This window comes from Rossellomorea sp. SC111 (assembly GCF_024733565.1).
In the GTDB taxonomy this organism is placed as follows: domain Bacteria; phylum Bacillota; class Bacilli; order Bacillales; family Bacillaceae_B; genus Rossellomorea.
Genome location: NZ_JANIOC010000002.1, coordinates 293665 through 351335 on the forward strand (window position 1 = coordinate 293665; position 57671 = coordinate 351335).

Annotated in this window: 62 protein-coding genes and 1 riboswitch (1 of these 63 running past the window's edge); of the genes, 13 read left to right on the plus strand and 49 right to left on the minus strand. The window is 40.6% G+C overall.

The window, feature by feature from the left end:
* Together NQ095_RS03640 and NQ095_RS03645 are read right to left on the minus strand one after the other, a co-directional pair.
* Positions 1 to 188, minus strand: the 5' portion of a protein-coding gene (locus NQ095_RS03640; protein WP_258262129.1) for an NUDIX hydrolase. The gene continues 322 nt to the left of window position 1, outside the view; only the first 188 of its 510 coding nucleotides appear in the window; it begins with the start codon at positions 186 to 188; the stop codon falls past the left edge of the window.
* Between the two features lie 267 nt (positions 189 to 455).
* Positions 456 to 1535: a citrate synthase/methylcitrate synthase gene (locus NQ095_RS03645; RefSeq protein WP_258262130.1), complete on the minus strand. Its 1080-nt coding sequence runs from the start codon at positions 1533 to 1535 to the stop codon at positions 456 to 458.
* Between the two features lie 115 nt (positions 1536 to 1650).
* Between NQ095_RS03645 and NQ095_RS03650 the strand changes: the two genes are divergently transcribed.
* Entirely contained in the window at positions 1651 to 2529 is an 879-nt protein-coding gene (locus tag NQ095_RS03650) for a LysR family transcriptional regulator (RefSeq protein WP_258262131.1), read from the plus strand.
* Positions 2530 to 3075: 546 nt separating this feature from the next.
* Here NQ095_RS03650 and NQ095_RS03655 read toward each other — a convergent pair.
* Positions 3076 to 3780, minus strand: a complete 705-nt coding sequence (locus NQ095_RS03655) for a class I SAM-dependent methyltransferase (RefSeq protein WP_258262132.1) — start codon at positions 3778 to 3780, stop codon at positions 3076 to 3078.
* Positions 3781 to 4088: 308 nt separating this feature from the next.
* Positions 4089 to 4613: a GNAT family N-acetyltransferase gene (locus NQ095_RS03660; protein ID WP_258262133.1), complete on the minus strand. Its 525-nt coding sequence runs from the start codon at positions 4611 to 4613 to the stop codon at positions 4089 to 4091.
* A 204-nt stretch (positions 4614 to 4817) separates the two neighbouring features.
* Between NQ095_RS03660 and NQ095_RS03665 the strand changes: the two genes are divergently transcribed.
* Positions 4818 to 5384, plus strand: a complete 567-nt coding sequence (locus tag NQ095_RS03665; RefSeq protein WP_258262134.1) for an MEDS domain-containing protein — start codon at positions 4818 to 4820, stop codon at positions 5382 to 5384.
* Positions 5385 to 5620: 236 nt separating this feature from the next.
* Complete coding sequence (locus NQ095_RS03670) at positions 5621 to 6055, plus strand: hypothetical protein (RefSeq protein WP_258262135.1); 435 nt, start codon at positions 5621 to 5623, stop codon at positions 6053 to 6055.
* A 108-nt stretch (positions 6056 to 6163) separates the two neighbouring features.
* Here NQ095_RS03670 and NQ095_RS03675 read toward each other — a convergent pair whose 3' ends face one another.
* The 5 genes from NQ095_RS03675 to NQ095_RS03695 all read right to left on the minus strand — a co-directional run bounded on the left by NQ095_RS03675 (position 6164) and on the right by NQ095_RS03695 (position 10665).
* Positions 6164 to 6538: a nucleotide excision repair endonuclease gene (locus NQ095_RS03675; protein ID WP_258262136.1), complete on the minus strand. Its 375-nt coding sequence runs from the start codon at positions 6536 to 6538 to the stop codon at positions 6164 to 6166.
* A gap of 106 nt (positions 6539 to 6644) precedes the next feature.
* Positions 6645 to 6956 carry an iron-sulfur cluster biosynthesis family protein gene (locus NQ095_RS03680; protein WP_258262137.1) on the minus strand — a complete coding sequence of 104 codons (312 nt, stop codon included), beginning with the start codon at positions 6954 to 6956 and terminating at the stop codon, positions 6645 to 6647.
* 12 nt (positions 6957 to 6968) lie between these two features.
* The gene (locus tag NQ095_RS03685) at positions 6969 to 7856 is read right to left on the minus strand and encodes a YegS/Rv2252/BmrU family lipid kinase (protein ID WP_258262138.1); all 888 of its coding nucleotides are present in this window, start codon (positions 7854 to 7856) and stop codon (positions 6969 to 6971) included.
* A gap of 129 nt (positions 7857 to 7985) precedes the next feature.
* Positions 7986 to 10142 carry a YhgE/Pip domain-containing protein gene (locus tag NQ095_RS03690; protein ID WP_258262139.1) on the minus strand — a complete coding sequence of 719 codons (2157 nt, stop codon included), beginning with the start codon at positions 10140 to 10142 and terminating at the stop codon, positions 7986 to 7988.
* Positions 10143 to 10308: 166 nt separating this feature from the next.
* The gene (locus tag NQ095_RS03695) at positions 10309 to 10665 is read right to left on the minus strand and encodes a MerR family transcriptional regulator (RefSeq protein ID WP_258262140.1); all 357 of its coding nucleotides are present in this window, start codon (positions 10663 to 10665) and stop codon (positions 10309 to 10311) included.
* A gap of 91 nt (positions 10666 to 10756) precedes the next feature.
* Here NQ095_RS03695 and NQ095_RS03700 point away from each other — a divergent pair, with 91 nt between their 5' ends.
* Both NQ095_RS03700 and NQ095_RS03705 read left to right on the plus strand, forming a co-directional pair.
* Positions 10757 to 11521 (plus strand): SDR family NAD(P)-dependent oxidoreductase, encoded by a 765-nt coding sequence (locus NQ095_RS03700; RefSeq protein ID WP_258262141.1) that lies wholly within the window; start codon positions 10757 to 10759, stop codon positions 11519 to 11521.
* A gap of 214 nt (positions 11522 to 11735) precedes the next feature.
* Positions 11736 to 12758, plus strand: coding sequence for an STAS domain-containing protein (locus NQ095_RS03705; RefSeq protein WP_258262142.1), 1023 nt, complete (start codon positions 11736 to 11738; stop codon positions 12756 to 12758).
* A gap of 22 nt (positions 12759 to 12780) precedes the next feature.
* Here the strand turns inward: NQ095_RS03705 and NQ095_RS03710 are convergent, their stop codons facing one another.
* The 3 genes from NQ095_RS03710 to NQ095_RS03720 all read right to left on the minus strand — a co-directional run bounded on the left by NQ095_RS03710 (position 12781) and on the right by NQ095_RS03720 (position 15840).
* Positions 12781 to 13650: a DUF4111 domain-containing protein gene (locus NQ095_RS03710; RefSeq protein ID WP_258262143.1), complete on the minus strand. Its 870-nt coding sequence runs from the start codon at positions 13648 to 13650 to the stop codon at positions 12781 to 12783.
* A 125-nt stretch (positions 13651 to 13775) separates the two neighbouring features.
* Positions 13776 to 14357, minus strand: a complete 582-nt coding sequence (locus tag NQ095_RS03715) for a CBO0543 family protein (RefSeq protein ID WP_258262144.1) — start codon at positions 14355 to 14357, stop codon at positions 13776 to 13778.
* Between the two features lie 85 nt (positions 14358 to 14442).
* The gene (locus tag NQ095_RS03720; RefSeq protein WP_258262145.1) at positions 14443 to 15840 is read right to left on the minus strand and encodes a protoporphyrinogen oxidase; all 1398 of its coding nucleotides are present in this window, start codon (positions 15838 to 15840) and stop codon (positions 14443 to 14445) included.
* A 220-nt stretch (positions 15841 to 16060) separates the two neighbouring features.
* Positions 16061 to 16168: riboswitch (SAM riboswitch) on the plus strand.
* A gap of 105 nt (positions 16169 to 16273) precedes the next feature.
* On the opposite strand from NQ095_RS03720, the gene NQ095_RS03725 reads away from it, so the two are divergent.
* A complete protein-coding gene (locus NQ095_RS03725; RefSeq protein WP_258262146.1) occupies positions 16274 to 16489 on the plus strand; it encodes a Fur-regulated basic protein FbpA in 216 nt (71 codons plus the stop codon).
* A gap of 73 nt (positions 16490 to 16562) precedes the next feature.
* Here the strand turns inward: NQ095_RS03725 and spoIIP are convergent, their stop codons facing one another.
* Both spoIIP and NQ095_RS03735 read right to left on the minus strand, forming a co-directional pair.
* Positions 16563 to 17729 carry a stage II sporulation protein P gene (gene spoIIP / locus NQ095_RS03730; protein ID WP_258262147.1) on the minus strand — a complete coding sequence of 389 codons (1167 nt, stop codon included), beginning with the start codon at positions 17727 to 17729 and terminating at the stop codon, positions 16563 to 16565.
* Positions 17730 to 17900: 171 nt separating this feature from the next.
* Complete coding sequence (locus NQ095_RS03735) at positions 17901 to 19376, minus strand: flavin monoamine oxidase family protein (RefSeq protein ID WP_258262148.1); 1476 nt, start codon at positions 19374 to 19376, stop codon at positions 17901 to 17903.
* 202 nt (positions 19377 to 19578) lie between these two features.
* On the opposite strand from NQ095_RS03735, the gene NQ095_RS03740 reads away from it, so the two are divergent.
* Positions 19579 to 19815 carry a hypothetical protein gene (locus NQ095_RS03740; RefSeq protein ID WP_258262149.1) on the plus strand — a complete coding sequence of 79 codons (237 nt, stop codon included), beginning with the start codon at positions 19579 to 19581 and terminating at the stop codon, positions 19813 to 19815.
* Positions 19816 to 19909: 94 nt separating this feature from the next.
* Positions 19910 to 20674, plus strand: coding sequence for an AAA family ATPase (locus NQ095_RS03745; RefSeq protein WP_258262150.1), 765 nt, complete (start codon positions 19910 to 19912; stop codon positions 20672 to 20674).
* A 58-nt stretch (positions 20675 to 20732) separates the two neighbouring features.
* On the opposite strand, the gene NQ095_RS03750 is transcribed toward NQ095_RS03745, so the two are convergent.
* Together NQ095_RS03750 and NQ095_RS03755 are read right to left on the minus strand one after the other, a co-directional pair.
* Complete coding sequence (locus NQ095_RS03750) at positions 20733 to 21047, minus strand: DUF3892 domain-containing protein (RefSeq protein ID WP_258262151.1); 315 nt, start codon at positions 21045 to 21047, stop codon at positions 20733 to 20735.
* Positions 21048 to 21193: 146 nt separating this feature from the next.
* Positions 21194 to 22603 (minus strand): N-acetylmuramoyl-L-alanine amidase, encoded by a 1410-nt coding sequence (locus NQ095_RS03755; RefSeq protein ID WP_258262152.1) that lies wholly within the window; start codon positions 22601 to 22603, stop codon positions 21194 to 21196.
* A 641-nt stretch (positions 22604 to 23244) separates the two neighbouring features.
* On the opposite strand from NQ095_RS03755, the gene NQ095_RS03760 reads away from it, so the two are divergent.
* A complete protein-coding gene (locus NQ095_RS03760; protein WP_258262153.1) occupies positions 23245 to 23871 on the plus strand; it encodes a glycosyltransferase in 627 nt (208 codons plus the stop codon).
* A 54-nt stretch (positions 23872 to 23925) separates the two neighbouring features.
* Here the strand turns inward: NQ095_RS03760 and NQ095_RS03765 are convergent, their stop codons facing one another.
* From NQ095_RS03765 to NQ095_RS03775, 3 genes are all read right to left on the minus strand, one after another.
* Complete coding sequence (locus NQ095_RS03765) at positions 23926 to 24498, minus strand: sugar O-acetyltransferase (RefSeq protein ID WP_258262154.1); 573 nt, start codon at positions 24496 to 24498, stop codon at positions 23926 to 23928.
* A gap of 222 nt (positions 24499 to 24720) precedes the next feature.
* Positions 24721 to 26013 carry a M20 family metallo-hydrolase gene (locus tag NQ095_RS03770; RefSeq protein ID WP_375162801.1) on the minus strand — a complete coding sequence of 431 codons (1293 nt, stop codon included), beginning with the start codon at positions 26011 to 26013 and terminating at the stop codon, positions 24721 to 24723.
* Positions 26014 to 26247: 234 nt separating this feature from the next.
* Positions 26248 to 27117 carry a sulfite exporter TauE/SafE family protein gene (locus NQ095_RS03775; protein ID WP_258262156.1) on the minus strand — a complete coding sequence of 290 codons (870 nt, stop codon included), beginning with the start codon at positions 27115 to 27117 and terminating at the stop codon, positions 26248 to 26250.
* A 79-nt stretch (positions 27118 to 27196) separates the two neighbouring features.
* Here NQ095_RS03775 and NQ095_RS03780 point away from each other — a divergent pair, with 79 nt between their 5' ends.
* On the plus strand, positions 27197 to 28033 hold the full coding sequence (locus NQ095_RS03780; RefSeq protein ID WP_258262157.1) for a LysR family transcriptional regulator: 837 nt from the start codon (positions 27197 to 27199) through the stop codon (positions 28031 to 28033).
* A 54-nt stretch (positions 28034 to 28087) separates the two neighbouring features.
* Here the strand turns inward: NQ095_RS03780 and NQ095_RS03785 are convergent, their stop codons facing one another.
* The 13 genes from NQ095_RS03785 to NQ095_RS03845 all read right to left on the minus strand — a co-directional run bounded on the left by NQ095_RS03785 (position 28088) and on the right by NQ095_RS03845 (position 39211).
* Complete coding sequence (locus NQ095_RS03785; RefSeq protein ID WP_258262158.1) at positions 28088 to 29311, minus strand: dicarboxylate/amino acid:cation symporter; 1224 nt, start codon at positions 29309 to 29311, stop codon at positions 28088 to 28090.
* A 135-nt stretch (positions 29312 to 29446) separates the two neighbouring features.
* Entirely contained in the window at positions 29447 to 30379 is a 933-nt protein-coding gene (locus tag NQ095_RS03790; protein ID WP_258262159.1) for an NAD(P)H-binding protein, read from the minus strand.
* A gap of 51 nt (positions 30380 to 30430) precedes the next feature.
* On the minus strand, positions 30431 to 31000 hold the full coding sequence (locus NQ095_RS03795; RefSeq protein WP_258262160.1) for a TetR/AcrR family transcriptional regulator: 570 nt from the start codon (positions 30998 to 31000) through the stop codon (positions 30431 to 30433).
* Between the two features lie 130 nt (positions 31001 to 31130).
* Complete coding sequence (gene abc-f / locus NQ095_RS03800) at positions 31131 to 32816, minus strand: ribosomal protection-like ABC-F family protein (protein ID WP_258262161.1); 1686 nt, start codon at positions 32814 to 32816, stop codon at positions 31131 to 31133.
* A 469-nt stretch (positions 32817 to 33285) separates the two neighbouring features.
* Positions 33286 to 34065 carry an SDR family oxidoreductase gene (locus NQ095_RS03805; RefSeq protein ID WP_258262162.1) on the minus strand — a complete coding sequence of 260 codons (780 nt, stop codon included), beginning with the start codon at positions 34063 to 34065 and terminating at the stop codon, positions 33286 to 33288.
* Between the two features lie 50 nt (positions 34066 to 34115).
* The gene (locus NQ095_RS03810; RefSeq protein ID WP_258262163.1) at positions 34116 to 34496 is read right to left on the minus strand and encodes a VOC family protein; all 381 of its coding nucleotides are present in this window, start codon (positions 34494 to 34496) and stop codon (positions 34116 to 34118) included.
* A 234-nt stretch (positions 34497 to 34730) separates the two neighbouring features.
* Positions 34731 to 34913, minus strand: a complete 183-nt coding sequence (locus NQ095_RS03815; protein WP_258262164.1) for a hypothetical protein — start codon at positions 34911 to 34913, stop codon at positions 34731 to 34733.
* A gap of 160 nt (positions 34914 to 35073) precedes the next feature.
* A complete protein-coding gene (locus NQ095_RS03820; protein ID WP_258262165.1) occupies positions 35074 to 35493 on the minus strand; it encodes a GNAT family N-acetyltransferase in 420 nt (139 codons plus the stop codon).
* A gap of 164 nt (positions 35494 to 35657) precedes the next feature.
* Entirely contained in the window at positions 35658 to 36587 is a 930-nt protein-coding gene (locus NQ095_RS03825) for a sigma-70 family RNA polymerase sigma factor (RefSeq protein ID WP_258262166.1), read from the minus strand.
* Between the two features lie 180 nt (positions 36588 to 36767).
* On the minus strand, positions 36768 to 37001 hold the full coding sequence (locus NQ095_RS03830) for a hypothetical protein (protein ID WP_258262167.1): 234 nt from the start codon (positions 36999 to 37001) through the stop codon (positions 36768 to 36770).
* Between the two features lie 20 nt (positions 37002 to 37021).
* Positions 37022 to 37222: a hypothetical protein gene (locus NQ095_RS03835; RefSeq protein ID WP_258262168.1), complete on the minus strand. Its 201-nt coding sequence runs from the start codon at positions 37220 to 37222 to the stop codon at positions 37022 to 37024.
* A gap of 89 nt (positions 37223 to 37311) precedes the next feature.
* A complete protein-coding gene (locus NQ095_RS03840) occupies positions 37312 to 38469 on the minus strand; it encodes an ABC transporter permease (protein WP_258262169.1) in 1158 nt (385 codons plus the stop codon).
* A complete protein-coding gene (locus tag NQ095_RS03845; RefSeq protein WP_258262170.1) occupies positions 38459 to 39211 on the minus strand; it encodes an ABC transporter ATP-binding protein in 753 nt (250 codons plus the stop codon). The genes NQ095_RS03840 and NQ095_RS03845 overlap by 11 nt, the downstream gene beginning before the upstream one ends.
* 165 nt (positions 39212 to 39376) lie before the next feature.
* Between NQ095_RS03845 and NQ095_RS03850 the strand changes: the two genes are divergently transcribed.
* Complete coding sequence (locus NQ095_RS03850; protein WP_258262171.1) at positions 39377 to 40075, plus strand: LytR/AlgR family response regulator transcription factor; 699 nt, start codon at positions 39377 to 39379, stop codon at positions 40073 to 40075.
* Between the two features lie 24 nt (positions 40076 to 40099).
* Positions 40100 to 41068, plus strand: a complete 969-nt coding sequence (locus tag NQ095_RS03855; RefSeq protein WP_258262215.1) for a sensor histidine kinase — start codon at positions 40100 to 40102, stop codon at positions 41066 to 41068.
* Between the two features lie 467 nt (positions 41069 to 41535).
* Here the strand turns inward: NQ095_RS03855 and NQ095_RS03860 are convergent, their stop codons facing one another.
* The 15 genes from NQ095_RS03860 to NQ095_RS03930 all read right to left on the minus strand — a co-directional run bounded on the left by NQ095_RS03860 (position 41536) and on the right by NQ095_RS03930 (position 54608).
* Positions 41536 to 42552, minus strand: coding sequence for a serine hydrolase domain-containing protein (locus NQ095_RS03860; RefSeq protein WP_258262172.1), 1017 nt, complete (start codon positions 42550 to 42552; stop codon positions 41536 to 41538).
* Complete coding sequence (locus NQ095_RS03865) at positions 42527 to 43138, minus strand: GNAT family N-acetyltransferase (protein WP_258262173.1); 612 nt, start codon at positions 43136 to 43138, stop codon at positions 42527 to 42529. The genes NQ095_RS03860 and NQ095_RS03865 overlap by 26 nt, the downstream gene beginning before the upstream one ends.
* Positions 43139 to 43204: 66 nt before the next feature.
* Entirely contained in the window at positions 43205 to 43726 is a 522-nt protein-coding gene (locus NQ095_RS03870) for a DinB family protein (protein WP_258262174.1), read from the minus strand.
* A 28-nt stretch (positions 43727 to 43754) separates the two neighbouring features.
* Entirely contained in the window at positions 43755 to 44879 is a 1125-nt protein-coding gene (locus NQ095_RS03875; RefSeq protein ID WP_258262175.1) for a metallophosphoesterase, read from the minus strand.
* A 36-nt stretch (positions 44880 to 44915) separates the two neighbouring features.
* Positions 44916 to 45320 (minus strand): nucleoside 2-deoxyribosyltransferase, encoded by a 405-nt coding sequence (locus NQ095_RS03880; RefSeq protein WP_258262176.1) that lies wholly within the window; start codon positions 45318 to 45320, stop codon positions 44916 to 44918.
* 26 nt (positions 45321 to 45346) lie between these two features.
* A complete protein-coding gene (locus NQ095_RS03885) occupies positions 45347 to 45631 on the minus strand; it encodes a ribosome small subunit-dependent GTPase A (RefSeq protein ID WP_258262177.1) in 285 nt (94 codons plus the stop codon).
* A 189-nt stretch (positions 45632 to 45820) separates the two neighbouring features.
* Complete coding sequence (locus NQ095_RS03890) at positions 45821 to 46411, minus strand: kinase (RefSeq protein WP_258262178.1); 591 nt, start codon at positions 46409 to 46411, stop codon at positions 45821 to 45823.
* Between the two features lie 141 nt (positions 46412 to 46552).
* Entirely contained in the window at positions 46553 to 48844 is a 2292-nt protein-coding gene (helD, locus tag NQ095_RS03895; RefSeq protein WP_258262179.1) for an RNA polymerase recycling motor HelD, read from the minus strand.
* Between the two features lie 255 nt (positions 48845 to 49099).
* Entirely contained in the window at positions 49100 to 49486 is a 387-nt protein-coding gene (locus tag NQ095_RS03900; protein ID WP_258262180.1) for a nuclear transport factor 2 family protein, read from the minus strand.
* A 35-nt stretch (positions 49487 to 49521) separates the two neighbouring features.
* A complete protein-coding gene (locus tag NQ095_RS03905; protein ID WP_258262181.1) occupies positions 49522 to 50229 on the minus strand; it encodes a M48 family metallopeptidase in 708 nt (235 codons plus the stop codon).
* Positions 50230 to 50232: 3 nt separating this feature from the next.
* On the minus strand, positions 50233 to 50745 hold the full coding sequence (locus NQ095_RS03910; protein WP_258262182.1) for a YehS family protein: 513 nt from the start codon (positions 50743 to 50745) through the stop codon (positions 50233 to 50235).
* A 153-nt stretch (positions 50746 to 50898) separates the two neighbouring features.
* Positions 50899 to 51516, minus strand: coding sequence for an HAD family hydrolase (locus tag NQ095_RS03915; protein ID WP_258262183.1), 618 nt, complete (start codon positions 51514 to 51516; stop codon positions 50899 to 50901).
* Between the two features lie 85 nt (positions 51517 to 51601).
* Positions 51602 to 52144, minus strand: coding sequence for a signal peptidase I (gene lepB / locus NQ095_RS03920; protein WP_375162802.1), 543 nt, complete (start codon positions 52142 to 52144; stop codon positions 51602 to 51604).
* A 167-nt stretch (positions 52145 to 52311) separates the two neighbouring features.
* Complete coding sequence (locus NQ095_RS03925) at positions 52312 to 53223, minus strand: cupin domain-containing protein (protein WP_258262184.1); 912 nt, start codon at positions 53221 to 53223, stop codon at positions 52312 to 52314.
* 80 nt (positions 53224 to 53303) lie between these two features.
* On the minus strand, positions 53304 to 54608 hold the full coding sequence (locus NQ095_RS03930) for a D-serine ammonia-lyase (RefSeq protein ID WP_258262185.1): 1305 nt from the start codon (positions 54606 to 54608) through the stop codon (positions 53304 to 53306).
* Between the two features lie 26 nt (positions 54609 to 54634).
* On the opposite strand from NQ095_RS03930, the gene NQ095_RS03935 reads away from it, so the two are divergent.
* The gene (locus NQ095_RS03935) at positions 54635 to 55501 is read left to right on the plus strand and encodes a putative hydro-lyase (protein WP_258262186.1); all 867 of its coding nucleotides are present in this window, start codon (positions 54635 to 54637) and stop codon (positions 55499 to 55501) included.
* Between the two features lie 48 nt (positions 55502 to 55549).
* Here the strand turns inward: NQ095_RS03935 and NQ095_RS03940 are convergent, their stop codons facing one another.
* Positions 55550 to 56965 carry an MDR family MFS transporter gene (locus tag NQ095_RS03940; protein WP_258262187.1) on the minus strand — a complete coding sequence of 472 codons (1416 nt, stop codon included), beginning with the start codon at positions 56963 to 56965 and terminating at the stop codon, positions 55550 to 55552.
* Between the two features lie 22 nt (positions 56966 to 56987).
* The gene (locus NQ095_RS03945) at positions 56988 to 57608 is read right to left on the minus strand and encodes a TetR/AcrR family transcriptional regulator (RefSeq protein WP_258262188.1); all 621 of its coding nucleotides are present in this window, start codon (positions 57606 to 57608) and stop codon (positions 56988 to 56990) included.
* Positions 57609 to 57671: the final 63 nt, after the last annotated feature.

Here is a 57671-nt window from a genome sequence, read left to right on the forward strand (position 1 = left end):
CTTATGAGGGCAGCAGACAGACTTTCCTCTTCTTCGACCCCGCCTCCCGGAAATTTATAATCCCCCCTCTTGGAATGCATGAGAAGGATTTTACCTTCTTGTATGATGACTGCTTTCACGGCAGTTCTATATTTCATATTGTATTCCATGATCTCACTACTCGGTTTTCCCAACACGGTTTCAAACAACGCTATCTCTCCTTTCCCTAAAATAGTATAGATTTATAGATAAACCCGCGACTTGATTTGAAAAGACAATCATTTCAATGGAGCCGAGATGTCTTATATAAGTACGTACCAATATTAGAATTCGACAAATTCACCTAATTCCCTCCAAGTGTTTGAATATTCACTACTAAAACCAAACGATTTCATTCAAAAGAAAAACGCTTAGGAACTCTAAGCGTTTACACACTTACCTGCATAAGAGGAACATGTAGGGTTTACATTTTAGGCTTACCTTTTTCCTATATATTCAGATTGCGGCCTGAATATAGTATTGTTTTCAGCCTGCTCCAATACATGTGCTGTCCAACCAACGATGCGAGCGGCTGTAAATGTCGGTGTGAATAGATCTGATGGCAGATTAATCGATTTCATGATGGCGGCAGCATAAAATTCTACATTGGTGTATAGGGACCTTCCCGGTTTCATTTCAGCTAAAAGTTCGATTGCCTTCTTCTCAACGAATAGGGCCAGATCCAAAGCCGGATCACCCCCCTTATTTTCTAACAGCTTCTTTCTTAAAGCGATGGCTCTTGGATCATGAGTCTTATAGACGCGATGACCAAACCCCATCAGCTTCTCACCTTTCAGTAATTTTTTTCTAATGACATTTTCGGCTTTTTCAGCTACACCTATTTCGTTCAATAAATCAATGACCCCGGACGGTGCCCCGCCGTGAAGTGGACCTTTCATTGTCCCGATAGCTGAAGTGATAGATGAAACGAGATCAGACTCCGTTGAAGCCGTGACCCTTGCTGAGAAGGCAGAAGCATTCATTCCGTGTTCCATGGTAAGGACCATATACGTTTCAAGTGCATCTGCCACCGCCTTAGACGGACTCTTTCCTGTAAACATGTATAGATAATTCTCTACATGGCTTAGCTCGGTATCCGGCTCAAATAGAGGTCGATTCATCACTATATTGAATCGGTAGGCTATGATGGTCGGAATGACGGCTGTCAATCGCAAAGATTGCTCAATTGTCGGCTTCCAATTGTATTCTGGTATTCCCAGAGAGGAAATAACTGTCCTTAATGCACTCATGATATCCATTTCTTCTGGTAGAGAATGAAGGATAGCCTTCATTGCAGGTGTCAGTTCTCGATAAGTGTTCAATTTCTTCTTGATTTCCATTGCATCCTCCTCTGTGGGAAGATATCCATACCACAACAAAAAAGCTGCCTCTTCAAATGACATATGATTGAGTTCCCCTATTTCGTATCCCCTATAGATGAGAATACCTTCCTTGCCATCGATGTGACTGATCGACGTTTGAGCGGCTACGATCCCTTTTAATCCTTCACTAAACATGCAAAACAACCCCTTTTCCTTTATTACAATTATTGTATAATGAATTTATAATTAAAAAAATTAAATATATTTAATTAAATTAATTACAATTTATAATAAAGAAGAGGTGGATCCAGTGGATTTAAATATCATTAAAACATTTATTATCGCAGCCGAGTTCAATCATTTCAGGAAAGCTGCCGAGCGATTATATATCTCACAGCCGACCGTAACCGTACATATTAAACAACTTGAAAAGGAACTCGGAGTCGCCCTTTTCGAGAGAGATGGGAAGAAAATCAAACTGACAGAAGCGGGGAGATCCTATTTACAAAATGCTAAGAGATTGATCGAGGTTTACGAGGAGGGAATAACCGACATTCATTCCTTTAGTCAGGGATACACGACCACACTCAAAATGGCTATTTCCCCCTTGATTGCTGATAATGTATTGCCTTTTGTTTTAAAACAATATTTGGAGAATCATCCCGAGGTGGAGATATCGGTTGAAATCATTGAATCTACGGAAATAGAAAAGGCAGTTTTAGAAGAAAGAGTGGATATCGGACTTTCCTGTCTCCCCTCTTTTAGCCATGAACTTGAACAGACTCTATTATTTACTGATAAAGTCATTTTGGTGGCTTCTCATGATGGAAGGGATTTTGAATCAGCACCGCCACTGGAAGAAGAGGAGTTACTGGCATCGAATTACTTATTGACCCACAATCATCCTTCCTATTGGGATGAACTTTGTTATACCATTAAACAATTTTATCCGAAAACAAGGATGATGAGGGTTTCGCAGACGCATATTACGAAGCGGTTCATCGCAGAAGGGCTCGGTGTATCCTATCTTCCCTCCTCGTCAGTAAGGAGAGAGCTGTTGGAAGGGAGGCTGTTGGAGGTCCATACAAGTGCTTTTCCCATGCCGGAAGCTAATACCTACGCGATAACAAAATATCAGCATAAAACACAGAAGGACTTTTTACGATTCCTTTCTCGCTTCAGAGTATAAAGAAAGATGAAGGTGGGACAAAAGTGTTTAGTTAAAAAGAAAATCCGAACGATCATTCGATATTCTTTTTTGAAAATCGAGATCGTTCGGAGTCATCATTTGGCTTTTAACGTACATATTTATGTTTTGGTTGTAATGAGTAGTGGTTGATTTCCTAGCGTAATGGTCTTATTATAACTGCTAAACCATTGCATTAGTTGCAGTGACGAATTACAGTTAATCATACAAATACTCTTTCTTACCTGATGTGAATGATCCATACTCCTCCGAGATCCGGGCTTTTATTATTCTTGCTAAAGCATGCAGTGTATATAGCAGGTTCCAGCTGTTGATTGGAGTGCAAGACGAAGACTCCTACGGGAAAAGCGGAATAGGTAAGACCCCGCAGGAGCGAAAGCTGTGAGGAGGCTAGCCGAACGCCCGAGGAAAGCGAAGTCTTGCAAGGAAATCTGGCAGCGGTGTAACAAGTGATACTAACTAATTGTTTGATTGTTCGTCTTTAGAGGAACTGGAATTAGTTATGTCCCATCCTCATCCGTTTTACATTTAATTTTTTTGAAAAAGTCCGGTCAGTAAGTCAGAGGCGCCGAATTGGTTCTCTGCATCCTTTTTATCGATCATTTTCCTGATTTCAATGGGCTTTAGTGAATGGAAAACACTCCTTAACCGTTCTTCTGTATACCCTAATCCTCCCATCAGTGATCCTTTTTTATATACTTCCCAGTCGGATATATGAGAACCTCCTAATTTTCCGCCTTTATAAAAGCACGTTATGCCAAAGTGACCTTCATGCTTTAACGCTCTTTCAATAAGATTTATGTAACTTATCCTTCTATGAGGCGCAATATGGTGAAAACATCCTGAATCGTATATGAAGTCGTACTTCCCAATGGTTAGGTCACAATCAAATATATTTTGATGCTGAAAGTTTATGGTCAGATTTCTTTCGTCTGCTCTTTCCTTTGCCCACTCGAGGGACGTTTTGGATACATCGACTGCATCAACCTCAAATCCCTTTTCTGCAAGGTAAATGGCATTCCTGCCAGGGCCGCAGCCAAGTTCAAGTACTTTGCCAGGGTTGACCGTTCCACGTTCTATATAAGAGACTAAATTTTCGTCGGGTGCATTAACAAAGATAGGTATTGATTTCTCTCGATCAGAAAAAAACTCGTCCCAAAATGGTTCTGGCTCCCGTAAGTATGAATCTAGCATCGTAAGTATATCATCGTAATTATGAATGTTCTCTTGCACATGGTTCCCTCCTTAATCAGCTGATTTCATTTTACTTTATTACAGAGAAAGAAAGGTTACCACGATTTTACAAATATATTATATAAGGGTTTGATTAGAGGTTAAAGAAGGACCAGGCATGCGATTTAACGAGCCCAGAAAACCCATTTTAATGGATTAAAATGCCTTTAAAGGGAATGTGTGTAGATCCATAAAAATTTGAGCAGGGAGAATCTGACCACACTGAAGAGTGTTGTGACTTTCAGCTAACCATATTTTCTGTTTCATTCGTTACATTTTTGTAATAAATAAGCATTCGATATGAAGTCTCAAGCCAATACTTTTTCCATACGGATATCTGACCACATTTTATCATTCCAATAAGTGAAATCAGGGATCCTGGCTATTTCCTGATAACCCATCTGCCTGTATAACTTATATGCCTGACTGTTAAACTCAAAAACACCAAGTTCTATTCTAGTTAGTCCCTGTTTTTTTATTTCCATTTCCAAATAACGAAGTGCTTTATATCCTATTCCCTTTCCCCGTGCCACTGGATCTCCAATCGTAATTCCTATCCAGGCAGTGCCCCTCACTTTTTTATATAGATGACCTGGATCGACCATGAAATTCATTTCTCCTACAAGTTTTCCCTCAAAGTAAATGAGATAAATATGATGAGAATCCATTCGCTGATTTAACTCTTCTACTGTTATATTCCACTGCTTTTGAAGGTCTTCTCTACTTTGATTCGGCCTGATGTAAGGAATTAAATCAGGATGATTATCCCATTTATTTAGAGTGTTGGCGATCTCTACATCAGGTTGGTCTAATCTAGTAAATTGAAGATTCATTTCGTATACATCCTTTCTTCGTGCTATTTATAAAATATTCCATTAAGAATAATATTTTTGAGCAAGGTAGAATGTAAATTAATTATTATTAGAATATTCAAAATATATATATAGCTTCCCATATCATTATGTTATGCTTAAATTAATCCCTTGTTAGTAGGAGAACAGCGCAAACAAAAACCACGAGACGAGAGGTGAAGATCTATGGAAGTGTTACATGATGTGAACCTTGGAGCTTTACAGAAAGGGCATGTTTTTTATCCATTCCAACAACAGGAAGCCTATATTCGTAATTTAATGTTATTTATTCAGGCTGGCTTAAAGAACAATCAGCATATATTGATCGTTGAAAGCATGAAAAATATCACCAAGGTCAAGAACAGAATGCACAGATTGTATACAGAGGAACAGCTCTCATCCATCTCTCTGGTTGATAACTTTGACTACTATTTTTTAAATGGGGATTTTAACACTCAACATATTCTCAGATCTTTTCAGAAGGATCTCTCCATCATTAAAAAGATAAATTCTTCCATAAGAACCTGGGGTCACGTTGAGTGGGTCTCAAAAGAACCAGACGCAGCTTTACTTAATGAATTTGAATCGATCGCTGATGATTATGTTCTAAAGGAAGGGATGCTTTCCGTTTGTGCATACTCAAAAAACAGTTTATCAAATGCATTAACCGAAACATTGGAAAAGGTTCACCAATTTGTGTTGACCGATGAGAATTTGCGTTTATCTATGACATATAATAGAGATTTATTTTAAAGACTCGTATTTTGACGAGTCTTTTATTGTTCCCTCGTTAAGACATGTCTTTTCAACCGAGCTAAATACCTTCCACAAATTCACTTTATTATTTTACACTTTCCTTCTCTCATTTCCAAACGTTTTTCTATCTATTACTGCCTTTATTATTTTTTCTATAAGTAGGTTCTATAGAAGTGCCGCTGCCAATAAGTATAACCATGAAGAGCATAATACTTAAGGTAGGGGGATCTCTTGTGAATGGAACCATTAATCCCATCAGGCTGAACGAAGTGATAGAGTATGAGGAACTAATTCATGAAGCATTTAACGGAACTTCCTTGAAGGCAGGTCGAATTGTACAAATAGTGTTCTGGATAAAACCGGGAAAAACATTTGTTACGTATGACATCATAAATAAAAATAACAAATACGTTAATATTGAAGATTCTCTCTCGCCCCCTTCGGTTCAAAGGCGGGAAATCAACTTTCAAACGTTATTTGAACTGAATCAACCGGTTGATATTGAGATAGCCGGAGTGAAGAGACCTTCTGTAATCGTATCGATCAACATTTATTGGAATGATGAGGGCATGGAGGTTTCTTACGGAGTGACTGATCGGACGGATACAACTTATTTTGGTGTGCGGGAAGAGTTGTTGGTTAAATGGAATCCAGCATATGCCCGATAGAATCTAAGAAGACGTTATGGGTATCTAAAGAATCTTCATACAGTCCACTTTTACAAATCAAAAAGGTACCAGGGACCTCTATCGGATCCTGGTACCTTTTTTAAATTATTACTTATAGAACACTTTGTCTACATTATATTTCGCTTGCAGTTTATTGATGATGTATGTCTCATAAATGTCACGATCCATAGCATCATCTACGATAGCTACGTCGATTCTGTAGACTTCGCCTCTGTGATTACGCAGCGGTGATACTGTATCTTCGAGATGCTTTTTGACTCTTTGGCGCAGCTTTCGGGCTTTTCCAACGAATAGGAGCTCATCATTGATATTATAAAATAAGATGATGCCCCCCTTATCTCTTGGGATTTCATGAAGATCGATAAAGCCCTGGATGCTTTTGATCTTTGGTTCTTCAGAGTCTTTTGGTTGCCTTCGTTCCGTTATGGAAATATCCGCCTGTGGGATTTGAATGTTTATCATGAATGGTCACGTCCTTTGTTTGCTCTAAGAGGTAATAGTAACACAAAAAGGTTGTAATTACTATACAACGAAGCACTTACCTTTAAAATTAAGAGCATATCTATTTTTACACATAACGCAGGCCGATCCTATTACTGAAGATTTGATTCTTATTTTTAAAAACAAAGAAATTATTTCTAAAGTCGATGGTCAGTTCATGTTCGTACGTATCTTCGAAATCGTCGTTGACGATGAAGTCGAGATTCTCCGAATGGATGATTTTCTCATGGGATTCCGCTTTTCTTCTATCTACTACTTTCATTTCATATATATTGTTGACGATATCACAGCTTCCCCTGTCAAAGGATAACTGAATGATTTTCCCCTCAGGAATTTCGTTCAATTTTTCTTTTGCTGTTTGTGTAATCTCAAATTTCAATGTAGCACCCTCCTACTTCTTATTTGGAACGAGTATGTTCAGATGCTGCTTTAAGTTTTCAATTGTGATCGGAAGCTTGTCTCCTTCATCCCCATCGACATTGGCTATCATTTCATAGGTAGATTTTGCCTGAAGTTTGGTAACTTTCATATAGTGGACGTGTTCGCTTTCAGCTAATTCACCTAACAGGATTTTCGGTAATAAAAGGAGGAACCGAGGCAAAGCCATGTCTTTGATGATGAAGACATGTAGCTGTCCATCATTCACCTTCGCTTCCGGTGCGATGGTTTCCATCCCACCAACCGAATTGGTGAGGGCTACGAGCATAAGAAGGGCTTCCCCTTCCCAATCATGTTCTGATTGGACCTTCAGCTCGAATGGCTGCTTCTCCTTCATCTTCTTCATTCCTTCTATTATATATGCAAGTGGACCAAGCATTGATTTCTGTTCGACCGGTGTGGAAAATGACGCCTCTGCCAATGCACCGACTGCTACAATATTGATGAAATAACGATCATTGATCTTTCCAACATCGGTTTTTTGTACATGGTTTTGTTTGAAGATGTCGATTGCTTCTTCAGGTTTCATTGGAATATTGAGGGCCCGTGCAAAATCGTTTACCGTTCCGAGGGGGATCAAACCAAATAATGGACGATGCTCTTGTTCAGCCATTCCGTTAATGGCTTCATTGATCGTTCCATCCCCGCCCATGGCGGCCAGGAAATCATACCTTTTCTCACAAGCTTCCTTCGCAAATTCCATTGCGTCTCCCTCTCCTTTAGTCAATCGCATATCGGTCTCGTACCCCATCTCCTTCATCGTTTCAAGTGCATGGTCACTATATTGTTTCCCCAATTCCTTACCGGAAGATGGATTGACGATTAACATGGCTTGCTTCACGCTATTTCCTCCCTTTTATGTTATGTATTTCATTAGACTTTACCCTAAATGTAAAGAGAGGAATCCTTTTCCAACGTGAAAAAGCAGGGAAACAAATTGAAAAACCTGATTTCCAAATCATCAACATGATCAATGGAACAACCCGGATTCTTTTGATTTTTTCATAAAAGCTTTTGTCCTTTTACTTAGCGGTCCTTTAAAAAATATGCCGAATAGCAAAGCAAAGAGGCCAAATAGAGTTAGAATTAACATATCTCTATACACTCTTTCCAAAACGATCCCTCCAACTGCCTCCCTCATGAGATCGATGCTATAAGAAAATGGGAGGAAGGGATGAATGGTTTGGAAAAAAGCCGGCAAAAGAGGCACTGGATAAGTCCCTCCGGCTCCTGCAATCTGCAGGACCAGAAGGACGATGGCCATCGCTTTTCCAATATTCCCAAATACTGATACCAATGTATATACTACGATCATAAAAACAATGCTGATGAGTAATCCGAAGACTATAAACCAACCAGGTTCTGCAATATGAACCCCAAGGATAAAAATGTCGCCAACTGTTACAATCATGGCTTGTATGAAACCAATACAGAGAAACGTCAGAAGTTTACCAAAGTAAATTTGCCTTTCAGTAAACTCATGAGGAGTGATTACTTCAGTTGCTAATAGTGAGATTAACAAAAGTGCACCTACCCAGATGGCTAACACAGTGTAAAACGGGGTCATGGCAGCCCCGTAATTTTGTATTGGAAATAAACTATTTTTCTCTAAGACAACCGGTTCTTCAAAAAAGCTTTTCTCTGCATTGGGATCATTCCGGAGGAGATCAATGACTTCATTAATATCGGTTTTCCCCTGGATATCCCTGATACGGTCGGCAAGCTGGCTGATTTTTTCTTTAACATACGGAAATTGCCTTGAGACATTTTGGAGTATTTCCGTTCCTTTTCCTAGGTTTTCATCTGTATTAGAGAGAATCCTATCCACTTCCGGAATGGTGCTTTGTATGTCTAGAAGGATCTTCCTTGCTTCATTCAACGTTCCCTTCGCTTTAGCTACCTCACCCAATACAGCCGGTTCAATCGTTTGTTTGTATCTTTTTATAAGTGCATGCATATCTTTATCCGTTTTGCTGGCACGATCTTTTATGCCCTTGATCAATTCGTTCACGTCTTGTTGCTTAGTAGCAAGGATATCATTTAGTTTCTGGCCTTCTTTTTGAATTGTCTGCATTTCCAACTTAACTTCCTCCAGCTGATTCAAGGCCTTTTCAATCTGTTCCTGGTTTGGATTTTCTTCATTCTTCTGTAACGATTGTAAGGAAGCTTCAACCGTGTCAATCGTTTGGATGGAAGTGGCAAGTTTATCAGCTACTCCTTTGTTAATCGTTTCTGCTCCACTAAGGTCAATAGAAGAGGTTTCAATTTGCCCCAGGAATTCGTTGACCCTGGCAGCCATTTCCTGTACTCGCTCCAAATCTTCTTGAATGGTTGGAGCCATCTCGTTTAATTCATTTTCAGCTCTTTCAAGAAAATCCGTGGTCTGATCGATCGTATCAAGTCCCTGATTCGTCACACGTTTCACATCAGGAATTTCAGCCTGTGCTCTCTGAATAATCCGCTTGGCACTTTCGGCATCCGACAAAGATTCATTCAGGACAGCACCGATTCCTGGTAACTTTCGATCTACTGTAAATACATAATCCTCAAACCTTTTTATGTCAGGAAGATCCTTTTGAATCTCAATTCCAAGCTCATTAAACAGTTCAAATATAGTCCCATTGACAGTCGATATAAAGGAACCCGTAATTTTATCGACGATTCCTCCTGCCCCGGATTCTGTAATTTTTGGGGCGATGGCATTGATCTTTTCGTTTACGTAATATTCCAAGGTTGCCTTTTCAGGTTTATCTTCTATGACAGTGGCTAACTTCCTGGAGAAGTCACTCGGAATGATGATAACCGCGAAATACTCCCCATACTCAACACGATCCATAGCTTTTTTTCTATCAACAAACTTCCAGTTCATTTCATTATTTTTCTTTAATTCTTTTACAAGATCCATGCCAATATTCAATTTTTCATCCCTGAGTTCCGCCCCATTGTCTTCATTCACGATCCCGACCGGGAGCTGATCGGTCTTGCTGTAAGGGTCCCAGGAAGCGCCGATGTTAAACCATGCATACAAAGATGGTAACAACATTAAACCACCTATCAAGAACGCAGCCACCCAGTTCCTGGATACATTTCTTATATCCCGTGTAAAAATCCTCCAGCTATTTCCCATATGAATTCCTCCCTTTGTCACGAACCTTTAATTTGGAACTTAGTATACCCAACTTTAAGTTCTTAAGTTACCAACACACACTTGAATTCAACTGGATTCATCAAAAAAGGTATCCGACAAATGAAGGCGGATACCTCTTAAATGCTTATGATACTCATGCTGATTTTTATTCTGCCAAAGACTTTTTGTACGAACCAATTTTGTCTTTCAACATTTCATTGGTTGATAGCAGGGTTTCAATCTGTTCTTGTATATTTTTTTGATGCTCTTCGAGGAGTGTCAATCTCTCTTTTGTTGTATGATTCCCTTCCATCACTAACCAGGTATAATCTTTAATGGTGGCGATAGGCATTTTTGTCTCCCTTAATTTCATAACAAATTTTAGCCATTTAAGGTGGGAATCGGTATACCTTCGAATACCTGAACTAGAACGATCTGGTGTGATGATTCCTTCTTTTTCATAATATCGAAGAGTATGGGAAGTGATTCCCAATATTTCCGATGCTTCGCTGATACTATACATGCATGATTCCTCCTATGTATAAACTCTTGACTTGGAGTCCACTCTAACCCTTAGGATAGAAGTGTACCATAAACAGACAGGAGGAAAAAATATGAATTATACAGTCATTACCGGAGCAAGCTCAGGGATCGGATATGAGGCTTCACTTGCATTTGCAGCAAGAGGGAAGAATATTATTGCTGTTGCCAGACGGGAAGATAATTTGAATGAACTGAAGAGTGAAATCGTTTCCACTTACCCAGATGTGGATGTCATTACGATGACAGTTGATTTATCTTTAAGCGAGAACGTCTATGAGTTTTATAAAAGCTTGAAACAGTATAATATTCAAACATTGATTAATAATGCCGGATTTGGAAATTTTGATTCCGTACCTGAGCAAAAACTGACTAAAATTCAAAGCATGATAAATCTTAACATCGAAGCATTGACCCTGCTATCTTCCCTATTTGTCCGGGATTATGAACACGTAGCCGGCACTCAACTGATCAATGTTTCTTCAGGGGGAGGATATACGATTGTGGCGGATGCCGTTACCTACTGCGCAACGAAGTTCTATGTGAGTGCATTCACAGAGGGACTCGCTCAAGAACTTGCTTCAAAAGGTTCCGAGATGAAAGCGAAAGTATTAGCTCCTGCTGCGACTGAAACCGAGTTTGCACAGCGATCATTTGATGTAACTGATTTCAATTATGACGGTACTGTCCCGCAATATCATACAGCAAAGGAAATGGCACAATTCATGCTGGATCTCTATGACAGTGACAAAGTGGTAGGGATTGTAGACGGAGAGACCTATGAGTTCAATTTAGTGGATCCTATTTATCCATATGCTAAACGATCATCTCAAGAATAAAGGAAACGTTTTAACAAGACTATATCCTACAGTATCACGAATGCTCATTGATTCGTGATACTATCATTTCTTACTCGTACATAACTGCCACCAATCCCCATGACTCCCCCCACTTCATATTCTGCTGGTTTACCTATTATTTGAATGGGGTAATAGAGTATTATTTGACTTTATAATATAAAGAAAATCTATTCTGTTATCGATGGGGGTTAAGATGATGGCAAAGTATGATATTGACGTGAATGGATCACTGTTTGATTGGGATTTGGATAAAGGATCTATAACATTTGAAAATGATGAGGTCGTTCTATTCTGGGTGAATACAGCTTTTAAAACGCTGATTGATTCACTCGAAGAAATCGCAGGTGAAAAAGAGGCAAGATTGGTTCTTGAAACAGCAGGCTACCGTACCGGCCTGATTGTCAGTGACTTCTACTTGAAATCCATTGGAGACCCGGAAATGATCCTCGATAAACTGCCTAATACATATGTAACCGCTGGATGGGGAATAACAAAGATTCTTTCTTATTCCATTGAAGATAAAACAGCTGTCGTCCAATTTTGTAACGGATGGGAATATAAAGTGAATGTCGCACAGGGAAAAGAAAAAGAAGGTACTTTCATGCCTGGTCATTGGGCTGGAGTACTGACTGGAATATTCGGCTCCAAAGTATGGTACCGGGTGGTTAAAAGTCAGATCAGTGGGGACGACTGCAGTGTATATGAGTTTTTCGCATCCGATATTTCTCCTTCTTTGAATGTCAATGCGTTAATGGAAGAGCAAACCTTAGCAGCGCAAGAAGAATTGGAGCGTATTACAAAGCAAAGAACAGAAGTTTTATCCGAAATCATTAGAGAAATTTCTTCTCCGATCATTCCTGTATTGGACTCGATTCTCGTGGTCCCCCTCGTTGGACGTTATAATGAAATTAGAGCTGAAGAATTGATAAATAAAACACTTCTCAATCTGCCACGCTATAAAGCTGAGTTTCTGATTATCGATTTGACCAGTCTCAGCAGGGTGGATGATTATACTTTATCTTTCATCCAGAAATTCGTAAGTGCAGCCTCCCTATTGGGTACCACTTGTTTGCTTGTAGGGATTTCTTCGGAACTAAGTATAAAAGTTACGCAAAGGGGCTATCGGATGAATCATATCCCCTGCTTTTCCATTCTGCAACAGGGAATCAACTACTCGTTGGATCAATTAGGCATGGAAATCATCAAGAAGGTGTAAAGCCGGGTAGGTATAGGCAGGATTATCTCCTGCCTATTATCTCGGTGTCTAAGGGATGAATATGACGTTCAATTTTCAATTGATTGCAAAGAGGAATCAGGTATGTCATAAACTTAATTGTAGTTTTTATCCGGATTTCATTGGAGTCAGAGTTAATCCCATTCGTTCCTGAACGGATACTCATAGCCTCCCTGATCAGACTATGCCATTCTTCAGGCAGGTGCTTCAACCCATACTCACCGGCGTGCTGCTTTGAAATAATAGACCCTTCTTTCAATGTATAGTATTGCCGAAGAACTCCAAGGACCGACCATTCTATTTCTGCATCCAACATATCGGCAGGAAAATGCTTTGCTTCATCAAAGGATTTTTCAAATGAATGTAACCTTCCAACCCAATAAGTATTCATATTTTGAAGAACATATTGCCGCAATACTTCTGTGGTAGGACCTGATATCATCAAAGCTATTTCTGGTCCCACAATTCTAATCCCCTTATGCTTCATTAAATACCACGTGATAGGGTTGAAGTTGAAATAATTTCCGTAATTCAATTCACCATTGTTAAAGTATGCGTACATTTCGTTCTCGTCTTTACAGCTTGAATCCATCTTCTCTATATCGTCTTTTACAATGTATACTCCATCCATTTCCGGTTTTTGAAACATTTGTTGAAGCGTTTTATGTATTTTATTAAGTGCACTGGAGTCTTCTTTCAATAGTCTTCGGTTTGTGACGGTAATAAAATCAATGTCGCTGGAATCATTCACGAATGCCTCCAGGGCAATAGACCCGTGGACATACAAACCTTCGAGTGTCTCCGGCAGATAATGATGGAATAGATTGATATACTCATTTAGTACTTTGTCAACTATTTCCGGTAAGTCCTTCAAGTAATCTCCCCCAATGAATAAGCATGTCTTCCAATTTCAACTTCCAATACCAATTATTCCAAATAATTGAAGAAGATTCAATAGGATTTGTGTAATTAAAATAAAACACACAGCTACCATTAGGGTCACTGTGTGTTTCGACTCTTCATTTTTTCAAAATAAACAAATAAATTCGTGATCCATTTCGCGATCACTCCTACAGCAATGTATATCACAAATAGATGGATGTAACTTGTGCCTTTGTTCATATTAAAGAGACCGGCACTCAGAAGGATGGGCTTAAGCACAAATGCAAAAACAGCGCTTACTAAAAGCAAGTACAGATAATAATTCTTCTTGTGACGATAGGTCCATTGGTATACGAACATATAGGAAACTGGAACAAGAGATACATCCAGTGAAATAGAACTTGCCAATAAAGGATAGAGTTTATATGGATAGAACCATTTCAACATATTTGCACCGATGGCATCTGCATAGGTAAAGAATACATGAACATTATATCCATAAAACCCGAATAAAAGCGCATTCTTTTTATCCAGGAAAAGGAAAAGGGATAGCAGCGGCAAAAGGAAGAATGCAGCCATTACCCAGAACTGCCAGGAGCCAAAGTCAGAAAATTGGTACCAGTAATCGATCCACGTATCTGTTTGTTCACCTTGGATTTCTTTCAACTTGGAAAGCATATTGTTTTGTGTTTCGTTCATGGGTTTCACTCCTAAGATACATATATATCTTAGTATGAGCAAGTCGAAGGTGGATTATAAACTATGTGCTTGATCTCCCATAAAATCAAGCTTTATTGATAGCATCTTTTATAATGGATTCAGCTGTTTTCCTGCCATTTTGAATACAGGCACCGATCCCTACCCCGAAGTAGGATGCTCCAGCTAATTTCACACGTGGCATCTCGGTTAAGAGTATATCGTTTAAGGCATTTACAGATTGATTGTGCCCCAGATGATAATGCGGCATCAGGTTGTCCCAATTGGTAACTTCGATTGAAACCGGATCTGCATCGATTCCGATGGTCCTTTTAATATCTTCCAGTGCCACACCCGTCAGTTCGTCCTCTTTTAAATTCTTTAACTGTTCGTAATGAGCACTCGTGCTCTTATAAAAGAGTCTTAGCAGCAGGTTGTGGTTTCGGGATGTATGCTTCCATTTCCGGCTCGTCCATGTACATGCATCGCATTTCACTTCACTGCCTTTAGAGACAATGAATCCCGTACCATCAGCAGGAAGCTCCTCATCAGGAACATTAAATCCCAAATAGATGGAGAGCAAGGAAGAGTTTCTTAGTGCATTAAAATTCTTGTTTAACTTTTCATGATTTAGAATCTGTTGAGTCACATCATGAGGCGTTGCGAATATGACATAATCCGCTTGGATGCTTTCATGTCCATTTAGTGTGAGCTCGTACTTTCCTGCATTCATATGTAGACTTTTTGTCTCTGATCCTTTTAGTACCATCGCATCCCCGCACACTTCTTCCAGACGGTCGATAATGGTGGATAAGCCATTTCTAAAGGAAATAAACTTTTTATTGGATGACCCTTTGAATTTTCCCCTGTTTGCAGATAACCCTTTGATAATACTTCCATAATCATTTTTATAATCAAGCAGATAAGGAAGAGTAGACGCCATCGTCAGTTTATACAAATCCCCTGAATATACTCCTGATAATACAGGAGCAATCTGGTTTCCAACCAATTCTTTCCCGAGAAATGCTTCCAAAAACTCGCCGATGGAACTTTCTTTCGTAAATTGAGTATTTCTTGTTTCCAGGTCGAGGAGAGCTGCTTTCTTTCCAGCTTCGGAAATAAGCGTACTTTCATTAAGGGATTCTATGCTCATCGGAATACCGAATATCGTGTCCGGGGGGATTCTATGCAGTTCCCCATTTGTGTATATGTAGGATGTACCTGTTTCGTTGTAAACGAGATCGTCTTGAAGGTTGAGTTCATCGACCAATGGAAGAACTCCTTCATTACGGGCGACAATAGAATCTGCGCCGGCTTCCATAATAAAATCGCCTTCTGTTATCGTCTTGATTTTACCACCGAGCTGTTGATCACGTTCGATCAAAACTAATTCAATTTCCAGATTATGTTCCCTGGACATTTTTTGCAGGTAATACAGGGTTGTCAAACCTGTAATTCCCCCGCCCACTACAGCTACTTTCATCATACCATCCACTCCATTAATTACGTGTATGTATACAGATTATCATGTTTTATACAGATTAGAAAAAGAAACTGTGTCTGAAATAGGAAAATAGCATGCGAAAGAGAACAGGGTGTCATTTATGGTTCCTTTGTAACCTATTTACCGCCCAGCACATAATTCATAGTTGACAACTAGGAATAGTTTGATATAACATATAATTGAATTCTGATAACCACATAGCCACTTATCCAGAGAGGTAGAGGGACTGGCCCGATGATACCTCAGCAACAGATTCTATTTTCTAGAACACTGTGCTAATTCCACAAGCGTTGAGCTTGAAAGATAAGTTGAAGTTTTTTTCACTAAAGCCTTCTTCTTATCTTACTAGGAAGTGGGCTTTTTTACTTGAAAAGTCTCTTCCTCTGTTTTTTACATTACAAGAGGAGTGATCAAAATGGGAGAAGTTTTTCAGGAAGCACCCAATAAACGAAGAAATGAGTTAATTAACAAATTGATTGTCCATAACATTTTCAAAAAAGGTGATAAACAATTATTTGAGTTAACACTGAAAGAACTGGAGAACGAATATTACTATATCCAGAAGGAATGCCACCCTCATTGTGATATCGGTTCTATTCAATGGAAAAATTGCTCGAAACTGACCAGTTAGTAGTACCGTTTAACAATTCAGGAGTGCCAAAATAAATAAATGACGCGAGCCATTGGCTCACGTCATTTATTTATTATTGTGCATTAACCTCCACAGCATCCTTTTTATAATAGGCGGCAAAAATTTCAGCAAATGCTTCGGTGGAATTATATAATTCTACTAAGTTATTTTCTACTCCACCAAATTCAAGAAGCATCGCTCGTTCTGTTAAATCCTGATTATAAACCCCGTTGCCTTCCGCTTTTGTTTTAATGAAAACTCCCCTGCTGATACCTGGATACTTTTCTTCTAATTTAGCATTTAATTCTTTTGCGATTTTCAGGTTTTTTTCAAAGTTCTTATTTTCTTTTCCTACAATGAAAAATAACCGGGCATAGTTCTTACCATTTATGGTTTTGGTTGTAATGTTTCGGGGCTGGGAATCACGGTGAACATCTATTAAATAGGTTAGATTGTCATCTTGAGCTAGCGCTTCCTGAACCAGTCCCCTGGTTAACTTATAGGATTCAAAGTAGGTCCAAGCTTTATTTTTTAAAGCTTGGTTTACATCTGTCTTATCCTGTACCGCACCGATTCCTCGTGATTCAAGTTCCTGTTTCAATTTTGATCCCACTGCAATGACATTGACCTTTTCATTGGTACTGGCAGGATCTTTCGAGTCATTGTTTTTGATCAGAGGGCTAAAGGCTTCCCAGCTGTGAGAGTGGTAAATAAAAACAGATTTTTCTTCTATTTCCTGCACACCGTCCCCTGAGTTGTTATTTGCTTGATCGACTTGGTTCTGGTCAATTTCCTGACCCTTCAGCTGGTCCTCCGTTGGCGCTGGGGACTCGTTAGGTAAATTGGTAATGTCCGTCCCTTTTCCGGCAACGGCTATATGGGTATGATAATTTTCGATTCCAGGAATTTCCCTTCCAAATAGACTCCTTGGATCAAGCAGTGATACATTCGTTACGCTTTCCAACCAATCAAAGTCAGTATTCATTGCCTCTTGATTCTCAATGCGCAAACCCGTCATTTCCTGTGACAGCAACATAAGAAATGTCTCTTTTGGTACAAGCTCTGATACCGAAGTATAGAACAGGCTGTCCACCCTCAATTTAATGGCAGTCGATGAAATCAGCCAAACCATGACATACATGAGGATGATGCCTATCAATACTACCCGGATGATAGCTTTCAAAGAAACGAATACTAGTGGGACTAAGCTATTATTATTTCGAGACTTATACGACATCATCAGTACCCCTATATAAAGTATTTAATAGTTAACTTTATGCAGGGAGGCAAAAGAGTAGAAGGTTTTTTCAGGATTCGGTCTGATTTCCTATGGGAAACAGGTAACAAATAGTATATCTTTTTCTAAAACGACCTGAACCTAAAAAAACGCATGATGAGATGCGTCTTTGGTTTATCGACCATTCACTTCATGCGCAGCCCTTATACCGGATTCAATCGCACCTTCTATCCACCCATGAAAAGAAGAGGTATGTTCTCCTGCAAAATGGATCCTTCCTTCGGGTGTCCGGATATAATCTCCGATGTCAGCTGCCTGTCCCGGTGTATATAGAGTGAAACATCCTGCCGAGAAAGGATTTTTGCTCCAATTATATACAAAATAATTCAGTAGTTCTGTATAAACACGATTTCCATAAACCCTGGATAAATCCTTCAACACTTCTGAAATAATTGCCTCCTTCGATTTACTATTCCACAAGAGAGCGTTTTGACCCCAGCTGTAGCTTGCGAGCATCACACCAGGCTTGTTACTACCAATATCATGACTGGGCATATAAGTAAATCGGGTAGGAAGATCCGAAACAATATTTCCGTATTTCATTTCTTCCCAGAATCGGCTTCTGAACTCGATACCTATTTTTACAGAAGGAATATTGGTTACTTCACGAATCGCCTGCCACTTTTTAAATGAAATAGAGTTATAAGGTACGACATCAATAAATTGAAACACGGTAAAAGGAATAGTGACAATCACGTAGTCAGCTTCATACTCCCTCCCCGTACCGTCCAATTGGTTAGCTGTTTGAACGATGACCCCCGACTTAGATTGTATGATACGAGTCACCTTTTGATTCAAAAAAATCCGGGACTGGAGGTCACCCATAAATGAATAGGGCAATCGGTCATTGCCACCTGTTATTTCATAAAACTTTGTTTCTTTTCTGAAAATCGGAAAAATAATATCCTTTAATATATCAACAAATGAAAACTCAGGAAATCCTTCGATCCCGAGGATGACATTTATTTTCCGAATGGCATTCATTGATAAGGATTTTCCAAACGGGTTGTTGGACAAAAATTGCCCTACTGAATAATTCGAGAATTGCTTAATCAATTTCAATTGTTCTTCGTGCTCACTATTATTATACAAATCCAGAAAGGGCTGGGTCGCTTCAAGAAAAAGCTCAGAAGCGGTTTTCCCCCTTTCGTTATCCGGTAGGGGATATTGAAGAATATCCGGATCAGCCTCGTACTGTTTTCTCGTCACTAAAATATTATTTACTAAAAACAGGTCTTTGGAAGTGGAATTTTGAAAAGGTTGAAATGGCAGTTTGAATTTCCTGATATACTCAAATACCAATCGATGGTTATCGGGGATCCTCATAGCACCTGCATCCAAATAATTCCCGGCAGTAAAGGGCTTCCGAACAGTATAAACACGCCCCCCGATCCTATTGTTTCCTTCAAGAATCATGACGTCGTGTCCGGCCTCTTTTAATGTTGAGGCTGCAACCAGTCCACTCATCCCAGCGCCAACGATGATGATCCTTTTGGATTTAGAAGGCTTTAATCCTTTTCGAATGATCGAAAGCATATCATCCGGATACTTCAAATCTGATGGGGCATCTCTCAGTAATCGATCATCCATTCTACACCTACCTCCCTTGCTCTTTCATCATATGAAACCATTTATGGAGGTATACATTTGTTTCCTGTGACATAATGATCAATTCAAGTCATTTTCAGAACGCATGTTTCTATTTACACTGTTCTATGTTATACTTAAGGTTCATTGGGTCTACGAGACTGTATTTAGTCAATCCCTCTAGCAGTAGAAGGGAGACATGTAAATGTCACTAGAAAATATCGTAACCATGCTCAAGACACTTAAGGAATTCAAGGAAAGTGAGATTGTTCATACGATTTCTGACCATGAGCACTCACCTGTTATGACCGTTACTTATCATCTGGACATGGAATGCTTCCGCATTACTTATGTGGATACAATGAAAGTCGAAGAATTTACTGATATCAGCCTATTGGCGAGGACTATAGAAAGTGTAGTAATGCTTGAACCTTCAAGATAACGTTTATTGTACTGCCATTACTCCGGTAATGGCAGTTTTTAGTATATATATGATAAAGAATTATGATAATCTATAGATAAAAAGGAGCGAGACCATGTCATTTGATCATCAGCCTTACATACGGGCAGTGTCGCTCAAGAGAGAAAACATCCCCTCATTTCACTCCTACCCTTTTTATATTCCAAGTATACGCTACTTAAAGGATCTTTCCCTTCATCCAAATGTCACGTTCATCATAGGAGAAAATGGGATGGGGAAATCCACATTATTAGAAGCCATTGCCATGGCCATTGGATTCAACCCTGAGGGAGGATCCCTTAATTTTTCTTTTTCTACGTATGATTCCTACTCGAATTTGGACCAGTATTTGAAGGTGGTAAGGGGGATAGATCGTCCCCAAGACGGTTTTTTCCTAAGAGCGGAAAGTTTTTATAATGTAGCGACGAATATTGAAGAAATGGATCGGGAACCTCTTTCAGGTCCTAAGGTAATCGACTCATATGGAGGGAAATCCCTACATGAGCAATCTCACGGGGAAGCATTCTTTTCGACCTTCATGAACAGATTTCAAGGGAATGGTCTTTATATCCTGGATGAGCCGGAAGCTGCGCTATCTCCATTAAGGCAATTGTCCATGCTTTCGCGCATACATGAACTGGTCAATGATCATTCTCAATTTATTATCGCTACACATTCCCCCATCTTAATGGCTTACCCTTCATCGAAACTCGTTCAGCTAACTGATAATGGTTTAAGTGAAGCAAATCTTGAGGACACGGGCCATTACCAGATTATGAAGCAATTTTTTGAAGATCGAGAACGAATGTTGCACCATTTATTTAAGGAGGAAGACGAATAGGTCCGTCCCTCAAAAAAACGAGCATAACCCACTATAGGGTATGCTCGTTTTTTTTCCTTTAAAAGGAAGGAAGTTCGCTAAGATTATTTTCTTTCAGCCCATCCGGCTCACTTCGTATGATATCCCTGCCGTAACGATGGATGACATCGACATGGGCGATTTTTCCGGCTTTTGCCTCCTGGAGAGCGGTTATATAATCCAACTCCCTGCCACTCTCGGTCTTGAATGCGATAAGGTCATCGTCACTATTTCTTCTGACAGCAACAATTTGTTCTAACCCTGTAGAAAGTTCATCAGCAATTTCGATTTTAGCCTGGACATTACCTTTCTGTTTGTATTTTTCATAAATTTGTTCAAAATTCTTATTTTCCATTGTACTCACCTCCCGAACGTATGTTTAGTATTTGTGTCTCCTTCCATCGATATGTACGGACTGACTAATGTATTTGTTGAGAAAAATGAGTGTATTTTCTTATAAAGAAAATGAAGAGTGCTGCTCATTCAGCACTCTCTTGCAGCCTACTTTAATTTATCCAGAGCATTATTCAGCAATATTTTCTGACTTTCAATTGATTTCAGGGCATTGTCAATATTTCTTTTATATATAGAAAGAATACTTTGACCATACGTAGTTCCTGGTACTGCCCACTTTCCATTCAGATCCGTCCAGTTCTCGGCAGAACCCCTGGCGACCAGTGAAAATCGCGGGTCGACAAGAGGTGTACCTGCAGGAAGTGGTTCAGTTGATGCGTACGCATAAAGGTGCTGAATGTGTGCGAGTACCCCCTGGTCAGGCGTAGCGAATGAAGCCCCATCGTTTCCAGGTCCGGTTGTACCGATTCCTGCATAGTTATTCTGCGAAGGTTTCACTTGTCCTGTGAATCTGAAAAAATTGGTTTCGTGAATGGCTTGAGCATATGCAATATCTCCACGGATACCATAAAGATTCCCGTAAAAAATGTAGAATTCACCCACCATTGGTGCGGAAGGATTCACGGTTTTGGCATACTCATTTAATTGCTGGGCTTGGATAATAGCTGATCCCTTAATGGAATACTCGATACCCGGCGGCTGTGGGGGCTGGGTAGGTTCTGGTGGAGAGGTTGGCGGAGGGTCCGTCGGTATAGGAACTGGAGCAGACCCTTCACTTAGAAGGAAGGCATCAATCCCAACACGACTTATTGCGGTTATCTGATCTTCTGCATTTTCCCTCACTGAAAAAGCTCCGGTTTGAACCCTGTAATAAGTTCTCCCTGAAACGACTACAGTATCAATGAAAGATTCAAATGATGCCGCTTTCAACTCTTTCACCCGGTCTTCAGCATTCTTCCGTTCTGTAAATGACCCTGCAATCACTTTGAAAAGTGGCAAATTGTCCGATTCTTTTGCTGGAAGTGAAAGTGCTTTTGCCACTCCTTTTGCAAGTGAAATTCCTACTGCCTGTCTAAATTTTAAATCAATCAAAAGTGCAACTTCCTTTGAATTGTCAACAAACAAAACTTCGACAAGCATCGATGGTATTTTTGTTTCACGGAGTACATGAAAGTTTGCCCTCTTCTTTCCTCTGTCTGTTACTTTGAATGGTTTAACGGCCGCTATTACTTCTTCATGTATGATTTTTTGATAAGATAAAGTCTGTGTCGGCACACTTCCATTGTATACATAACTTTCAAACCCCGTCCCTCCACCAGCATTATGATGGATGGATAAATAAAAATCCAGGTTCGAACGATTGGCAAGGTTGGATCTATCTGACAGAGATAAGGTTTGATCCCCAGTCCTCGTCATTAACACCTTCACATTGTAATTCGACACTAAATATTCCCTGACCACAAGTGCTGTTAAAAGATTGAAGGTTTCTTCATTTCCTTTATTTGTTGCACCAGGATCAGATCCTCCATGTCCTGGATCAATCATGATAGTTTTCAATTAACTTCCTCCTAAGAGCTTGACATATAGTACTATATTCACATAGGGACAAGCATGCTTGGACAATATCCAATCGCCATCTCTTTTCAATATAAAAAGAGTTCCCTGCTAAGGAGCAGGAAACACTTTTTTTATTACGACTCTATATTGTGGAGGGGACTTTCTTATAGGGTTTAGTTTTTCTTTCTCTCTATTGTATTTCGAAAAACGCGTTCTTATTCACTTTATTCATTATCATTGTATTGCTTGACAGGCGGAGTTCCATACTGTGATCGCTTCAATTTTTTCAGTATGAACTGTTGATCTTATAACCATTGTTTCTTTACCTTAATATGGGGCCTAAGAGTTACCCCAAACTGTGCAACGTACGGATTCGAGAGGGAAGGAGATCCCATTTCTAAATTGGCATGAGTTACGGATGGACTGAGAAAAAGATACTGTAGTATTTTTCTTGCCAATGCATCACCTCCATAGAACACTTTATGTCGAAAGTGTCGGGTTGGTGAGGACAAGCAACTCAATTTTTTTGAAAAATGGACAACTTTTTTCAAGTTAAGATATCTTCTAATCATAAATTAATGAATGTTTGACTTAAAGAAGCAAATGATAAAGTTAGTACAATTATGATGGGAGGAATTCAGTTGAAAAAATTTACGATTCTTTTGCTTATCGTCTTGTCTTCATTCTTTTCATTACCCGGAATGGCAGCAGCCAAGCAGGATTCTTGTTTAAGTGAAGCTGGTATAAAGGCCAGAGAAGAAATGAGGATATTATGGACCGATCATGTTTTCTACACAAGGAATTATGTCATTAGTGCAGTCGATGGGTTGGAGGATACCGATATAGTATTGGCAAGGTTGCTTCAGAATCAGAAGGATATCGGGAATGCAATCAAACCCTATTATGGGGAAAAAGCAGGGAACAAATTAGCAGATTTATTGACCGAACATATTGTACTTGCAGGAAAAATCGTAGATTCTGCGAAAGGTGGTAAATCAGCTCAAGTAGAACAACTTAATAAAGAATGGTATCAAAATGCCGACGATATTGCCCGATTATTAGCAAGCGCCAATCCCTATTGGTCTGAAAAGAAATTGAAAGATTTGCTATACATGCATCTACAGTTCGTTACCGATGAAGCAGTGGCACGCATTCATAAAGATTGGAAAGCTAATATCAAAAGCTTTGATGAAGGGAAGGCACATATTCTTCATTTGTCTGATGCCTTATCTGATGGAATCGTGAAGCAATTTCCTGAAAAATTTTAACTAAAGGGGCTGGGGTTTGGTTTCCCAGCTCCTTTTACTATTTTATTACTACCATTACCTTTTCTCTTCTAAATCAATTTCCTTGATGACGCGGGCAGGATTACCACCAATCACTACGTTGGATGGAACGTCTTTTATCACAACCGCACCAGAAGCAATGACTACATTATCCCCAATGCTCACCCCTGGGTTAATGATTGCCCCGCCGCCTATCCAGCAATTGTCCCCAATGGAAACAGGCTTTCCATATTCAGGTCCCTTGTTACGCTCGATGGGATTGACAGGGTGAGTCGCTGTGTAAATATGTACCCCGGGGGCGAGCATACAATTTTCTCCGATACTGACGTTGCATACATCCAATATCACACAGTCAAAATTAGCAAAGAAGTTGTTTCCTACGTGAATGTTATATCCATAATCGCATCTGAAGTTTGGTTCTAAATAAACCGTTTCTCCCGTTGAACCGAATAGCCGTTTTATTGTAGAAACTCTTTTTTCCCCTTCTTCCTCCGTTGTTAGATTTAACAATCGCGTTAAATAACGGGCTTTTTTTCTCTCTTCGGTTAATTGTGGATCCCATGGTTCATAAAGTTCACCATTAAGCATTTTCTGTTTTTCAGTTTTCATGTAGACCTCCATCGATAAGTAGCTTTGGTTTAATATTATCTAATATTTCTATATGGTGCAAACGATTGCACCATTTCCGGATATACTCCCATTTTGATTTTCTTGACAGGTGTGACTATACGGTAAATGAGGCTATCTCTTTACTATGTTAAGAGATAGCCTGGCCAGGTGAATGTATACCTTGGTCGTAGTAGGACAGAATTACTGCTCAAAAGTTACTCTTTAGTTTTTATCATTTGAAGAGTACCCGACTTTATCCTGAACAAGGTGATCGACCCTTTGTTCCTGACAAATTCGCAGTGCGGTGGCGTATAGAAGCTGCACACCTTTTTCGATATCATCCATCTCGGCAAACTCCAATGGATTGTGACTAATTCCTTTTTCACAGCGGATGAAGATCATTCCATAATCACTTATATAAGACATGATCAGGGCATCATGGAACGGACCACTCATCAAGGTAGGAGAATCGAATCCGAGCTTTTCGTCTTCTTCTTTCATGACTTGCTTGATCCATTCTGCACAGTACCTTGGTTCACTTCGTGTATCTTCTTTGATGTCGTATTTAAGATGATAAGCAGAAGCGGTTTCTTCTATCATTTGATAAAGTTTTTGTTCGAGTTTTGTCCTTGCTTCAAGATCAATATCACGAAGATCAATTGTAAACTCTACCTTTTCAGCAATAATGTTTCTGGAATTCGGAAACACCTGCATACTTCCTACTGTCCCCACCGTTGTATCGGTACCTTCTAATTTAACCAGTTCATCGAATTTGCGAATAATTTCCGATGCGCCGATAAGAGCATCCTGTCTCATCTTCATGGGAACGGATCCGGCATGGCCGGCAAATCCTTCGAGTGTAACCGTCAACCAAATCGGCCCTGAAATTCCTGAAACAATCCCTACCGGCTTATCTTTTCCTTCAAGCACCGGTCCTTGTTCTATATGAAGCTCAAGAAAGGCTGCGATATCACCCTTCTTATAAACAGGGCTTTGTGTCAGGTCTGTATCGACACCAAACTCCTTCAGTGCTTCCCTTCTCGTCACCCCCGACTTGTCTTTTCGCTCGAGTTCCCCTTCTTCCAGCATCCCTGCCAAAGCCCTCACACCAAAAATGCCCTTATTGAAACGGCTTCCTTCTTCATCAGAAAAACAAATCACTTCAATGGTCCGTTCAGGAATGATTCCATTATCCATCATGGTATGAACAACTTCAATTGCTCCAAGTGCCCCCACTGTCCCATCGAATCTGCCCCCGTAAGGCTGTGAATCAATGTGAGATCCAAGAATAAGGACTGGTTTGTTTTTATCCTTTCCTTCCACCCTGCCGATCAGATTGCCAAATCCATCAATCCTTGCCGTTAATCCAGCCTCTTCCATCCATCCTTTTACCTTATCCACCCCCTCTCGATCTTCTTTCGAGTGAGCCAGGCGGCAAACGCCAGTTTCCCCAATTTTTCCGATTTCAGCTAACTCTTGCAGATGAAGGCATAATCTTTTTCGATTGATAGTCAATAGAATCATCCTTTGTTAAAAAATTTTAGACTTATTACCATTGTACGGTCTATTGTCTCGCTAATCATTAGACAGATTGTCAATAAAAAATGAAACAAGATAAGAAGGATAAGGTCAATACTTACTTCAGATCTCACTTATAAAAATAGGTTCTCTACCTTAACAACTTTATCCTTCCAACTTTCAAAAATAAAAAAAAGAGAGGGGAATCCCCTCTCTCAAAAAATGGTTTCATCAATAGTTTGCTGTTCTCTTTGAGTGCTGTTGTGAATAAATCAACACTCCGAAGAATACAAGTATCGCTCCCAGTATCAAACCGAGTGAGACTGTTGCTATAGAAAGCATCTTGAATATGACACTTACTGCAACGACCATATACAGGACAGCAAGCATCCGTTTTACAATGACTCCGGAGAATCGCTTGAGCTGGACAGAACCGATTGGTGTCCCAATCAATGCACCGATGATCAACAAGATTCCATGGCGGTAGTCAAGTGACTCCCCTGTGTACATATATGAGGTGATACCTGACAAAACGATGATGGAAGCAGCAGTAATACTCGTTCCAATCGCTTTGTTCAAATCAAGTTTCAGCCACTTTGTAAGTAAGGGCGTCATGACAAATCCCCCGCTGACACCCATAAGGGATGATATCATTCCCGTGAATAGGCCTATAAAGGGAGCTGCAAAGACCCCTTTAGGCCTCGAGTCCTGTTGTCGTTTGCTTAAAAACTGGTAAGAAAACCAACTTAATATGCCAATATAGACAATTGAGATGAATGTCGATGCCCCGTTGATGGCGTCAAGCCATTTTACAAATGGCACAGTTACTACAGAGCCTACTACTCCGAACACTCCAAGGAGAACCGCTAATTTCTTAGACACATTCTTTAATCGCAGATGTGATAAAGTACCTGTCACAGTAGACCCAAGGGTAAGCATTAGGGATAAAATGATTGCCTGACTAGGCTCATATCCAAGGACTAATAAGGTAGGAGTCAGAACAATTCCGCCACCTATCCCAAAAAAACCTGAGATGACGCCAATGACTGCACCACCTATCATAAATAAAATCCATTCCATGTCGTACGTCACTTCCTTCATAAAACATTATACCTCTATATAAGTTATAATAGAAATGAATAATGATAATATAGTCGATTACGTTTATTAATGGAGGTATATGATGCAACTGGACTGGATCCGGACGTTTGTTACTCTCGCTCAACTTCAGCATTTCACCAAGACAAGTGAATACCTGAATTTATCTCAACCTACTGTCAGTGTCCACATCAAAAAGCTGGAGCAAGCCCTTGGAGTAGCACTCATCCACCGTTCCTCCACCAATCAGCACTTTGAATTGACGCCTGCAGGAGAACGGGTATTTGAGCAGGGAAAAAAGATGATGGAAATATGGAGGACAATGGAACAAGCGAATCAAAAAAAGCAGGAAATTCAATTGCGGATTGGGTCCACTCACACCGTCAGTGATGTTCTTCTTCCTGATTTTGTAAAAAAGATCAAGGTCTTATACCCTCAAATCCGTTTACAATTGATGATTCACAATCACGAGACGATAGTGGAAGCATTGAATTCAAACAATCTCGACCTTGCCCTCGTAGAAGGAACGAAAGGATTAGAACCCTTTCAACTAGAGGTGATCAGTCGGGATGAGCTCCGCTTCTTCGCAAGCAACAGGATGAACCTGCATTCTTCCCCATTCATCCTCAGGGAAAAAGGATCCGGAACGCGGGAATATGCGGATGAATTCTTAAAGTCAGAGCGAATCGTACCGGTTGAAGTCCTCGAAGCAAGCAGTCATTTCTTAATCAAACAACTCGCCGTAAGAGGACTCGGAATCGCATTTCTTTCAAGCTCCATGGCCAAAGACGAAGTGCTCCAAGGCAAACTCGTCCCCATTGAGCCCTATGTTGTCCACCGCCCCATCTATGCGGTATATCCTGAAACTGCAACTTCAGATCCTGTCATAAAGGAACTGATATCCTTGATTGAACATTGAATTAAATAGAGGGACGGACCTTGTTTTCAAGGTCCGTCCCTCTTTCATAACAAATTAGCCGCTTTTTCCTTCTGAATGATCGACGACAGCAGCACCGACGATGTCACCGGTTACGTTAGAGGCTGTCCCTCCCATTCCGATGATGGCATCGACACCTGCAATGAGGGCAACTATTTCTAGTGGTAAGCCGAACATCGTTAAGACCGCAGATAATGTGACCAATCCGGCAGCTGGAACTCCAGACGTTCCAATAGATAGTAGGGTCCCGACGAGTACGATCATTAACAGGTCTGTAACAGAAAGATGTAGATTCGTCACGTTTGCTGCGAATACAATCGATACACCCATACGTAAAGCTCCCCCGTCTGAATTGAAGATAGCCCCTAAAGGTAAGGCAAAATTTGCCGTTTTTTCAGAAATACCGGCTTTCTTGGCAGACTGAATGGCTACCGGCAAGGAGGCGATACTACTGGATGTAAAGAAAGCAGTGCTATATGCTTCTTTCGTCTGTTTGAAAAAAGGTATGACAGAATTACCCGACAGCTTCAAGAATCCAGAATATACTACAACCCAGAGAAGAAGAATCCCCAGATAAAAGACCCCTACAAACTTCAGTAGGGATTGGATCGTTTCCCACCCCTGCTGACCAAATGTAGCCGCACTGATGGCAAACACACCGATGGGAGCATAAGCCAACACCCCTCTTAAGAGGATATAAAACATTTCGTTGAAGGCAGTGAAAAATTTATCCAATAATTGACCGTATTCTTCCATCTTGCTCTCTGTAGAAAATTTCATCCACGAAATGGCTATCCCAATGATGATCGCCAGGAACATAATGGCGAGAGTATCACCACCGGCAAAAGCCTGGAACAGATTATCAGGAATGATTTGCAGTAAAACATCCCCAAACTGCGGTGTTTGCGGTTCTTCCACTTTTGTATTAGGCAGTTCTAAACTTGTACCAGGATTGAACAGGAACGCCAAGCCAAGACCGATGAATACAGCGGCTGCCGTAGTGGCTGCATAATAAAGAATCAGCTTCCACCCCATCCGACCAAGCTGAGTCATACTCATCTTATTCACTGCTTGAACCACGGTGAGAAATATCACCGGAATGGCAATCAAGCTAAGAAGGTGAATGAGCACCGTCCCAAATGGTTTTAAGATTCCGGCATCTGATTTAAAGACAAGGCCGACGATGATTCCTAATAGGAAACCGACCGACATCTTCAAAACAAAAGGCACTTTCATATATTGCTTCCATATGTACTTCATTTCATCTACGTCCTTACCTATATTTTTTTCAGATATTCATTATATCACTATTATTGGAGGAGGGACGGACCTTGTTTTCAAGGTCCGTCCCTCACAATTATAAAAAATTTATATTCAGTTAAGTAATTCATTACGCTAAGCATTCATATACGCTATCGTATCCTTTATCCCCTGCTCGAAGGGCGTTGCTTCTATTTTCCCCATGAACGCTTCCAATTTTTCACCTGATAGAAGTGTAGGTTCTGAATTAATATACTGCATCTCCAATGCTTCACGCATTCCTTTACCAGCAAAGAGGGCGAAGAGAGAAAACATCGGTTTTGAGATATAGTAAAGCCCTTTTTCTTCTCCGAGAACCCTTTTTATGAGCAGTTCAAATTCAATACCGTTCGTTGGTGTGGCACCAGGTATATTCCAATTTTGATTGTAAGCTTCATCAATGCAAGCCAAGTCTACCATTACCTTTGCTCCGTCCTTTGTATAAATGAATTCGCGAGAAATATCCTTCGGTCCGACAAATCCCGCCTTTTTCTTTTTCATAAGTTGATCAAGGGTGAAGTGAATATAAGTATTTTTGGCGTTCGGTCCATAAAAGTCGGGAAAATGGCAAACCAAAGTCCGTACAGAAGACGCCTTCAATAAGTGGTCCATATCTAAACGTAGCTTTCCTTTCTTCGTATGAGGATGCTTCTCAAAGTCCTCTCCCAGCTTTACTCCACCGCTTTTTCCGTATGCATAAATATTATCAACCACAGCGAGTTTAGCATTATTTCTTTCTGCAGCAATGATAATATTTTTCGTGATCATACTTAGCTTCCCGCTCCATTCTTCATAAGGAAGATTCATTGCATGAAAGATTATTTCACAGCCTATAGCGCATTGGATAAGGTGGTCGGGATTTTCAGCATCACCGGTCCGGATAGTTACTAGTTTCTTACTGCCAAATAATTGAATCAGTTTCTCCTTACCCCTTGCAAATGCAACTACCTCGATTCCCCTGTTGATTAATTCCTCTACGAGAGCATATCCCATTCCACCTGATGCTCCAATGACCATAACTTTATTCATTTTTCTTCCCCCTCATTAATTAACCACCGGTCAAATAATTTCAAAAAAATTTTATCCTAAGGATTTCAGGATAAAATTCACATGTGACTCTGCAAGGTTCCCTACTTCAACATATGTGTCATCACAACGGCAGTAGTGACTGACAAACCCATGTAAAGATAGAAATATAGACCATGTCTGCTGGATGCTAATTTTTTTGTTACTCAATAGGATAATGGCTTTAGCAAATTTTTCATAAGATTCGTTCGGTCCATTATTCACATAGCTCTTCACTTCATCATCAGATAATAAAAACATCATTTCATACTGACTTTTATGCGTCATACCAAATCGAATGTAAGCAAGGAGCACTGCCTTCAACCTTCCTTGATTATCCATCTTTTGATTCATTACGTCATCAAGCCATTGATCTAACAATTTGAAGTCACTTTCAATTATGGCATAGAATAATTCAGCTTTGTTTTTAAAATGATAGTAAATTGATCCATGACTATAACCCAGTTCAGATGCAACCTGCCTTATGGAAACCTGTTGATACCCTTTTTTAAGAAATAACTCCCGTGCAGCACCCATTATCATTTCTTTTGTGAGTTCATGTTCTACTGCTTTCCTTGGTGACATATTATCAAACTTCCTTTTATTGACCAGTGTTTAATTAAATAATAACGACTATCCCAGTCAATTGTCAACATTTTAATTCCAACATTTAGAAATAGGGACGGACCTTGTTTTCAAGGTCCGTCCCTCACAATTAAAAGTCTCTTTCCTCTTTACTTCGCTTTTCCATTTCTTTTTTATAATCATCATAGTTGCCACTGTAGCTTTTTAATGTATAATCCTCAACGGCGATGATTCTTTCTGCCATTCTATTGATAAAATATCGGTCGTGGGAGATGAAGAAAATGGTACCACTGAATTCGTTCAGGGATTCCTCAATCGTTTCGATCGTTTCGATATCCAGATGATTCGTCGGCTCATCCAGAATCAATAGATTGATATCCTGAAACAATAACAGAGCAAGTTTTAATCGGATTCGCTCTCCCCCTGAAAGGTGTTTTACTTTCTTGAAAACACTTCCTTTGTAAAACATAAACTTCGAAAGATATTCCCGAGCCTTACCTTCCAGTATATTGATGTTCTCCCGGAAAGCATCAAGGACGGTGACCTCTTCGTTTTTAAATGTTATGATTTGAGGTAAATAGGCGGCTTTTACATTTGCCCCAAACTGAATTACACCTTCATCCGGTTGATCTTCGCCGATAAGCATCCTTACGAAAGTGCTTTTTCCGCATCCATTTGGACCCAGCATTCCCACTCTTTCTCCATGACGGACCATGATATCAGTATTGGTAAATATCAATTCTCCCCCAAACTGTTTCGACAATCCAACTCCTTTAATAGTCTCTTTCCCCGGTCTTCCTGAAGCTTTCACGTCAAGTTGTATATTCCTTCTTTCAAAAATGGGTTTATCGATTTGCTCCATCTTGGATAACTTCTTCTGAACGCTTGCTGCCCTTTTAAAGAACTTCGTATTATCAGCTCGCATTGCCCAATCCCTCAAACTTATTACCGTATTTTCCATCCGTTTGATCTTCTTTTGCTGCTCCTTGAAATGTTCGTATTGCACTCTCATATTCTCCTCTTTTTGAAGAACAAAAGAAGAGTAATTCCCCTTATAGGTAATCGATTTCTTATCTTCAATTTCCACAATTTTTGTGACTACGTTATCTAAGAAATAGCGATCATGGGAGACAATGAGGACCATGCCTTTATAGCTCTTCAGGTAGCCTTCCAGCCATTCGATCGATGACATATCCAGGTGATTCGTCGGTTCATCCAGGAGCAGGACATTTGGCTGATGGATCAGCAGCTTCCCTAGCCCGACGGTTGTTTTTTCTCCTCCGCTTAACAAGTCAAAGTCACGGTCCAGCAAACTTTCTGTAAGCTGCAGTCCCGTACAGACCTTGCTTGTTTTCTCAACCCTCTCATAACCACCCTTTACTTCAAATAATTGAATGAGATTGCTGTATCGATTCAAAGCTCTATCAAGGTCATTCCCTTCCAACACTCTCATCTCATTTTCCAATTTACGCATTTCTAATTCGATTCGATCTACTTCTTCAAATGCTGAATTAAGGACATCCCTAGCCGTCAGCCCTTCCGGGTAGCCAGGCGATTGTTCCAAGTACGCACTTGTAGCCCCCTTTGATAGGTGAATGAGACCTTCGTCATATCCATAGCTTGAAGTCTGCGGGTACCCAGGATAATAATTCATCGGCTCAATGCCTGCAATCACCTTTAAGACTGTACTTTTCCCGCAACCGTTCTCCCCGACGATTCCCACTTTGTCTCCTTGATAGACTTCAAGAGAAACATCTTCAACGACGAGTGTCGCTTCCATATATTTTTTGATTCCATTTACTTTTAACTCCAACATATGCGTTCCTTCTTTCCTTCAAAAATGAAGTTACGCTAGTTATGGTCAGGTCAAAAAAGGATTTACTTCTATTCAATTGCAATAAAAAAGACCATAAGAAGGGAATCCTTCTTACAGTCTTGTATCATGATCAACATCTAATCCATAAAGAAGCCCCAAACGTCATACATAATGCTGACGTAGCTTGCCTCTTTGTGAAAATATAATCTGATATCAGGAAAGTAAGTTTCCTTCTAATTGCCTAATTCCATAAAGAGCATAACAAATAAGCCCATCTTCCATAGGCATTTTCAGCTCATTACAAAATCCGTATTAATTTAAAAGATAAATTAATCAGCAATTAGTTGGTTCCATAAACTTACTATCCCTCCCCGTAACATTTTCATTATTATCTCATTAATAGATAATTTTGTAAACGGAGGGACGGACCTATCTTTCTAAAAAACAGGTCCGGCCCTCACTAAATCGATTACTTTCCTAAAAAACCGCCTTCGGATTTGATCAATTGTCCTGTGATCCAGCCGGAATCTTCACTGGCTAGGAATCTGATCAGTCTTGCAGCGTCCTCTGATTCCCCGATACGGCCGCTTGGAAACATGGGGAGTAAATGATCTCTAATCTCATCAGTAATCCACCCTGAATCGGTCGGACCGGGATCGATTGAGTTTACGGTGATCCCAACAGGTGCAAGTCCGACAGATAACGGTTCCGTTATCGCGATCAACATTCCTTTTGAGGCTATGTATGCTAAATTATTTGGGTCCGGTCCTTTTGAAACCATGTTGATAATCCGACCATGATTATACCCGGGGAAAGCTCTCTCATATCGCCTTGCAAACTCCATTGTCAACAGTATGGTACCACTATTGTTCACTTGATAATGCTTATCAAGAATGCTTTTATCAAGTGTACGAAAGTTCGCCGACGCTTCGTATGTTGCGTTGTTCACTAATGTTGTGGGGGTGCCTAGAGTTTCCTGTACTTGGTCCATCAATCGTGAGGGAGCTGTTTCGTCACTCAGATCCAGCTCCATATGAGCAGCGCGCACTCCTATATGGAGCAGTTCCTTACATAGAAGATGAGGAAAGCGATGATCTGCTCCCGTTCCACTCATTTCATCAAATGAACTCAAATGAGTAAAGAAGACATCTGCCCCCGCACCTGCAAGTAATCGGCAAATGGCTGCCCCAATTCCCTTGTCCCTGCTTACTCCCGTCACAATGGCTATTTTGCCTGTCAGATTGGTCATAATGTGTTTACCTCCTATTTATAGAAGCGAGATTCCTGTTAGTTATCACCTTAAATATTTTCATAGATTTCCAATAATGCACCCTCGGGATCACGGAAATGAGCGACCTTCATCCCCCACTCCAATTTCTCCATGGGTTTTGTAATGAATTCCACTTTTTCTTTCAGTTTTTCATAAGTATCCTCGACACTCGTCACCTCAAATACTAAAGCAAAACGTTCGCCTTGTTCCATCTCTTCAACGTACCCAGAATTAAGCGCATTCGTCATCTGTTTCCTCTCAAAAATCCCTAAATGCGTTTGCCCAACTTTAAATTGCCCATACAGGGAGTTTTCATCACCCCATGATACTTCAAAGCCAAGGGTGTCTCTGTAAAAAAGAAAGCATTTTCTATAATTGTCCACCAGTATTCTGGTATGTGTTAATTTCAATTTTAAAACCTCCCTTGACGATCTATTGCTACCAATTATTTCAAATCATTTTGTTTCTGACAATCTTTTTTTATATTTTAAAAAGTGCGAGTTTTGTAATAAGTGAATAATTTGATAAAGGAATGTTTTGGAATATTAAAAAGCCCAGTAACTCTGTACTGGACTTTTTTAAATCGATTGATGAAAAGTGAAATGGATAGAATAACAGGGGTATAAATTTATAGCGTGGTCACGTCATTGCCCTGTCCCTCCCCCAGAGTCCCGTCCGCCACCCATAGTATAGTTTCGGTCTTCCCCTGGTTTCGCTCCAGGATCTATCCCCGGAGTGTGTCGGTCGTTCCCTCTTCGCTTGCGTCTGATGTCAATGGCTAACGCAAATAATATTGTTCCTGCAATTAAAACAACAAACCACAGCATTTATATCTCCCCCTTATCATCATATGTTGAAGATGGAATTCAAATGCAATCCTCTTTTCATATATGATCAGACAGTTAAATAGGTTTTACGTTCATTGCGTTCTTGAAAAAATGAAATCTGATTTAAAAAGTGTGATCGTGACGTGCCCTTAATATCATCTTAATGCTCCGTAAAGGTCTTTCTGAATCCATAAAACGGTCTGTATCCTTTTTGCTCATAATAGGTATGAGAAGACGTGTTGGTCAGCATTTCAATTCTCGTCTTTGGAAATAGCCCATGAACGTATTTCAGCATAGCATCGCCTATGCCCAACCCGCGGAAATCTTCGTTGACTAGTAGTTCACAAATAAACAATGATACAGATTGATCCGTAAGTCCTCGGATATACCCGATGACACGCCCATTAAACTCTGCTACATATGCAATGTTCGAATGGTCCCATGCATCCTTTGTACTTACCATATTTTCCACAAGATTATTCCACTTTTCTTCTCTATTTAAAGTATGTATATAGAAAAAGTCTTCCGTTTCATATGCCCTTATTTCTATGAGGTCTTCATTTTTCAATCGTATTTGCAACTTGGATCTCCTCCCTTTGTTCTAACTCTCTACCAAATCACTTCATTCCAAAGTTAAACAAAAAATAAAAGAAAGTTATGACTATACATTAACATAATTATCCATAAAACCTGATTTTTTTAAAAAAAGAAGCTCAATCATCAGATTGGCTTCCTTTACTCCTGTTAATCCCATTCCACTACAGGCTTGTCGATTTGCGGTGGAATCCCCAATTCTTCACAAGCGGCAAAAATCAATTCTTTTCTAAAGTAGTAACTAATATGATGCACAATCTTCCCATTCTCCACTTCCTGGTACTGAATATCATGGATTTCAGGTCCGTTCGTTCCCTCAGAAAGTATGATGATGACAGTTCGGCCCCATAAGCTGTATTCTTCAGCTCTCATACCAGGGAGGCCATATTTCATAGACCCGGAACGCATTTCTCTCTTGCTGTATTCCTGGAACCCGAGGGCAGCCTCATTGTGGGCTTCTTCACTGATCAATGTCAGAACGGCTTCAATATCACCCTCATTCATTGCTTTCAGATAGGCTTGGATGACCGGATGAGTTTCAGCTACCGACTCTTGAGTCCTGCTCTCCTTTAGATCGACAGATTGCAACTTCTCTTTCATTCGACGGACCGTTGCATAAACCGCTCCTGGAGTCGTCCTCACCATACCCGCCACTTCCCTGGCATCGAATCTGAACACTTCTTTTAACAAAAATACCGCCACCTGCCTGGGGTAAAAAAGATCAAATAGGATGTGTAATGCTTCCTCTGCCTCCAGACCATCTGTGAAGTCTTCAAGAGGAAGTTCATCTTCTTCAAGAAGACCGACATGTCTTTTTTCTTTACGACATTGGTCAATCCACGTGGTTGTCGCCAATCGATACAAGTAGGCTTTCGGGTTAGTCGGGTGCCATCGCTGATAATAACCTCCGAAAGCTTTTAGCATGGTATCCTGAAATAAATCCTCTCCATCCCATGGTGATCCAGTTAAGTACCGGCAATACCTCCACAAGCCTTCTTTGAATTCTTCCATCATGGAATTGAATTCAATCGCCAATTCCCTGTTTTTTTCAGTAAATGATTCTTTCATTTTTTCCTGCATGTTCATCCCCCTCTAATTTATCATTCATATGTAAAACGTTTAAACAATGCAAAATTATACGGAAACAGCAAAAAATTAGTGAAGAATCTTAATATCCTTTTATTTTACCATAATATTCAAAATGCTAGCATAATAGAAAAAGAGGACTCCCTGATTAGGAAATCCTCCTAGTAAACCCTCTCAATTCTTCCGTTCATTTCCCCTCTTGAAATTCCCTGTCACTTTTGCCATGATCAACTGAATTCCTTTTTCATCATTAGCATCGTTAATTTTTTTCAAAAATTTACCGGCTTCTCTCCCTCTTAAAATTTTCACCTGCTTTCCCTCATATTCAATAAATACAGTTTGATCTTTAAGGACACGGTAGTGAAAAGGAGAATCTTCCAGTCGGTTTCGTTTATCAATATTGTCCATCGCTTATTTTTCCCTTCTTTTTATATTTGTTCGTGTTGCTTCTTTTTAGCAGCCTGCCAAGTACGAATCATACTTGGTACACCTACCGACATACTTATCACAAAACTCCACATCACGTACATCCATTGACCAGTGTAAAGTGCTACACAGATGAAAAACATCAGTTGACCCAAGAGAGCAAACCATGAAGCGATCCATGCGAAAGTAAGATTCTCCTTCATCCCCAACCTCCTCTGATTTCCAAAAGATAATTTGATCAATATTGATTGTAAAAGCCGTATCTTTTCAGAACGCTAGTTTCCATTCCACTTTAGTTCATCACCCATTTATCCTTCAAAAATAGAACTCTGCCAATGACAAAGATGATCACCATAATCACCAGATTGCTTCCTATCGTAATCGCGATGTGCTGATAATCGACCACACCCATCAGCAATTCTTTGAATTGGCTGAATAGGTTCAATATCGGGATGGCAAAATGTTTAAAGGTAAGTTCATTTAGTCCGACATTTGTGATGAACATGCCCGGGAACGCTGCAAGCATCATGATTGGCGCACTATAGCTCCCTGCTTCTTTTACGGTTTTTCCTAAAATGCTTGTGATCATCTGGAGTGAAGCGATAAACACGGCATACACAATGGTAAGCAACAAGGAGATCCCCACTATCACATAGACATTCTCACCAAAGGATACTGCATCTTTCAGGTTTTCTGTGAATAGCGTAATCTCAATGGCAAGGACAATGAGCGTGACAAGACCTGTAATGACACCTACGGAAGCAATGGTCAACCACTTGGAAAGCATTAATGTGGATCGTTTCACAGGTGTCATGAGCAAAGCTTCCATTGTTTTCTTCTCTTTTTCACCTGCGAACAAGTCTGCAGCCGACGGTGAGGTTCCCACTCCTATGGATATGGCAAGGATTAAAGGAACAAGAAAGGATAACAGGAACATACTCCCCTCGTCATCAGACACTTCCTCCTGTGTGATGGTGAATGGCTGGATGATGGAAAGGTCCGTCCCCTCAGCTCTCAACCTTTCTGACGTAACTTCTTTTTCAAAGGCGGTGAGGGCATTTGTAGTCGCATTCATGAGGTTGCTGGAGTTCTGGCTGAAGGAATCTCCGATTAAGGTGATATCCGCTTCTTTTCCATCATTGATATTTTGAATGAAATCATCGCTGACAATCATGGCAACAAGTGCCTCTCCCTCTTCTACGGCTTTCTTGGGATTGTCTGTTTTAACTAATTCAATGGTTTCATATCCTGAGAATATTTGAGAGATTTCCTTACTGACGTTGGAGTCCACTGCAAGGGCATACGTGTCACCTTCGTCATCGGAAACCATATTCTCATAGAAAAACACAAGTCCACTCATCATAAAAATCGGAAGAAAGACGGTCAATAGAAGGGTTCTCCGGTCTCTGAAACTGTCTTTCAATTCTTTCAGGTAGATATTAAGAAGCATAGTGTTCATCCCCTCTCACCAATTTACTCATAAAGATATAATTTAGGTCCCTGCTCTTTTCAGTCTTATATAATTCTTCAATATCCCCTTGGTACACCAATTCTCCTTTATGCATCATGGCTACTTTGTCACATAGCATGGAGACTTCTTCCATGATATGACTTGAGAAGAGGATAGTCTTTCCTTCTCTCTTCAACTGATGTACAAGCTGGCGAAACACATTTGAGGAAGTGATGTCGAGACCGGTCGTCGGTTCGTCAAAGAGAATGATTTCCGGATTATGAATCAGGGTTCGTGCGATGGCGACCTTCTGACGCATCCCTTTAGAAAATCCGCCTACCCTTCGATCAAGATAATCTCTCATCCCGAACATTCTCGATAAGTCATCGATCCTCACCTTCGTTTCGTGTTTGCTTAACCCGTACAATCGAGCGAAGTATTGAAGATTTTCCCTTGCAGATAGTCGGTCATACAAACCGGTCTCCCCTCCAAATAAAACGCCGATCTTTGTTTTGATTTCATTAGGTTCCTTTAAGGTATCGTGACCGGCAACTTCTATGGAACCCTCGGTAGGTGTCAAGAGAGTTGCAATCGTCCTTAGAAGCGTCGTCTTTCCGGCACCATTTTCTCCTAACAGCCCGACCACTTCCCCTTTTTGTACCGACAGAGAGACATGTTTTAAAGCTGAGACATATTTCTTCTTATCTTTAAACTGTTTCGAAACTTCATTTACTTTGATCAATTTCCTCACCCCATCTGACAATATTGTATTTTCATCTTACAAATATTTCGAATGAGAATCTTTACTTTTGTCGCGAAAAGTCCGTTTCTTGTCGTGAAAATGCCAAATTCTTCTTTAAAGATGGTAAAATGAAGGAGAACTTCAAAAGATGCGAGGGGAATGGAAATGAAGATTGGTCTGGTAGACGATCGAATGATTGACTTAGATAAATTGAACGGCATCGTTTCCCGTGCACAGAATGTGGAGATCGTCTTTTCCACCACCTCCGCCGAGGAAGCCTATGACCAAATCAAGAAAGAAACCATTGATGTATTGATTGCCGATATTGAAATGCCCCACCTATCAGGTTATGAATTGGCAGATATTATACACTCACACGCACTGAACATATCGGTGATTTTCGTAACGGCAAATAGTGGATATGCTGTCCACGCCTTTGAACTGAACGTCCACGACTATATTATGAAGCCTTATACAAATGACCGCCTGATGAAATCAATCGATCGCCTCATGGAAAAATCGAGATCGGCTGAGTTGAAAGGACGGCTTTATTTAAAGCAAAAAAATGACATACATATTGTTCAGAAGAAAGATATCGTCTTCATTGAGAGATCTGGCAGGTCAACGACGATTTACACTAAAGAAGAGAGCATCAAGACCTACCTGACCTTGAATGAGTTGGAAGGAGAATTGCGTGAAAGGGATTTCATCCGTTCCCATCGCTCCTTTATCATCAATATACACTATGTAAAGAATTTCTCTCTCTATGCGAAGAATTCATATGTGATTACATTTGAAGGAATAGAGGCACAGGCGATGATCACAAAGGAGAAAGTAGAGTATTTGCAACAACATTATTTCTAAAAGGTGGAGCCCGTTGTGAAACAAATGAAGATCTATTGGTTAATACTATCCTTAATTGGATTTGTACATATACATGCACTAGTAACGAACCTGCCGTGGCATCTGCCCTATTATTTTATTTATCCAGCAGTCTTTTTCGTTACTTATCTGTATTATAGAAAGACGAAAATACACACTTTCAGATTTGATCAGAAATGGAGTAACCTGCTTTCCCTTGTTCAACTATTCTTGTTACTTCCATATTTGATCATTCAAACACCATGGTTATCAGCGTGCTTTTTTATTACCTTCATCGGAATCGAGTGGATCCGTTGGGAAGTCTCCACCAAGATTAAGGTGCTTCAGAAAAATTATGAGCAGCTCGAGATTGATCAGATACATTTATCGGAAACATTTAGAGTTGTACGAAGTGAACGGCATGATTTTCTCAAACATATTTCTTCGATTCACTATATGCTTGAACATCACCACCACGAAGAAGCAGCTGCCTATTTAGACGATTTGGTGGACGGATATGAAGAAACCAACCTTTCGATTAAAGGGGAACGTGGAAGTGTGGCCGGAATTCTCCACCAGATGTATAACCGAGGAAAGTCTTGCGGGGTGACGATGATCTATGATGTGGATATGCCCCTTTCAACACTGCCCCTGCCAGATAGGAAGATTGTGACTCTTCTTGGGAATCTGTTGTCCAACAGTATAGAGGCTTCCACCGAATGGCTTGAACATAACGGTAATCAAGCAACCATAAGCCTTCAGTTTTATAAACGAAGCGGCCTTTATATGCTGATTTGCAAGAACCCTTCCCTCCCGATAGCACCACAGATCCTTGATGAGCTATATCAAAGCCATGGACATACGACAAAGAAAGGCCACGAAGGTCTCGGAACAAAAATCATTCAAGAAACCGTCAAAGAATACAATGGTTTTCTGGATTTTGTTTATAAGGAAGAAGAATTCACGGTGAAAATTAAAATTCCGGCGATTCATTAGGGAGATTCAATTGAACATTAAAAATGGTTGAGAAAATTGTGTCATTTCACCCCATGAGCTTACTTTATTTCCGAATTACAACACATCCGTACGTTTTAGCAATGAAGTTCCAGGGAATATCCTTTTGTATGAATCGAGAGGAGGAACCTCAATGAGTGGAGCATCCGGAGCTGTATTGTTTATAATTATTCCTCTATTAATTATTGCGGTCATTATTGGAATAACCATTGGTTACTTTAGAAAAAAAGCGAGAAAAAATAGAAATTTCTAGGACTGGTTGTTTAATTGAAAAGAAGGCTCGGATGTTTGAGCCTTCTTTTCTGTCTCACATCGAACTAAATTTAATAGACGTATATAGGATTATGACTTCATTACCATCCCGACGCCCTTGAAAATAACCAAAATAGGTGCATGTACCATTTTCGGTTCCCCCATTTCATTTCTAACGAATCTCGCCATTTTTACGATTATTGATAATATGCTCTGTATACTTCACCTATGAGTCCCTTTAGCTGATGAACTCCTGTGTCTGTATTCGTCATGATGACCAGACCCGCTTCTTCATTAGGAAATGCAACCAACATACATTGAAAGCCAACTCCCCATCCGAGTGAGGAAACTTCTAACCCTTTCTCATGGGTATCCCGAAAAACGCCAAGACCCATCCACTCTTTTCCAAATTGAGGGACTACCAACTCTTTAGCACTATTTTTAGAGAATTGATTACTTTCTCCTTTGTATGCTTTCATCAATTCAATAACCAAAAGAGCCACATCTGTTGGGGTCGTCCATAATCCCGAAGCTGCAGGAAAGGGGTAAATTGGATATTTTTCTTTTACCAATCCACCACCCTTGGTATGACCGCATGAGAACTGATCTTTGGATGGTGGCAGCTGAAAAGTACTATTATTTAATTGTAGGGGCATAAATAAATATTCTTCCATTACTTCTTCAAATGGTTTCCCCATTACATCCTCTATCACAAGCTGGATGACGCAGAAGCCGGCGTCGGAATAGGAAAATTTGCTCCCAGGCTTATATTTCACCTCTATTGGAATATTACAATACGGCGTTTTGCCTTCTAATATTTCTATTATGGAAGGAGTTTCAAACATAGGTATGAGTTCATGAAATGAGCCTTCGGGATCCACAATCCCTGAATGGTGACTGAGTAAATGCCTCAACGTTATGAATCCGAAAGAATTCATCGGAACTTTCCAAGAAGACAGATACTCGTTAATATTCCTATCTATATCCAGAATCCCCTGTTCGGATAGAGTCATCACTAACATGGAGGTAAAATACTTACTGATTGAACATGCATGAAAGATTGATTCATGGTCCACTCGTCTATTTGTTCCTATCTCAAGGATACCAAAACAGTCGGTTTTACTTATGCAGTCTCCTTCAATTGTAGCCATGCTGACTCCGACTACTTGGTAATCTTTCAATTTTTCATCAAAGGTGATCGTTTGTGGTTTCATAGGATCCCCCACTATTTTCCCAATGAAGATTTTCCCTGAATATGATGGGAACATCTTTTACTTTCCTCTTCCATATCATGTGATCGGAATCTTCACCCCAGTAATTTTTCAACCAATAATCGGGATCTCCCAATTTTCTTGTCCATACTGTTTGAGCGGTAGCATATCCACTATCCATGCAAAACTCTGCAATCCCCCGGTTTAGAAACGTAAGGAGCATTGTGTTCAAAAGAAGCGAACCAATCCCACGTCGTTGGTAACCGGGATGGACAAAGACCGTTCCTATCTCATATACATCCATTAGAGCGCCATTGGTTGTGCGATTAATCAATTCACTGGAATGACCGTATTCGATGGTACCTACTATCGTTTGGCCATCTTTTGCTATTAAAAAATACCGTTCTGTCCCATTACTGTCATAGTCAGATTGTAAATAGGTACATTTGGTTTCTATTTCATTCTTTAGATCTTCATGAAAGGAAGAAATCCCCTCTTTGGCAAAGGTATCTTGAATGACCGTACTAAAAAATTGGATAAGTTCATTTTTATCCCTTGAGTTTGGTCTGCTAATTTCAATTCTATTCATTGTCTTACACTCCCTGAATTAGGCTATCACATCACTGAAAGACCTGACTAAATCACAACAACTTCATCAAAAATTATTCTTATCAGAGAGTATTCTTCTGATCAGCCGGATTTGTCCCCTGTGATTAATCTCATCCTCGAATACATGAAACCAGATGAAATAATGGTTGGAAGGCTGATTGTCCCATAATCTGCTTTCAAAGAGCCATTCATCATTACGTTCGGAAAACTCCTGGAATGTTTTCTTTCTGACCTCATCAAGTTTTGTCAGATAAAATTCTAAAGGATTCCCATTTATATTCTTCCGGCCATCTTCTCCAAGGCTATAGGCCGCGCCCCATTCAGTCATTTCCTGTTCGTTTGGCCTTCTCTCATCAAATAGTTCTATTTGAAACCCTTTTTCTACCGCCGCCATGTGTAGCAGTAGAGCCCCAATACTGTTAGCACCTTCACACGGTAAAAAATCCAGTTCAGAAGGGGTTAATCCTCTCACACTGTCCAATGTCGTTTTTCTGGCATAGTCCATCTGGGAGACGAGGTAACTGAATTGCGGACTATACCCTTTTTTTGTTTCTATTTTATATTCCATAGATTATCTCACCTTATAGTCATCTTTATTAAACAACGGGAATCGAACCACGTTGTTTAACTGGGAGGACGTCTTTAGGTACCCATCCCTCTTCCCCATTTTTCTTGATTAAGTCATATCCTGAGCAACTACTGTCTACAACAGATATGATATCTCCAATATCTACAGAGATCTGTGCACATGAAAGATCCGTTTTTGCCGAATAAGTTCCCTTTTCACTTTGATGGATATACTCATTTTTAACATATAATAGATCATTGGTCCCGACTTGTTTGCACAGTGTAAAGTGCTCAGATGGTTGAAGGGGCATCAATTCATAGTTTGGGTAGGAAATGGATCCCGACATGATTGGGTCTGATAAGTAGCCCTTCACCACTTCACATGTTAGGTGATGATCTGTATACGTATGGGAAAAGGTGTCCCCGTTCGTTGTTCTATGTATGATAAATGCGTTTAACTGACCTGTCGATTTAATGACATTCCCTCCATCAATGGAGATGATTTTCTTATCTTCACTTACAATCGGATTATTGGAAGGAATGTCACAGAAATAATTGACGACCGGCCAGTGCCCGACAATCACATATTTCCCTGTTCGATGTGATTTTTCCAGGAATGCAGGCATCGTGATCGCAGACATTCGATCCGTTTCTCTCCAATCCTCACAATCATCAAGACCTGCGTGAACGAAAATATAGTCGTCTGTTTCGATTGCAGTTGGCAACTCCATCAGCCATTGGATTTCATGGGAGAAATGTTGAGTGAGGATATCTTTCACCTCCTGGACCGTAGTATCTTCATTTAGTTCAAACCTTACTTCATCAAGCCACTCTTTCAATATAGAATGTTTTCTTGAACTGATGTAGTTCATCAATTTAGGATTCTCTTTAAGAAGATCTTCTACCACAGTGTCGCAATTCCCCTCCGTTACATAGACGTTCGTATTCCTCTTTGATAAATCCATGATATATCGGACAGTCCCTTTACTATTACTGCCTTTTTCACAGAGATCACCGTTAATGATTACATAATCCTCTGATCTAAGGTTCAAGTTATTTAATAGATTGGTAAATAGATTCAGTTCTCCATGAATGTCCGAGATTACTATGACTCTGCCTTGACTTGGTAAGTTCAGTCTTTTTATTTTCTTCAATGGGGACTCCTTCCTCGAGCAATGGTCACATCGCTCTTACTCATTGGGGCTGTAAATTCGACTTTCTAACACGTATTCCAATAATTCCTCTGTACTCCCCGAACACTTTTCCACCTCAGGTAAGTGGTAAAATGTAGTTGTGTTAGCGAAATCATGTACTTCTCCATTTGGAGAATACAATATGATCCGTTTACCAAGTCCCAGGGCTATTCCCAGTTCGACGTGACTCCCTTTTCCACCAGGGAGTATGATGATGACGACATTTGAATCAGTGATGGCATCTTTTTCATTCTGTCCGATATGCTGAAGGTCTTTCACTGTTGCTGGGCGTTCATTCCTGGTCCAATCATATGTTTGGATAAAGCCTTTTTGTTCTAGCCGATCACTAACATATCGAACAAGGTCCTTATTTGCAAAGCTTGAGCCAATGTAAAACTTCATCTTTAACACCCTCTTTTTATTGAAAACTATTTTCGAAACAATTTACGCTGCTTCATGTAATCAATTGCCTTCGTCTTGTTTTTTTTATTTGCCAGATAGGCAGCTTCATTCATTTCCTGAAGATAGGTCGTAAGCCTTTCTTCAGCAAGAGTACCTTCTATGATCGCTTTTTTCACGGCACAGTTCTGCTCAGTATCGTGAGTACAGTTCTTGAATTTGCAATCGCCTGCAAGGTTCAAGATGTCTTCAAACGTGTCGGGAGTATTCTTTTCGGGATTCAAGATTTCGTTCAATTTTCGGTTGGTTTTCATTAGGACTCCTTTCAGTTATCCTCTATTTTGAAATACCCACTTAATGATATAATTCCAATTATTCCAAATTATCTTATAAAATACAATCCTATTCTATCTAATATCGAGGCAAACCCTAATAAGGTTTGAAAACCTACTACTCCTACGCCGAACGAGTTTTATACAGTAAGGTTCCTTCTACTAAGAGCCTTAAGAAGTGATAACGATATCAGCCATCTCTGCAGGATGATACCGATTGATATAATAATCTTCTGCCTTCCAATATCTTTCCTTGAATTTTGTAATGTTCTTTTTCGTTTCATTAGATTCGCGGTTAAACCTGGTCTCCCTCTGGCAATCCAAATAGATAATCTTATCAAAAAAATGTTTCCATTCCTCCCGCTGAAGGAATACGCCTTCTATGACGATCAATCCTTCCTTTGGCAACGAAATGGTCCTGTTTTCATGTGTGTCCGTTGATCCGTCATAAAAAGGGAGAATGATCTGTTCCACTCCCTTCAGCTTTTGAAAAAAATGATTGGAAAGCCATTCTACATCCCACTGCAGATGAAAATATTCCTGCCATTCTTCTGAACCAGTATGATAACGACGTTCCCGTTCAACAATAAAATCATCCAGATGAAAAATTTGATATGGACGATCTTCTTTCTCTAAAGCAAAGCTTAATTGTTGAACCAAAGTAGTTTTCCCCGAACGACTTAATCCGTCTATCCCCAACACAAATCTAGGATGATCATGCTGGGCACCCATACTCTTCAACAAATCCAAATTGGAATTCATCTTATTCACTCCTCTACATCTTTGAAAGCTTCCCATCATATTTTACCATTTTTTTCATAAAAGAGGGACGGACCTCTTTTTTTAGAGCAAAATCCCTTAAAATAGGGATTCTTTCTAAAAAAAGGAGGTCCGTCCCTCATTCTATTCGATGAAGTGGGTTGGTTTGCCTATGGTGTAGAGTTGGAGTTGGTGCATGGCACGGGTGCAGGCGGTGTAGAATAGTCTTCGGAGACTTTCGTCACCGTATGTGTTGGCAGACGCGTCGTAAATGATGACGGCATCGAACTCGATTCCTTTGGCCAGGTAGGCAGGAATGACCACGACACCATGTTCATATTCGAGAGAGACGCTCTTCATGAGCTTAAGGTTCACCTCATGGTTTAATAAACTAAATACTCGTTCACTTTCTGCGGCCGTTTTGCATATGACGGCGATTGAGTGGTAGCCATGCGCCTTCCACTTCTCTATTTTTCCGGCAATTCGATCATGCAGTTCATCATGGTCTGTTACTGTCGTTATTGCTGGTCTTTCTCCGTCCCGTTCAAAGGCGGAGATATGTTCACCGCCGGGTACCAGCCTGCGTGTGAATTCTATGATTGGTTTGGTTGACCGGTAGCTCTCGGTCAAGTTAATCTGATCCGTTTCATCCGGACCATATAAATCTGTCAGATTACTGAAATCAACATGTTCATGTGCATGAGCAAAGATGGCCTGATTAAAATCTCCGAGGACGGTCATTTTGGCTGAAGGAAACAGCCTTTTAATGAATTCAAATTGAAAAGGAGAATAATCCTGTGCTTCGTCAATGAGTACATGCTTAATGGATGTATTCGTTTGGAAGCCGAGAATCAGCTCTTTTAATAGTAAGAATGGTGTCGCATCTTCATAATTCAGTTTCCCTTCTTCAAGCATCTTCAACGTGGATTCACAGATACACTCCCACTTTTCTGGTGTTTTCTTCCTTATTAATGAACTAATTTTCAAAGGGTCTGCAAAGAGCTGCTGATAAATAATTTTCACATCCACATATTGGAGGGAGTTGATCCATTTACGAAGTTTCTTGAACCTTTTCCGTACAATCAATTTTCTCAAAGCTTCGTACTCTACTTCGTAATCATCGGCGATATCTCTCTTCCTAAAATGCTTTCGAGCTTTATGGTATTGCTCATTGCTCATCAATTCAATGGCTTCTTCCACCCACGGCTCCATTCGTTCATGCTTCTCAGCCTGATCGATCAAGCTGAGAAGCCATTCAGTCAGCTTTTCAAGCCTGTTATGGAAGCGCAGTGTGCCGTTACAAGTATAAAAACGTTCGGTGATCTCTTCAGCCGTGACGATCTTCCTTCCCCTGAACTTGATTCCTTTGAACTTCATCGCTGAACTCTCTAAGGATTTTCTGTATGATTTGATTGCTTCAAAGAAATCAGTAGATGCCTTGAATTGGATGCTCGCCGTACGTGTTTCATACGTTTGGCGGCTATCCTCCTTAGTTAAAACGTACTCGAGTTGATCGTATGGACCCTCCACCTGGAATTCCGTGCTTAATCGGTGGTCCAAATACTCCTGAAAAGTTACCTGCTCCATGTTTTCTTCCCCGAGTTCTGGTAGAACTTGAGATACATAACTGTTGAACATAGAGTTAGGTGAAAACAAAACGATTTGATCCGCTTTCAAGGTTTCCCTATATTTATATAGCAAGTACGCGATACGCTGCAGGACAGCAGATGTTTTCCCACTTCCTGCTGCTCCTTGAACAATCAGTAACCTGCCGTGGTCATGCCTGATAATCTGATTCTGTTTCTGTTGAATCGTGGCGACGATGCTATGCATATGAGTGTCTGTTCTTTTACCAAGTACCTCCTGTAAAATCTCATCGCCGATCGTGAGGCTGGTATCGAACATGGACTCAATTACACCATCCCTGATGAGATACTGCCACTTGCTCTCCACTTTCCCACGGATGATGCCTCCCGGGGTGGTGTATTCAGCCTGCCCTGGTGGATAATCATAATAAACACTTGAAATCGGCGCCCGCCAATCGTAAATAAGAAAGTCCTCCCCCGTTTGGTCAGTCAGGGTCGAAATGCCGATATATACCCTTTCAGTGCGCTCTCCTTCTTCAGTGAAATCGATGCGTCCGAAATATGGCTTCCCTTTCATCCTGTGCAATGCCGATAATTTTTTTAGTGCCTGTTTGTGAGTACTCTCAGAAACCGTCAACGATTGAGCCTGCTGCCTTAAGGCAATAACGGTTTCCAGAAAATCATCGAAGGTATCTGTGTTCACCTTTACTTCATCCCAGAAATGTTTTCGGGTCTCCTCCACTTCCTCCTTGCGCCTCCCTGTTTCGGTTTCCAAAGTTTCGATCTGTCTCATGATGTTATCAATCACAACGTCCACTCGCTTTTGCTCATGCCTAATTTCAGATTTCATCAAAGCACTCCTTCAACTGTAAAATTCGGGGTTGACTAATGAGGATGTTATGTTGTATAATTAATATTGAGGCATTATGAAAACTTTTAAGAGATAAAAGTGTTTCTGTATTAATTTATCATACTTACAATACTAAATCAATAATAAATTATAAAACCTGCACCCCTATTTTTCATAAGGGTGCAGGTTTTTTCTGTTTTAATATATGCCGGTCCTCCGTATTCAAACAGAGACCGTTTTTTTATTACCGTTCTTCTAAAAAACCCCATTCTCATTAAAGACTTCTTCCGGAATCGGTTGACCTATGTCCCATAATTCGACGATTTTTCCATTTTCAAACCGAAAAATGTGGACAACAACTGCCCCGGGATCATCAGGACTCTGCCTCACATGTGAATGAACCGCTACTGTCTCTCCATCTTCCATCGTTCGTTTCACTTCGAATATCTTGTCGGGGTTTTTTGCAGCATTTTCTTCCATGGCGTGCATGAGTGATTCCGCCTCACCTCGAAAATAGGGATTATGGTGTTGAAAATCATTTTCTGTGTAATCTTTGAATGCGCCCCTTACATCCCCTGTCGCAACTCGTTCCAGAAACGAAACGGCTATTTCTTTCTTCGTCATTCCCTGTGATTCAGACATATAGTAATCATTCCTCCCAACCTGTTCTTAACTCACTACACTGTCATCTTCCAGCTGGTACTTGCCAGCCATTTCTCTTTCTCTTTATAATCGGGTACAATCTTCCCAACGAGTCGCCAGAAAGATCGATCATGATTGAGGTGTATCATATGGCACAGTTCATGGACGACAACATAATCGATGACCCCTCGGGGCGCCATGGCCAATTTCCAGTTAAAGGTCAGCTGTCTTCTTCCATCGCATGTTCCCCAAGTCTTTTGACTATCCGAAATGCGTACCGACCGGGGCTTAATCTTAAAATGGCGCTGATGAACAGAAATGCTGCTCTCTACAATGGACTTGCACTTCTTGTAGTAAAAACGTTTTAACGCGTGCTTTATTCGTTCATCTTCAAGCTCTCTGACCTGTATTTTCAACGCATCTCCGTTAAAAGTTACAGAGTCTTTCGTGATGTCGGGGGTGTGAACAACTTCAATGGGGTAGCTTCTTCCAAGATACAGGAAAGGCTCTCCATGCTGGTAGGACTTAACTTGTGGACCATTCAAGCGTTCCTTCATTTCTTTCGATTTCTGAAGAACCCCATCCCAGTGATCCTCCAGCAACCGAATGACAGATTCCTCATCCGTTCCTTTAGGTGCTTGGACTTCAATATTTCCATAGCTATCTAGAAAAATGCCGATGGATTTACGGTTTTTATATTTAAGATCAAATTGAAGGGACTCCCCTGAATACGTATGAATCATATCCTACCCCCTATATCGGATGGCCAATCCCTTTAAGAAGTTCCGCGCATAACGATCGCCGCAAATCCGGTAATTTTTATGGCCTTCTCTTCGTAATATCGCCCCCAATTCACCTTTTGTGATATGTACGTCAGCTAATTCCAGGATTTCAATCATATCCTCACTGGTTAAGGAGAGCGCAATCTTGACTTTCTTTAATAGAAGATTATTCACATGTTCATGCGTTATCTCCGGTTTGTCCGTCTGTCCAGGCTTTGGCTCCTGCTTTCCTCTTTTGAACGTGATAAATCCATTTAAAAAGGATTCGAACATCTCATCGTCACAAGGTATGTGATCGTCCTCTTCATTCTTACCCTCTTCTAATTCTTCTTCACCCATTGACTTCGTAAGCACTTTCAATACTTCATCTTTAGATAACTCTATTCCGCCAATCTTGAAAATGTCTACCATTTCTGTATTTTTAAGATCGAGAGCGTATCTCAACCGAATTAAGATATCGTTATTATCAATATTCATCTGTCTACCTCCTGAGAATTTGCATGTACTAATTCATTAGCTTACCATTTTAACGATATAAAAAGAAGCTTCCATTCTAAGATGATTACTGACTTTTAAATTCATTAAGAACAAAATGAAAGGTCCGTCCCTCGGAGAGAACAGACCTTCCGTCTAAAAAAGTTTCAATAATTCATCAAAGGATTGAATCGTATAGTCATCGGTTTCTACTTTTCCAAAGCCATAGGATGCATATACAAACGGGATGCCTGCTTCTTTGGTAGCTTTACGATCGCCTTCTGTATCTCCAATATAGACAGGTTCCTTTAATTGGTTTCGGTCGATGATGAGTTTAATGTTTTCCCCTTTTGATAGACCGGTCCTTCCTGGATTCTCATAATCGATGAAATGCCTGTCCAGTCCATGATACTCATAGAATGCTTCGATATAACCGTCCTGACAGTTGCTGACGATGAATAGATTATACTTCTCCGAAAGCTTCTCAAGCACTTTCTCTACATGGTCATATAATTGACCGCCGTTTTTACTCAGGTGGGGAATTTCACGACGGGAAAGGTCTTTCAATAATTGCTCCCTTTCCTCTTCATTCAATTCCGGGAACAACTCCTTACCAATTTCCTTCATTTGAAGCCCCATGGTCCCTTCCAAGTGCTTTCTGGTAATCCCATGCTCTAGCCGCTTATGATCTATAATAGTCTTATTCCAAGCTTCTAGTACCGACTCGATAGGGTCCCACAAGGTACCATCCAGGTCAAAGATGATGCTGTCCATTTTTCCATCCTCCAGATTCTTTGTATTTGCTGATTTTTCGGGATTTGAATATTCCCCACAAGTTGATGATGACCATTTCTCTCATCTAATTATGAATGATCTTCATCTCCTTGACCGGCCAATACACAATATTCGTCGTTCCCACTACTTTATTGATCGGGATTGAGCCGATCTGACGACTGTCCTTACTGAATCTCCTGTTGTCCCCCATGACGAATAATTCACCTTTTGGAACCGTGAATTGTTTTAATGGGGTCTCCTGTAAAGTGAAATCAGGGGTTAACGCCCCTACCGTCACTTCCTTTTGTTCATCCAGGTAAGGCTCATCATAGGCTTCACCATTTATGTATAACGTATCGTTTATATATTCAATCTTGTCACCAGGCAGCCCGATTACACGTTTGATATAATCTTCTGTTTCGGTTGCGTGAAACACGATAATATCAAACCTCTCAGGTTCATCCATTTTATTTACGATCATGCGGTCATGATCCAGTAAAGTGGTATTCATCGAAGCTCCTTCAACCACAATGGGTATCACGATAAAGGAACGAATAATGAAGGCTAATGCTATCCCAATTATTAAAGGTGGTGCCCATCCCATAATCTTTTTGCTATTATTCACCAATCGATCCATCCTTTCACTTGCAAACTCTCATTCTATTTAAACTCTCTGCTTAATTTTAACATATAATTCCTGATAATTCGTATAAAACTAAAGGAATGGAACAGTCTCTAACATTATTAAGGATGCCGAATCTATCCGATTCCACATCCTTTTTATTTTCGGTACGTTTAATAACTGCTATGCTCTTCCTCTGCCGCGATTGCGTCTGCCTTGGTTGCATGAACCGTTCCCCGGGGATGATGGGGAGGTGCATATATCGAGTACAACTTGATAGGCGTATTTCCGGTATTTATGACGTTGTGCCATGTGCCGGCGGGGATCATAATGGCAAAATCCTGCTTTACCTCTTTCTCATAGGTCAAGTTATCCTGCCGATCACCCATTCGCACAATTCCTTCTCCTTGTTCAAGACGCAGGAATTGATCAGTGTTCGGATGAATTTCCAAACCGATGTCTTCCCCGGGATTGATGCTCATAAGGGTTACCTGCAAATGTTCACCAGTCCATATAGCTGTACGGAACGTGTCATTATCAACCGTCGCCTCATCAATATTCACGGAATACGGCGATGGTCCAAAATCCTTTGAAATCATTCGGTTGCCCTCTGCTGCACCTAACACACTTAATCTTTCGGCATGCTCCCACTCATCTCTGCATGTATTCACGAGGACCTCGTAAACCGTGGAATGCTGAGCCTGCATGCTGCAAATCCGATATAATTCATAATCTGTAAGCTCCGCTTCATATCCTCTTTGCAGTCCATCCCGATAGGATTGAAAAGGAATTCTTTCCACTTGGTAAGAAGGCTGGGTATCGGTAAGGGAGGTGTATAAATTTGTTAACTCCCACCAATGCCGCTCCTCGTCTTCCTTCATACTCATTAGATGTTGACGGTCCTCACTATTTGGCGCGACATCAGCCAATCGATCATATAAATCTGCAGTTGATGCCTTTCTACTTATACCGTTAAGCAGGGTATTCACTAAGTGCTGAGAATTGCCTTCATTTCTTGGTGCAGCGTTTATATAGGTTTGTGGGTAAAATGAATACGTCGTCGGCACATTATACATCCTGATCATTCCCTTCTGCTTTTTACCACGATATCATATGCGTGGTTTCAGAAGGTGTGCATCTACCCATTTCCACACTACTCCTGAATTCATTCAACCAAATAACCTTTTCCTTTTTTCACGTATGCTTCCATAATGGAATCGGGCACTAGGTTTCCTCCGGTTGCCCATACTACATGAGTGGCATGAGATAATTCGACTTGAATAGAGGCAAGGTGTTTCTGCAGATCCGGCAGGACCGGTCCAATCATCCCCGCTACTGCCGACGGCTCAAGGGAGATGGATTCTGACTGATGTAAAAGAGCGAGCATTTTGAATAGATTCTTATCGCTTACCGTATATACCCCGTTCACCAGCTCATTAATCATTCTACCTGCAAGGGCAGAAGGTCTGCCAACCGCCAAACCATCCGCTTCCGTTCGATTGTTTAATCCGATGTCCTGCACGGAAATTCCCTCATGCTTACCTGAAGCAAGCCCAAGGAGCATACTGGGGGAATTTACAGGTTCTGCAAAGTAACAATGGACATGTTCTCCGAATACATTCTTCAAACCATATGTCACCCCACCTGGACCACCACCCACCCCACACGGCAAGTAAACAATCAACGGGTGATCATGATCTACTTTAATCCCTCGTTCTTCAAATTGTTTCTTCAGCCTGAGAGCTGCCACTGCATAGCCCATGAATAAATCCTTTGAATTTTCATCATCTATAAAGAAACAGCCTGGCTCCATCATGCACTGTTCCCTGCCTTCAGCAACCGCATGGGAGAAATCCTCTACATGTTCTACCACTTTGACCCCCTTCTCTCTCAGGAGTTCCTTTTTCCATCGCTTCGCATCTCGGGACATATGTACGGTTACCTTGAATCCAAGCGACGCCCCCATTATCCCAATACTTAAGCCAAGGTTTCCCGTGGAGCCGACAGCGATGGAGTACCGTGAAAAGAGATTCTTGAAACGACTCGTTGCCATCACCGAATAGTCATCCGTCTCTCGGATCCAATTCTGTTCAAAAGCGACTGTTTCGGCAATTTTCAATACTTCATAAATGCCTCCCCTTGCTTTGATCGACCCAGCAATCGGAAGCTCATTGTCACATTTAAGGACCAACTGACCTTGAAAAGGGGTTTGAAATTCATCCTGAAGGGCAGTTTCCATGTTTCCCAGAAGTTTGATTGGTGACTCGATAATCCCGTTTCCCACTTCAGGGAAGACCCTTTTTATATAGGGAGCAAAACGGGTCAGCAGCTGCTCCGCTTCAACGATCTCCTGAATGCCATCACCTGTAATATTGCCGGGGGAAATCATAGGGTTGGTCCATAACGTTTCTTTTTGCGACTGTAAATCCGATAAAAGTTTTGGGTCCATGCCGTAGAGATCTTGAGACACATTCGATTCCTCCTTAACTGAAATGGTTGATTACTGATAACGTAGCACAAATATATGATAAAATGGATATCAATCTTCAGATTATTAAAATTTCATTTAAAGGAGAGGCTGTTTCCATGTTACCTTCAGAACTAAGAAAGAGCATCAGTTGCGGAAAGCACCAAACTCATACTTCAGGGATATGCCAGGATTATGTACAAGCCAACCTGGTTGTTCTCCCCAAGGAATATGCCTTTGACTTTTTATTATTCACCACTCGCAATCCAAAATCCTGTCCGATTGTCGAAGTGTTGGAAGCAGGGCAATTCCAATCCAAATATGCCGAAAATTCTGATATACGCACTGATATCCCTTTATACCACGTGTATGAAGATGGTCAATTAGTTGATAAGAAACAGCGGATTGATGAAGTGTGGAGGGATGATTTAGTCAGCTTTCTCATTGGATGCAGTTTCACATTCGAGAGTCAGCTCATCAAGGGAGACATTCCTCTCCGTCATATAGAAGAAAATAAAAATGTAGCAATGTATAATACTAATATTCAGACAGAAAAAGCCGGCGTATTCGAAGGGCCGATGGTCGTTTCCATGAGACCGATACCAGATTCACTCGTACAGAAAGCGACAGATATAACCACACTTTTCCCCAAAATGCACGGTGCTCCTGTTCATATTGGTAATCCTGCTGAAATTGGCATTCCGGATATCACTAAGCCTGATTACGGTGACTTTGTTGGTATCAGGGAGGGAGAAACTCCAATGTTCTGGGCATGCGGGGTTACCCCTCAGGCAGTGGCCCTTCATGCGAAAATCCCCTACATGCTGACCCATTCCCCTGGCTGTATGTTCGTTACCGATTGGAAAAACGAAGAGTATTTGCAGGAAGGAAAATAAAATGAGGGACGGACCTGGCAATTTACCAGGTCCGTCCCTCTATTTTCATTACGCATTACTTTTAACCCTTGCAGGTCGCCCGCTTTTTACAAAAAAGGAGAGTATAAGCCCTGCAATTGCCGTAATGCCGGCCACGATGAATGAGACATTGACTCCATGAATCATCCCTTCGAGTCCTCGGCTTGGCTCTGCACTCGTTGTCATCACAGTTACAAGTAGTGCTGTTCCAACGGCACCGGAGACTTGTCTCATCGTATTGTTCATGGCTGTTCCGTGTGGTATCAGGCTTCGGTCCAACTGATTGAGCCCGGCAGTTGTTACCGGCATCATCACCATGGCAACCCCGAACATCCTGACGGCATTTACCGTTGCCAGATACATAAACGAGGTGTCAGCCGATAAATTTGCAAACATAAAGGTCGTGATCGTAAGGATGGATAACCCGATGATGGCAAGCCATCTGGCTCCGAACTTATCAAAGATCCTCCCTGTAATAGGGTTCATCAACCCCATCAAGAGTGCACCGGGCAGGAGCATAAGTCCTGATTCAAATGCTGAGAACCCCAGCATATTCTGCATAAGAAGAGGAAGTACAGTAGCCGCTCCGATCATCGCGATAAACACAATCATTCCAAGCACTGTCGTTAGTGTGAACATCTTGTTTTTGAAGACGCGGAATTCGAGAATCGGCTGCTTCAACTTAAATTGTCTTGTGATGAACCAGTAGAGTGCAATGCTGCCCACAATCATCGAGATAATGACCTGAACACTTCCCCATCCTTGACTTCCGGCGATACTGAAACCATACAATAATCCCCCAAACCCAAGGGATGAAAGTATGATGGAAAGGACATCGAGTTTCGGATACGTTTGTTTGGTCACATTCTTTAAAATGAAATAAGCAATGATAAAATCAACGATGACGATCGGCAAAATCACATAGAACAAGCTTCTCCATGGGAATTGTTCAACCAACCATCCTGATAGTGTCGGTCCGATAGCCGGAGCGAACGAAATGACAAGACCGAACATTCCCATGGCCGCTCCCCTTTTCTCAACAGGATAAATGAGAAAAAGAATGGTTTGCATAAGGGGCATGATGATACCCGCCCCCGATGCCTGAATGATTCTTCCTACCATTAATAAGCCGAAGTTAGGTGCTATGGCACAGATGAGCGTCCCTCCTGCAAACAAGCCCATGGCACTAAGGAACAAAGCCCGGGTCGTGAAGCGTTCAATCAGGAAGGCTGTAATGGGAATCATCACGCCGTTTACGAGCATAAAGATCGATGTCAGCCATTGAGCGGTACTCGCATCAAGGTTCAAATCAGTCATAATATGAGGGAGAGCCGTCCCAAGCAACGTTTGATTCAGGATGGCAGCAAAAGCCCCTGATATGAGGACTATGAGCAGGGGTGTTTTATTAAAGGTTTCGGATTGGGTAATTTCTTCTCTGTTATTCATGTTCTCCCTTCTTTCTATTCAATTATGAAAAGGATTTATACAATCCCCTTTTAATCATATTTATTTCCTTATCGTATTTTCCCAGCGCTTCTTCAAGAGTCAATTCGTCTGCAATGCTTTGAACGAGATTATGGAATGTGACGGCTGAAAGGATTTGCAATACATGATACAAATCAGATTTATTATCAATAGTGAATTGATCTTTATTTACTAGAAGGAAGATTTCTTCATAGCGTTGATCGATCGTTTCCTTGGTTAATGTCTGAGTGAACGTTTTTTCTATTTTGTAGTTCATATTTAAGAGTACATTCCGAATAAAATTATTTTGTCCATTTTCATACGAGAATGCCAGCATCGAATGAAACATGACCCTTGTAGCTTCGAACAAATCCCCATCATGGGAACTCAATAAAGCAATGAACGTTTCAAACCGTTTCCGGGCATGTTCCCCAACGAGATAGAAAAAGGCATCCTCTTTATTCTCAAAGTACTGATAGAAGCTTCCCCTGGGAATTCCAGCCGTCTTCAGAATGTTTGCAATGGAGGCATCATATAATGACACTCTAGAAAACTCCTTTTTTGCCGCTTCAACCAGTATGTTTCTCTTTTCTTCATTTAAATTAAAGAATGTAGGTTTAGGCAATTCATGTGTTCCTCCTCCCCAAAAAATGACACGGTGTCACACTGGACTTAGTCCACTTTATGT

Excerpts from the sequence above, each read along its gene's own strand:
- NQ095_RS03645 (WP_258262130.1), bottom strand. The coding sequence starts at position 1,535 with ATGTTTAGTGAAGGATTAAAAGGGATCGTAGCCGCTCAAACGTCGATC.
- NQ095_RS03660 (WP_258262133.1), bottom strand. The coding sequence starts at position 4,613 with ATGAATCTTCAATTTACTAGATTAGACCAACCTGATGTAGAGATCGCC.
- NQ095_RS03665 (WP_258262134.1), top strand. The coding sequence starts at position 4,818 with ATGGAAGTGTTACATGATGTGAACCTTGGAGCTTTACAGAAAGGGCAT.
- NQ095_RS03675 (WP_258262136.1), bottom strand. The coding sequence starts at position 6,538 with ATGATAAACATTCAAATCCCACAGGCGGATATTTCCATAACGGAACGA.
- NQ095_RS03690 (WP_258262139.1), bottom strand. The coding sequence starts at position 10,142 with ATGGGAAATAGCTGGAGGATTTTTACACGGGATATAAGAAATGTATCC.
- NQ095_RS03695 (WP_258262140.1), bottom strand. The coding sequence starts at position 10,665 with ATGTATAGTATCAGCGAAGCATCGGAAATATTGGGAATCACTTCCCAT.
- NQ095_RS03700 (WP_258262141.1), top strand. The coding sequence starts at position 10,757 with ATGAATTATACAGTCATTACCGGAGCAAGCTCAGGGATCGGATATGAG.
- NQ095_RS03705 (WP_258262142.1), top strand. The coding sequence starts at position 11,736 with ATGATGGCAAAGTATGATATTGACGTGAATGGATCACTGTTTGATTGG.
- NQ095_RS03715 (WP_258262144.1), bottom strand. The coding sequence starts at position 14,357 with ATGAACGAAACACAAAACAATATGCTTTCCAAGTTGAAAGAAATCCAA.
- NQ095_RS03720 (WP_258262145.1), bottom strand. The coding sequence starts at position 15,840 with ATGATGAAAGTAGCTGTAGTGGGCGGGGGAATTACAGGTTTGACAACC.
- NQ095_RS03725 (WP_258262146.1), top strand. The coding sequence starts at position 16,274 with ATGGGAGAAGTTTTTCAGGAAGCACCCAATAAACGAAGAAATGAGTTA.
- spoIIP (WP_258262147.1), bottom strand. The coding sequence starts at position 17,729 with ATGATGTCGTATAAGTCTCGAAATAATAATAGCTTAGTCCCACTAGTA.
- NQ095_RS03735 (WP_258262148.1), bottom strand. The coding sequence starts at position 19,376 with ATGGATGATCGATTACTGAGAGATGCCCCATCAGATTTGAAGTATCCG.
- NQ095_RS03740 (WP_258262149.1), top strand. The coding sequence starts at position 19,579 with ATGTCACTAGAAAATATCGTAACCATGCTCAAGACACTTAAGGAATTC.
- NQ095_RS03745 (WP_258262150.1), top strand. The coding sequence starts at position 19,910 with ATGTCATTTGATCATCAGCCTTACATACGGGCAGTGTCGCTCAAGAGA.
- NQ095_RS03750 (WP_258262151.1), bottom strand. The coding sequence starts at position 21,047 with ATGGAAAATAAGAATTTTGAACAAATTTATGAAAAATACAAACAGAAA.
- NQ095_RS03765 (WP_258262154.1), bottom strand. The coding sequence starts at position 24,498 with ATGAAAACTGAAAAACAGAAAATGCTTAATGGTGAACTTTATGAACCA.
- NQ095_RS03775 (WP_258262156.1), bottom strand. The coding sequence starts at position 27,117 with ATGAAGGAAGTGACGTACGACATGGAATGGATTTTATTTATGATAGGT.
- NQ095_RS03780 (WP_258262157.1), top strand. The coding sequence starts at position 27,197 with ATGATGCAACTGGACTGGATCCGGACGTTTGTTACTCTCGCTCAACTT.
- NQ095_RS03785 (WP_258262158.1), bottom strand. The coding sequence starts at position 29,311 with ATGAAGTACATATGGAAGCAATATATGAAAGTGCCTTTTGTTTTGAAG.
- NQ095_RS03790 (WP_258262159.1), bottom strand. The coding sequence starts at position 30,379 with ATGAATAAAGTTATGGTCATTGGAGCATCAGGTGGAATGGGATATGCT.
- NQ095_RS03795 (WP_258262160.1), bottom strand. The coding sequence starts at position 31,000 with ATGTCACCAAGGAAAGCAGTAGAACATGAACTCACAAAAGAAATGATA.
- abc-f (WP_258262161.1), bottom strand. The coding sequence starts at position 32,816 with ATGTTGGAGTTAAAAGTAAATGGAATCAAAAAATATATGGAAGCGACA.
- NQ095_RS03805 (WP_258262162.1), bottom strand. The coding sequence starts at position 34,065 with ATGACCAATCTGACAGGCAAAATAGCCATTGTGACGGGAGTAAGCAGG.
- NQ095_RS03815 (WP_258262164.1), bottom strand. The coding sequence starts at position 34,913 with ATGCTGTGGTTTGTTGTTTTAATTGCAGGAACAATATTATTTGCGTTA.
- NQ095_RS03825 (WP_258262166.1), bottom strand. The coding sequence starts at position 36,587 with ATGCAGGAAAAAATGAAAGAATCATTTACTGAAAAAAACAGGGAATTG.
- NQ095_RS03830 (WP_258262167.1), bottom strand. The coding sequence starts at position 37,001 with ATGGACAATATTGATAAACGAAACCGACTGGAAGATTCTCCTTTTCAC.
- NQ095_RS03835 (WP_258262168.1), bottom strand. The coding sequence starts at position 37,222 with ATGAAGGAGAATCTTACTTTCGCATGGATCGCTTCATGGTTTGCTCTC.
- NQ095_RS03840 (WP_258262169.1), bottom strand. The coding sequence starts at position 38,469 with ATGCTTCTTAATATCTACCTGAAAGAATTGAAAGACAGTTTCAGAGAC.
- NQ095_RS03850 (WP_258262171.1), top strand. The coding sequence starts at position 39,377 with ATGAAGATTGGTCTGGTAGACGATCGAATGATTGACTTAGATAAATTG.
- NQ095_RS03855 (WP_258262215.1), top strand. The coding sequence starts at position 40,100 with ATGAAGATCTATTGGTTAATACTATCCTTAATTGGATTTGTACATATA.
- NQ095_RS03860 (WP_258262172.1), bottom strand. The coding sequence starts at position 42,552 with ATGAAACCACAAACGATCACCTTTGATGAAAAATTGAAAGATTACCAA.
- NQ095_RS03865 (WP_258262173.1), bottom strand. The coding sequence starts at position 43,138 with ATGAATAGAATTGAAATTAGCAGACCAAACTCAAGGGATAAAAATGAA.
- NQ095_RS03870 (WP_258262174.1), bottom strand. The coding sequence starts at position 43,726 with ATGGAATATAAAATAGAAACAAAAAAAGGGTATAGTCCGCAATTCAGT.
- NQ095_RS03880 (WP_258262176.1), bottom strand. The coding sequence starts at position 45,320 with ATGAAGTTTTACATTGGCTCAAGCTTTGCAAATAAGGACCTTGTTCGA.
- NQ095_RS03885 (WP_258262177.1), bottom strand. The coding sequence starts at position 45,631 with ATGAAAACCAACCGAAAATTGAACGAAATCTTGAATCCCGAAAAGAAT.
- NQ095_RS03890 (WP_258262178.1), bottom strand. The coding sequence starts at position 46,411 with ATGAATTCCAATTTGGATTTGTTGAAGAGTATGGGTGCCCAGCATGAT.
- helD (WP_258262179.1), bottom strand. The coding sequence starts at position 48,844 with ATGAAATCTGAAATTAGGCATGAGCAAAAGCGAGTGGACGTTGTGATT.
- NQ095_RS03900 (WP_258262180.1), bottom strand. The coding sequence starts at position 49,486 with ATGTCTGAATCACAGGGAATGACGAAGAAAGAAATAGCCGTTTCGTTT.
- NQ095_RS03905 (WP_258262181.1), bottom strand. The coding sequence starts at position 50,229 with ATGATTCATACGTATTCAGGGGAGTCCCTTCAATTTGATCTTAAATAT.
- NQ095_RS03910 (WP_258262182.1), bottom strand. The coding sequence starts at position 50,745 with ATGAATATTGATAATAACGATATCTTAATTCGGTTGAGATACGCTCTC.
- NQ095_RS03915 (WP_258262183.1), bottom strand. The coding sequence starts at position 51,516 with ATGGACAGCATCATCTTTGACCTGGATGGTACCTTGTGGGACCCTATC.
- NQ095_RS03925 (WP_258262184.1), bottom strand. The coding sequence starts at position 53,223 with ATGATCAGGATGTATAATGTGCCGACGACGTATTCATTTTACCCACAA.
- NQ095_RS03940 (WP_258262187.1), bottom strand. The coding sequence starts at position 56,965 with ATGAATAACAGAGAAGAAATTACCCAATCCGAAACCTTTAATAAAACA.